The sequence below is a fragment of the Marinobacterium sp. NO-S09 genome, from assembly GCF_059179545.1.
Window position 1 is genome coordinate 4,029,720 of sequence record NZ_CP168954.1, and the last position, 57,671, is coordinate 4,087,390.

Annotated in this window: 40 protein-coding genes, 1 CRISPR repeat array and 1 riboswitch (2 of these 42 cut by a window edge); of the genes, 10 read left to right on the top strand and 30 right to left on the bottom strand. The window is 55.8% G+C overall.

Features of this window, described 5'->3' with window-relative positions:
- The 9 genes from O3C79_RS18590 to O3C79_RS18630 all read right to left on the bottom strand — a co-directional run.
- On the bottom strand, positions 1 to 115 hold the beginning of the coding sequence (locus O3C79_RS18590; RefSeq protein ID WP_494384293.1) for an ABC transporter substrate-binding protein. The gene continues 1,928 nt to the left of window position 1, outside the view; only the first 115 of its 2,043 coding nucleotides appear in the window; its start codon is at positions 113 to 115; the stop codon falls past the left edge of the window.
- Positions 116 to 132: 17 nt separating this feature from the next.
- A complete protein-coding gene (locus O3C79_RS18595) occupies positions 133 to 819 on the bottom strand; it encodes an HAD family hydrolase (RefSeq protein WP_494384294.1) in 687 nt (228 codons plus the stop codon).
- Positions 816 to 1,640, bottom strand: a complete 825-nt coding sequence (locus tag O3C79_RS18600) for an alkaline phosphatase family protein (protein ID WP_494384295.1) — start codon at positions 1,638 to 1,640, stop codon at positions 816 to 818. The genes O3C79_RS18595 and O3C79_RS18600 overlap by 4 nt, the downstream gene beginning before the upstream one ends.
- 354 nt (positions 1,641 to 1,994) lie before the next feature.
- Positions 1,995 to 3,335: a tyrosine-type recombinase/integrase gene (locus tag O3C79_RS18605; protein WP_494384296.1), complete on the bottom strand. Its 1,341-nt coding sequence runs from the start codon at positions 3,333 to 3,335 to the stop codon at positions 1,995 to 1,997.
- A 394-nt stretch (positions 3,336 to 3,729) separates the two neighbouring features.
- Positions 3,730 to 4,944 carry an ABC transporter substrate-binding protein gene (locus O3C79_RS18610; protein WP_494385811.1) on the bottom strand — a complete coding sequence of 405 codons (1,215 nt, stop codon included), beginning with the start codon at positions 4,942 to 4,944 and terminating at the stop codon, positions 3,730 to 3,732.
- A gap of 194 nt (positions 4,945 to 5,138) precedes the next feature.
- Positions 5,139 to 6,785, bottom strand: coding sequence for a fatty acid--CoA ligase (locus O3C79_RS18615; protein WP_494384297.1), 1,647 nt, complete (start codon positions 6,783 to 6,785; stop codon positions 5,139 to 5,141).
- A 257-nt stretch (positions 6,786 to 7,042) separates the two neighbouring features.
- Positions 7,043 to 8,317 (bottom strand): ABC transporter substrate-binding protein, encoded by a 1,275-nt coding sequence (locus O3C79_RS18620; protein ID WP_494384298.1) that lies wholly within the window; start codon positions 8,315 to 8,317, stop codon positions 7,043 to 7,045.
- A complete protein-coding gene (locus tag O3C79_RS18625; protein ID WP_494384299.1) occupies positions 8,314 to 9,663 on the bottom strand; it encodes a sigma-54-dependent transcriptional regulator in 1,350 nt (449 codons plus the stop codon). The genes O3C79_RS18620 and O3C79_RS18625 overlap by 4 nt, the downstream gene beginning before the upstream one ends.
- Positions 9,656 to 11,404 (bottom strand): ATP-binding protein, encoded by a 1,749-nt coding sequence (locus O3C79_RS18630; RefSeq protein ID WP_494384300.1) that lies wholly within the window; start codon positions 11,402 to 11,404, stop codon positions 9,656 to 9,658. The genes O3C79_RS18625 and O3C79_RS18630 overlap by 8 nt, the downstream gene beginning before the upstream one ends.
- Positions 11,405 to 11,740: 336 nt before the next feature.
- Positions 11,741 to 11,817: riboswitch (cyclic di-GMP riboswitch) on the top strand.
- A gap of 509 nt (positions 11,818 to 12,326) precedes the next feature.
- Between O3C79_RS18630 and O3C79_RS18635 the strand changes: the two genes are divergently transcribed.
- From O3C79_RS18635 to O3C79_RS18645, 3 genes are read left to right on the top strand one after another with little or no spacing between them, the layout of a single operon-like run.
- Positions 12,327 to 13,127, top strand: coding sequence for an ATP-dependent zinc protease family protein (locus tag O3C79_RS18635; protein ID WP_494384301.1), 801 nt, complete (start codon positions 12,327 to 12,329; stop codon positions 13,125 to 13,127).
- Entirely contained in the window at positions 13,124 to 14,647 is a 1,524-nt protein-coding gene (locus O3C79_RS18640; RefSeq protein WP_494384302.1) for a UUP1 family membrane protein, read from the top strand. Before O3C79_RS18635 ends, O3C79_RS18640 begins: the two co-directional genes overlap by 4 nt.
- Positions 14,647 to 15,651, top strand: coding sequence for an alpha-L-glutamate ligase-like protein (locus O3C79_RS18645; RefSeq protein WP_494384303.1), 1,005 nt, complete (start codon positions 14,647 to 14,649; stop codon positions 15,649 to 15,651). The genes O3C79_RS18640 and O3C79_RS18645 overlap by 1 nt, the downstream gene beginning before the upstream one ends.
- An 18-nt stretch (positions 15,652 to 15,669) precedes the next feature.
- On the opposite strand, the gene O3C79_RS18650 is transcribed toward O3C79_RS18645, so the two are convergent.
- A complete protein-coding gene (locus O3C79_RS18650) occupies positions 15,670 to 16,881 on the bottom strand; it encodes an MFS transporter (protein WP_494384304.1) in 1,212 nt (403 codons plus the stop codon).
- Between the two features lie 103 nt (positions 16,882 to 16,984).
- Between O3C79_RS18650 and O3C79_RS18655 the strand changes: the two genes are divergently transcribed.
- Positions 16,985 to 17,527 carry a glutathione peroxidase gene (locus tag O3C79_RS18655; RefSeq protein WP_494384305.1) on the top strand — a complete coding sequence of 181 codons (543 nt, stop codon included), beginning with the start codon at positions 16,985 to 16,987 and terminating at the stop codon, positions 17,525 to 17,527.
- On the opposite strand, the gene O3C79_RS18660 is transcribed toward O3C79_RS18655, so the two are convergent.
- From O3C79_RS18660 to O3C79_RS18700, 9 genes are all read right to left on the bottom strand, one after another.
- Positions 17,528 to 18,499, bottom strand: a complete 972-nt coding sequence (locus O3C79_RS18660) for a ribonuclease Z (protein ID WP_494384306.1) — start codon at positions 18,497 to 18,499, stop codon at positions 17,528 to 17,530.
- Positions 18,500 to 18,636: 137 nt separating this feature from the next.
- A CRISPR array of direct repeats spans positions 18,637 to 21,127; the repeat unit is 28 nt; unit sequence TTTCTCAGCTGCCTGTGCGGCAGCGAAC.
- A 130-nt stretch (positions 21,128 to 21,257) separates the two neighbouring features.
- Entirely contained in the window at positions 21,258 to 21,821 is a 564-nt protein-coding gene (gene cas6f / locus O3C79_RS18665; protein WP_494384307.1) for a type I-F CRISPR-associated endoribonuclease Cas6/Csy4, read from the bottom strand.
- 1 nt (position 21,822) lies between these two features.
- Positions 21,823 to 22,860 (bottom strand): type I-F CRISPR-associated protein Csy3, encoded by a 1,038-nt coding sequence (gene csy3 / locus O3C79_RS18670; RefSeq protein ID WP_494384308.1) that lies wholly within the window; start codon positions 22,858 to 22,860, stop codon positions 21,823 to 21,825.
- A gap of 1 nt (position 22,861) precedes the next feature.
- On the bottom strand, positions 22,862 to 23,839 hold the full coding sequence (gene csy2, locus O3C79_RS18675) for a type I-F CRISPR-associated protein Csy2 (protein WP_494384309.1): 978 nt from the start codon (positions 23,837 to 23,839) through the stop codon (positions 22,862 to 22,864).
- Complete coding sequence (csy1, locus tag O3C79_RS18680) at positions 23,832 to 25,127, bottom strand: type I-F CRISPR-associated protein Csy1 (protein ID WP_494384310.1); 1,296 nt, start codon at positions 25,125 to 25,127, stop codon at positions 23,832 to 23,834. The genes csy2 and csy1 overlap by 8 nt, the downstream gene beginning before the upstream one ends.
- A gap of 47 nt (positions 25,128 to 25,174) precedes the next feature.
- A complete protein-coding gene (gene cas3f, locus O3C79_RS18685; RefSeq protein ID WP_494384311.1) occupies positions 25,175 to 28,477 on the bottom strand; it encodes a type I-F CRISPR-associated helicase Cas3f in 3,303 nt (1,100 codons plus the stop codon).
- Positions 28,474 to 29,451 (bottom strand): type I-F CRISPR-associated endonuclease Cas1f, encoded by a 978-nt coding sequence (cas1f, locus tag O3C79_RS18690; protein WP_494384312.1) that lies wholly within the window; start codon positions 29,449 to 29,451, stop codon positions 28,474 to 28,476. The genes cas3f and cas1f overlap by 4 nt, the downstream gene beginning before the upstream one ends.
- 57 nt (positions 29,452 to 29,508) lie before the next feature.
- A complete protein-coding gene (locus O3C79_RS18695) occupies positions 29,509 to 30,546 on the bottom strand; it encodes a nuclease-related domain-containing protein (protein ID WP_494384313.1) in 1,038 nt (345 codons plus the stop codon).
- A gap of 79 nt (positions 30,547 to 30,625) precedes the next feature.
- Positions 30,626 to 30,916 (bottom strand): hypothetical protein, encoded by a 291-nt coding sequence (locus O3C79_RS18700; RefSeq protein WP_494384314.1) that lies wholly within the window; start codon positions 30,914 to 30,916, stop codon positions 30,626 to 30,628.
- Positions 30,917 to 31,061: 145 nt separating this feature from the next.
- Here O3C79_RS18700 and O3C79_RS18705 point away from each other — a divergent pair, with 145 nt between their 5' ends.
- Positions 31,062 to 32,237 carry a DUF5610 domain-containing protein gene (locus O3C79_RS18705; protein ID WP_494384315.1) on the top strand — a complete coding sequence of 392 codons (1,176 nt, stop codon included), beginning with the start codon at positions 31,062 to 31,064 and terminating at the stop codon, positions 32,235 to 32,237.
- Between the two features lie 84 nt (positions 32,238 to 32,321).
- Here O3C79_RS18705 and O3C79_RS18710 read toward each other — a convergent pair whose 3' ends face one another.
- From O3C79_RS18710 to O3C79_RS18720, 3 genes are read right to left on the bottom strand one after another with little or no spacing between them, the layout of a single operon-like run.
- Positions 32,322 to 33,083 carry a 5-oxoprolinase subunit PxpA gene (locus O3C79_RS18710; protein ID WP_010325207.1) on the bottom strand — a complete coding sequence of 254 codons (762 nt, stop codon included), beginning with the start codon at positions 33,081 to 33,083 and terminating at the stop codon, positions 32,322 to 32,324.
- Positions 33,084 to 33,104: 21 nt separating this feature from the next.
- Positions 33,105 to 33,893, bottom strand: coding sequence for an amidohydrolase (locus O3C79_RS18715; RefSeq protein WP_494385812.1), 789 nt, complete (start codon positions 33,891 to 33,893; stop codon positions 33,105 to 33,107).
- On the bottom strand, positions 33,890 to 35,038 hold the full coding sequence (locus tag O3C79_RS18720) for a pyridoxal phosphate-dependent aminotransferase (RefSeq protein ID WP_494384316.1): 1,149 nt from the start codon (positions 35,036 to 35,038) through the stop codon (positions 33,890 to 33,892). The genes O3C79_RS18715 and O3C79_RS18720 overlap by 4 nt, the downstream gene beginning before the upstream one ends.
- 221 nt (positions 35,039 to 35,259) lie before the next feature.
- Here O3C79_RS18720 and O3C79_RS18725 point away from each other — a divergent pair, with 221 nt between their 5' ends.
- The 4 genes from O3C79_RS18725 (at position 35,260) to O3C79_RS18740 (ending at position 42,784) form a co-directional block, all read left to right on the top strand.
- Positions 35,260 to 37,326, top strand: coding sequence for a TonB-dependent receptor plug domain-containing protein (locus tag O3C79_RS18725; RefSeq protein ID WP_494384317.1), 2,067 nt, complete (start codon positions 35,260 to 35,262; stop codon positions 37,324 to 37,326).
- A gap of 137 nt (positions 37,327 to 37,463) precedes the next feature.
- Positions 37,464 to 39,539 (top strand): TonB-dependent receptor plug domain-containing protein, encoded by a 2,076-nt coding sequence (locus tag O3C79_RS18730; RefSeq protein ID WP_494384318.1) that lies wholly within the window; start codon positions 37,464 to 37,466, stop codon positions 39,537 to 39,539.
- Between the two features lie 75 nt (positions 39,540 to 39,614).
- Positions 39,615 to 40,511, top strand: coding sequence for an ABC transporter substrate-binding protein (locus tag O3C79_RS18735; RefSeq protein WP_494384319.1), 897 nt, complete (start codon positions 39,615 to 39,617; stop codon positions 40,509 to 40,511).
- Positions 40,511 to 42,784, top strand: a complete 2,274-nt coding sequence (locus O3C79_RS18740; protein ID WP_494384320.1) for a hybrid sensor histidine kinase/response regulator — start codon at positions 40,511 to 40,513, stop codon at positions 42,782 to 42,784. The genes O3C79_RS18735 and O3C79_RS18740 overlap by 1 nt, the downstream gene beginning before the upstream one ends.
- Before the next feature lie 9 nt (positions 42,785 to 42,793).
- Here the strand turns inward: O3C79_RS18740 and O3C79_RS18745 are convergent, their stop codons facing one another.
- From O3C79_RS18745 to recC, 7 genes are all read right to left on the bottom strand, one after another.
- Positions 42,794 to 43,171, bottom strand: a complete 378-nt coding sequence (locus tag O3C79_RS18745) for a hypothetical protein (protein ID WP_076465938.1) — start codon at positions 43,169 to 43,171, stop codon at positions 42,794 to 42,796.
- Positions 43,172 to 43,198: 27 nt separating this feature from the next.
- Positions 43,199 to 43,675, bottom strand: a complete 477-nt coding sequence (locus tag O3C79_RS18750; protein WP_494384321.1) for a DUF2489 domain-containing protein — start codon at positions 43,673 to 43,675, stop codon at positions 43,199 to 43,201.
- Positions 43,676 to 43,826: 151 nt separating this feature from the next.
- Positions 43,827 to 44,807, bottom strand: a complete 981-nt coding sequence (locus tag O3C79_RS18755; protein WP_494384322.1) for a c-type cytochrome — start codon at positions 44,805 to 44,807, stop codon at positions 43,827 to 43,829.
- Position 44,808: 1 nt separating this feature from the next.
- Entirely contained in the window at positions 44,809 to 45,471 is a 663-nt protein-coding gene (locus O3C79_RS18760) for a c-type cytochrome (protein WP_494384323.1), read from the bottom strand.
- A gap of 109 nt (positions 45,472 to 45,580) precedes the next feature.
- On the bottom strand, positions 45,581 to 47,623 hold the full coding sequence (gene recD / locus O3C79_RS18765; protein WP_494384324.1) for an exodeoxyribonuclease V subunit alpha: 2,043 nt from the start codon (positions 47,621 to 47,623) through the stop codon (positions 45,581 to 45,583).
- Positions 47,616 to 51,374 carry an exodeoxyribonuclease V subunit beta gene (recB, locus tag O3C79_RS18770; protein WP_494384325.1) on the bottom strand — a complete coding sequence of 1,253 codons (3,759 nt, stop codon included), beginning with the start codon at positions 51,372 to 51,374 and terminating at the stop codon, positions 47,616 to 47,618. The genes recD and recB overlap by 8 nt, the downstream gene beginning before the upstream one ends.
- Positions 51,371 to 54,796: an exodeoxyribonuclease V subunit gamma gene (recC, locus tag O3C79_RS18775; protein WP_494384326.1), complete on the bottom strand. Its 3,426-nt coding sequence runs from the start codon at positions 54,794 to 54,796 to the stop codon at positions 51,371 to 51,373. Before recC ends, recB begins: the two co-directional genes overlap by 4 nt.
- A gap of 156 nt (positions 54,797 to 54,952) precedes the next feature.
- Between recC and O3C79_RS18780 the strand changes: the two genes are divergently transcribed.
- The gene (locus O3C79_RS18780; RefSeq protein WP_494384327.1) at positions 54,953 to 57,505 is read left to right on the top strand and encodes a putative bifunctional diguanylate cyclase/phosphodiesterase; all 2,553 of its coding nucleotides are present in this window, start codon (positions 54,953 to 54,955) and stop codon (positions 57,503 to 57,505) included.
- A gap of 20 nt (positions 57,506 to 57,525) precedes the next feature.
- On the opposite strand, the gene O3C79_RS18785 is transcribed toward O3C79_RS18780, so the two are convergent.
- A protein-coding gene (locus tag O3C79_RS18785; RefSeq protein ID WP_494384328.1) for a methyl-accepting chemotaxis protein crosses the window boundary here: on the bottom strand, positions 57,526 to 57,671 show its final stretch. The gene runs 2,032 nt beyond the window's last position; the window shows 146 of its 2,178 coding nt (coding positions 2,033-2,178); the start codon falls outside the window, past its right edge; its stop codon occupies positions 57,526 to 57,528.

Consider the following 57,671-nt stretch of genomic DNA (forward strand, 5'->3'; position numbering starts at 1 on the left):
CATACAGATGCGGAAACTCGCCGCCGGCATCGGGTCCGGTTATAGCCGGACAGTTGGCCCAGGCCGGAACGGAGGTCAGTGCAGCGAGGCTCAGGGTCAGTAAACGCTTGCTCATCACAGGTGCTCTCTTGGTTATGGAGTCATTTGAAGTGGCGTGTGCGGGCCACGCATCCAGTGCAAAATCGGCCAGCCACGGATACGGGCCAACCGGCTCAATTCAGGGTCAGGGTTGACCACATGCGGCTTGTCACAGTGCTCCAGCAGCGGCAAATCGTTGCGTGAATCGCTATAAAAAAGGGTTTCGCTGATCGCAAGGGACTGCCCCTGCAACCAGTTCTTAAGGCGATGAACCTTGCCTTCACGGAAGCTGGGCGTACCGAGAATCCCGCCATCGAGCCGCCCGTCGGGTGTGCGTGAAAGGTCGATTGCGAGTGCATGGGGCACGCCCAGCGCGGTAGCAACGCGATGCACGATAAAATCGGCCGTCGCGGAAATGATGATGCAGCAGTCACCGGCACGGCGGTGGGCATCCAGCCGTTCCCGGGCCTGTGGAAAATGCCGGGGCAACACTCGATTGCAAACAAAGTCATCGACCTGCTGCTGCAGTGACTCGGCAGACAGGTGGCGCACCGGAGCGGTCATCACGCGGATGTAGGCAGCCATATCCAGCGTACCGCGGGCATATGCCTGCATCAGCTCGGCCTCCTGCGCCAGCAGCTCGGGACAGGCTAACCCCTGCTCCACTAGATAGGCACAGAACAGGGAAGCGGTATCACCATCGACCAGGGTTTCATCCAGATCAAAGATGGCCAGCTTCATGCCCTTACCCTCAACATCCCGGCGGGCACAGCCTTGGCATGCCCTTCCACCCCCAGCAATTCACACACCAGGCCGCAGATTTCGGTTTGTTGTGGTTGCGCAGCGGCAGCCTGTGCAAATGCATCACCTGCCACCCACAGGGGCACCTGACGCTCCACCGCCAGTGTCCCGCCATGGCTGCGGTCGTTGTTCATGCCGTGATCTGCCGTCACCAGCACCTGATAGCCTGCTGCCAGCCACTCAGGCAGGTGGTGCGACAGCAAGCCATCCATGCGACGCGCGGTATTGCGGTAGTGGCTGCTGTCGTACCCGGCACGATGCCCGGCATCGTCCACATTCATCGGATGCACCAACATGAAATCCGGCTGGTGACGGCGCAACAACCAGTCGGCATCCAGCATCAAGTGTTCATCGGGGTAATGATCCAAGTGATAGAAACACCCATGCTGAATCGGCAGCTCCGGGTCTTCGGTAAAGCGATCACGCTCTGCCACATAGGGCGCACGGTTATAAAGTTCACTGAACCAGTGATAGGCAGCAGCAGCCGTTCTCAAGCCGGCTTTGCTCGCCAGACTGAACACACTGCTCTGATTGGAAAGCCGAACGACCCGGTTATGGGTAACACCACTTTCAATCGGCGTAGCGCCAGTCAGCAGCGTTTCATACAGGGGGCGCGAGAGAGACGGCAAGGCACAGTCAAGTGCATAGCGGGTTGCCTGCCCACTATCACACAAGGCCTGCATGTAGCCCATACAGTCACGGGCTGTTTCGGCTGCCAGGCCATCAATAATGATCAGGATTACGGGGTGTTTCGCACGCATACTGCATCCATCCGATACCAGCCTTTGCCGGCGTGTGCTTGAGTTCGGATCTAAATGCTAGGGATACAGGATGATCAAACCATTACAGTAAAAAGATACCTTTATGAACGTATTGAAGCGAAGCTTATAAATATAAATCCCGACTATATCTCGTCACAAAAAAATAATTTTGCATGCAAGTCCGGAAAATAAATGACGGTTTCTGATAGACAGAGTACGGAGGTGATACGGTCACAACCAGTCGCTTGAGAGAAAAATTACCGTTCCCAGTTGTCTTAATAGATGTGCAGCTCAGACGGTAGTAGGCAAAAAGATAGTACTCCCCACACCAGCACTTTGCTGGTGTGGGGAGTATCAGGATTTCCCAAATTGAACGTAGACCACGTTATCTGAGCCAGGCGATTCCAAATCGCTTTCCGTGGTCGCGGTAAGTGAAGTCAATAATTCCCCCCAGCGCTCCCAAATGCGCACTTGTAGCGGCCAGCGATCCGCCCTGTTATAAGTCGCAATTAGTTTTGGTTCTGCATGCCCAATCATCACATCAGCCAGAAGTTTGTCGGCTCCCAAGTGCTCAGACCATGCTGTCGTCGCCGTACGCCGAAGATCATGAATGGAAAAAAGCTCCATCAGCCCCAGCGGTGCCGATGCATCTCGCTCTTTTTGCTTACGGCCCTGGAGCCTGTTCAAGGACTGAGTGGGGGTGTCTGTACCTATAGGTTGCCCTGGTAGGTCTGGAGATTCAAAAACGAACTCGGAGTGGCTCAATTGCTGCTGTTGCTTAAGGATGCCCAGACTATAGGTAGACAGAGAGATGCGGCGCTCCTGACGGGTTTTGGTTCGTTGCGCGGGTAACGTCCACAGGCCCGCATGCATATCAACTTCATCCCACTGCATTTTGGAAACTTCGCTTCGGCGAGCACCTGTTGCAATCAACATCCGCATTACGTTCCGAACAGTCATGCTGGTGCGGCCATTAGGATCATTAAGCGCCAGCAGCACTTCTGTTAATTCATCTAGCGATAAATAGCGCTCTCTTGGCGGTGAAGGACGGGCTTTAATTTTTGCAGGGGTGATACTGGCTGCCGGGCTCTCTTCAATCTGCTCTAGGTCTTCTGCATACGCCAGTATACCTTTGAGCATGATCAGGCACTGACGTGCCTCTTCCCTGGCCTTAGTCGCAGCGTCACTCAAGACCTCGATCAGCTTTGCTCTGGTGACATCCTGCACGCGCATTGAAGCAAGCTGTTTTTCAAGGTGCAGTTTCCAACGCCTCTGGCGCTGTTTGATGGTTTTATCAGTGGGTAACCGACCTGTGCGTGTAGGGTTCGCCTGGTAGTGACTCATCCAGCGTTCGAAAGCTTCTTTCATGGTCCAGGCCTGAGTGTTTTTTGCCACTTCTGCTGCACGGTATGTCCGGGGATCGATCCCTTTTCTAACCAACTGTACCGCTTCTGCATGAAGCTCACGTGCCTGCTTGAGGCTAATGGCAGGAAACTCTCCCATGCGGTAATCCGCGGCCTTACTGGCAATCGAAAATCGATACAACCAGACTTTTTGAGTGCGCCCCTTACGCAACTCAACGAAGAGTCCACTGCCCATAGAGGTATGGACGCGGAACCGTTGGACACTCCGCCCCTCTTGAAGCTTTAACGCAGCAATCTGCTTCGAAGTTGTGATTGCTTTTGCATCAACCATACCAGTTCCCTACCCCCTCGATTTCACCCAAAAGTGCACCAAGCTGCGCACCAAGGTTTTACCCAGTATAGAGCGGAATCTGATGGGACTCCATGAAACAGATAAAATCTATAACTAACTGATTTATAAAACATTAAAAGAACAATACGGGACCTTATGGAACCCCCTGAAATAGGCCAAAATTACACTCCTAAGGGGCAGGTCGCAGGTTAGAGTCCTGCCTGGGGCGCCATTATTTTCCAAAATAAGCCCTCACTCACAGCTGGCAACGCTCCTCCCCCTTCACTTGGCTTACCAACTATCAGATCTGTACTAGGCTTGTTTTAACAGCTGCTTTCTCATTCCGCATTAATGTGATACGGATAGGGGGCAAGCTAGCCTACCCCCTCAAAAGTTACTTCTGACTCATTGCGAATTCACAGCCACCATCTTCCAACTTCATAAAGGCGTCTTCACCCTTAATGACTTTTTCGATCTCAAAAATATCATTCTCTCCGCTTCTCTCGTCAGCATCTTTAATACGAACCTGCAGCATGTCATGCACCATGCGGCCATCCATCCGCAGATAGCCGTTGCGAGAAAAGAAATCTTCGACCGGTGTTTCCTTCATTTTGGCCATAACAGCATCAGACTCATCTGTACCAGCTGCTTGAACAGCTTTTAGATAATGCATCGTCGAGGAATAAGCACCGGCCTGCGCCATAGAGGGAATCTTGCCATTCATCCGCGCCATGTATCGTTTAGACCATTCGCGAGTTTGATCATCCATATCCCAATAGAAACCTGTTGTCAGCCTCATACCTCCTGCAATCGCAGGATCCAAGGCCTGGGCATTTGGCGTAAATACAAGCAAACCAGCTACATCAACCATTTCAGTAATACCAAACTCAGATGCCGTCTTGAGCGCATTCACCATGTCATTACCTGTATTGGCCAATGCAATAACATCTGCGCCAGAGGATTGGGCCTGCAGTATGTAGGAAGAAAAATCAGTGGTTGCCAGAGGCGCTCTTACGCCACCAACCACTTCTCCTCCATTTTCCTTGATCACACCGGTAGCAACTGATTCCAACGCATGGCCAAAAGCATAGTCAGCCGTGATGAAAAACCATTTCACTTTCCCTCCGGCTACCATCGGCTTAACGGTACCGTTCGCAAGCGAGACAACATCGTAGGTCCAGTGAGCGTTGTATGGAGAACACTCCTTCGTTGTGAAGGCATGGCTGGCCGGAGCAGCAATCAAAGTTATTTTGCCTGCTTCACTCATTACTTTAGTCACAGCCCCTGTTACGGCACTGGATACAGCTCCATTAATAACATCTACCTGTTCGTTTTCGATCCACTCCCGGGCAATAGTGGACCCCACATCCGGCTTGAGCTGGGTGTCGGCACTAACGACTTCGATGGGATTACCCAGTACTGTGCCACCAAAGTCTTCAACTGCCATTTGTACCGCTTCGACACTACCTTGGCCGGTGATGTCTGAATAGACACCTCCCATATCACCCAACACGCCAATTTTCACCTTGTCGTCAGATATGCTGGCCTGAGCCAGGCCTGCTGAAGTGACTAAAGCCGTGGCTGCGACTGTTTTAAACATCAGCTTCATTTTGTTCTCCAAAATTATTTTTTTTATTTCAGGGTGTACTTCGTTGATGCAAAGGTTATCCGAGTCAAAACCTAAATTTTTTAAGTATTCCCCTCCGCCCAAACCTTTAAAAAGTAAAGAAAGGATAGGCAGAGGGAAACTTAAAAAAATAATTTTCAACTTCAAAAAATTATTAGAACGAGCTAGCGCAAGCTTTATAAAACAAGTTCACTGCGAATACGCTTCTTGTTAATTTTCCCGACACTTGTTTTGGGGATTGAAACAGTGAACTCTATCCGCTCAGGGATGGCCCACTTCGCGATCTCACCATTTTCCACAAATTGTTTAAGATGGGATTTGATATCATCCGAGTCCGCTTCGCTACCATCCCTGAGTACGATAGTAGCAACAGGTCGCTCATCCCATCTTTCATCAGGAACCCCAACAACGGCAACCTCTAACACGGCCGGGTGTTTGCTTATAAGATTTTCCAGCTCAATCGTAGAAATCCACTCTCCACCAGTCTTGATCACGTCCTTGATCCGATCCTTTATCTGAAGAGTGTTTTTACTGTTGATCGATCCGACATCTCCGGTGTGCAACCAGCCGCCTTCCCACAGTTCTGCGCTTTTCTCCGGTTCTTTCAGATACCCCTGGGTCAACCAGGGTGCGCGGGCAACTACTTCACCAACGGCGTCCCCATCGTGAGGAACATCATTGCCTTCGGCATCCACAATACGAATATCGACCAATGGAGTAGGCACACCGGCAAGGATTCGGGCAGCGCTTTGATCGGCCATCGGCCGTGCGCGTTCTTCATCGGTCAGGTTGACCATGGTGATAACCGGACAAGTTTCGGACATTCCATAGGCGGTCACGAAATTGATGCCACGTTCAGCCATCTGAGCTGACAAAGCCTGGGTAGGTGCTGAGCCACCGGTGAGCATATTCCAGCCCGAAAGATCTGTGGTCTTGGCTTCATCGCAATTAAGCACCATTTGCAGAACGGTCGGGACACCATGGGAGAATGTCACGCCTTCCTCACGAAACAACTGAACCAGGCGGTTGGGTTCATAACGTCCCGGATAGACCTGTTTGACCCCAAGCATGGTGGCAATATAAGGCACACCCCAGGCATGGACATGGAACATCGGCGTCATAGGCATGTAGACATCGTCACTTCGCAACAGCCCATTTGCATCAGAGCTACCCAATGTGATCGCGATACCCAACGTGTGCAGTACTAATTGGCGATGACTGAAATACACCCCTTTCGGATTACCGGTAGTACCTGTGGTGTAAAAAGTGGTTGCGACCGAGTTTTCATCAAAATCCGGAAAGTCATACTCGGTATCCGCTTCGGCCAGCATGGACTCGTATTCGCCAATCGCATTCAGACTGGTAGCAGCCGCATTTGGAGAGTCTGTCAGCTGTACATAGCCACGAACGGTTTTCAGTTGAGATGAAACCTGTTCAACCAGCGGCAAAAAATCATCGTGAACCAGCAGAATGTCATCTTCGGCGTGATTCATGGTGTAGATGATCTGATCAGGGCTCAGACGAATATTCACATGATGTAAAACCGCGCCAATCATGGGTACAGCAAAATAGGCTTCCAGGTAGCGATGGCTGTCCCAATCCATGACTGCCACGGTGTCGCCGGCCCCCACTCCTGCTTTTGTCAGAGCATTTGCCAAACGAGCGATGCGTTCATTAAGTGTAAGGTAGTTGTAGCGGCAAATATCGCTATAGACGATTTCATTTTCGGGTGAATAACGCTTACCCGACAGCAGTAAATTTTTGATCAACAGAGGATATTGGTAGGCGTTCTCTGCGGAGGGCAGCAGCTTTGTTTTTTTCATGATTTACCTCATGTTTTTATTGGAGTTATGAGGTGCATAAAGCAAGGCCGATGCCAAACACGAAAAAAACCGTAATATATTGATTTTATTGAAAATAACTCAAGAACAGGCTTTAAAAAACGAGCCGATGCGCGGGTAGCGCTCATTTCCTTTCAAAATCATGAGCGGATACCGCTCACCTCGAACTAGACGATGGGCGGGGGTCAACTACAGGAATAGCAATACATGGTAACAAGGGTAGACGAGGCTTTAGGGCATCAGGGACGCTGCTCGGGCAAATAGATTTTCCAATTCCCAAGCATACGCTTGGCCGGAGGAAACTCCTCATTTGGAACCGATTCGCCAATAGCAATAACCTGCATGATCTGATGGCTGTCAGGGTCGATCCATGATTGAAACCCCGGAGGGTCTTCAGGAAGTGAGAGTTTGAGACCTTCCAATGATTTTCTAATGCCCTCAGCATCGGTTGTCTCTGCCTGGCGCCAAGCCTCAGCTATTGCCAGAATGGCCGCATATCCGCTCTGGGCAATGAAGTTGGGATAACGACCACTACGACGATAAAACTCAGTCACAAACGCCCGGTTTCTTGGCGTGTCCGGCCAGTTATTATGGTGCTGACCTGACAAAATGACCCCGGGAGGCAAGTCATTGCCCAGCGCTGCAAGCACGTCATACCCTCCACCCGTGTCGAAATTGGCCAAAAGGCTAACTTCCAATAACCCCTGCAAGTGCGCCTGGCGAAGGAAGTTCGCAAAATCATCACCGAAAAAATTGCAGATAATAATGTCGGGAGGCGAGGCCAGTAAGGCTTCAATATAGGAAGAGTAATCAGGCTCCCAGAGTTTGGGAAAATATTCCCCAGTGATCTTGAAAGGCACTCCTAGCTCCTCCAGACCCTCCACTAAATCGTCAAATGCCTGATGGCCATAGTCATAATCGGGTCCAACATACGCCAATGTGGACCAGGCTCTCTCTGATCGCATTTCCTTCAGGTAACGCGCACCGACACGCATGGACTGTCGGCTATCATTATTAACCCTGAAATACCAAGGGTTCACTGGCTCCCGCGTAAGCCGGGACGAGCTGTGGCCCGCTCCTATGAAAAGCATCTTCTGCTGCTCGGCATAGGCGCTGATCTCATGTGCGATACTTGAGTAGACAACACCACACAAAATATCGACGCCCTGTTCCTCAACCAACTGTTGCGCGAGCGTTAAACTACGGTGACGCTTACCCTTACTGTCTTCAAGAAAAACCTTCAGACGCGGGTATAGTTTAGGGTTATCCGTCTTTAGATATTCTTGATTCAATTGCTCCAGTCGATCCAGAGCCATCTGAATGGCCACACCTGCATCACGACCAAAAAAGCCCATCGGCCCTGTCAATGGATAAAGACAACCGACCTCTAGTTGAGGCTCTTTTGGCTGTAGTTTTTGCCCATACACCAAAGGGGATAAAGACCAAAGCAGGATAAACATAGCCATAGGTTTGCCCATTAACTGCAGCAAACTCCATAGATTCTCATTCTTCACTGGTTTATCCCCAGTTTCTGTAAACGCCGCTTCAAGGCATGGCGAGATATCCCAAGCTTCTCTGCTGTAGCACCCTTGTGCCCACCCGTTTCCTGTAGAGCGCTGTGAATAATGTTCCGCTCCGTTTCTGCCAAACGGTCGTCAATCGAACCATCAAGCATCGAGAGGGAGTAGTCGGTTGTCTGCATTTCTGGCGGCAGCATGGATAGAGTGACCACTTCACCTGGGTAGAGTACCGTCAAACGTTCCAGTAGATTTCTCAGCTCGCGGATGTTCCCAGGCCATTTATAATCGACCAAATAAGACAAAATTTCTGGCTCAAACTGCACGGGGGAGCAGCCTTCACTCGCAGCCATTTTCAGACTGAAATGCTCGATCAGCAACGGAATGTCCTCCCGCCGTTGAGCTAACTCCGGAACCCTAACAGGCATTACGTTCAGCCGGTAATAAAGGTCTGCTCTGAAGCCTCCGGCTTCTACCGCTTTTTCCAAATCCCGATTAGTCGCGGCAACCACCCTTGCCTCCGCTTGGTATAAACGGCTCGAGCCGATTGGTCTGTAGGTATGATTTTCCAGAAAGCTTAATAATTTGGCCTGTAAAGCCAGTGGCACTTCTCCAATCTCATCCAAAAACAGCGTTCCGCCATTCGCCAATTCAACCAACCCTGAGCGACGCTGATCAGCGCCTGTATAAGCGCCCTTTTCGGCCCCAAAGAGCTCTGCTTCCAACAGTTGTTCAGGTAATGCCGCACAATTCACCTCCACAAAAGGGCCGGAAGCCACTTTCGACTGTTGATGAATTTCCCGTGCAACTGCCGTTTTTCCTGTACCCGAGGCGCCCTGCAAGAGCAGGTTTTTGGCGTTGCTACGCGCAATTCGCGTCACATCTTCATGTAAACGCCGCATTGCAACACTCCTTCCGACAAGCCGCGTATCCCTGACCTCCCTTTCACGGAAAAATCGCACTTCCCGCTCCAACCTGTAACGCTCCAAGGTATGTGCAATCAGCAGCTTAAGCTCATGAACATCAAAGGGTTTAGTAATAAAATCCAAAGCACCACTTTTAACCGCGTTGATGGCGACTTTAATATCCCCATGAGCAGAAAACATCACAACCGGACAGCTCGGTAATTGCAGCTGTAACTGCTTCAGGACCTCAAGGCCGCTCACATCGGGTAGGCGCAAGTCGAGCAGCACAAGATCAGGCAGAAGATCCAACGCTTTTTCGATTCCAGTACTCCCCGTAAAAGCAGTCGCTATTCGGTAGCTGTCAGCTTCCAATGCCAACTGTAATGAGCGAACCAGACGCTGCTCATCATCAATGATCAAAATCAGTGAGTTATCCATGAATGTCCTTGAAAGCATTAAAAGCCAGTGATACCCGAGTACCGGCTTGCAGCTCACTACTAATTCGCAAGTCTCCACCATTTAACTGGACCAGCCGCTTGGAGATAGATAGTCCCAGGCCGGTGCCTTGGCTTCGGGTGGTGTAAAAAGGCTCCGTAGCCCTTTCCAGTGTTTCGGAGGACATGCCGATACCTGTATCAATGACGTTAATTACCATCTGATCTTCGACAGTTTGAACATCAAGGCTCAATATGCCCCCATTGGGCATCGCTTGAATAGCGTTGAGCGCCAAGTTCATTAGCACCTGCTGGATCTGATTTTCATCGACACATAAAGAGGTAGATTGCTCCCCCAATAACCTTAGCTCTATGTTTTCTCTAACGGCGAGGGGTTCTATCAACGCAGACAGTCTTCGGAGCAAGTGACCAGCGGTCACCCAAGTCCGCTCAGGGTCTACAGGGCGAGCAAAACTTAGCAGGTTTTCAACAACCTCATTAACGCGATCGATCTCTTCCAAAACCAGTGTGACTAATTCAGCACTGCGCGGGTTGCCATCTTGAGGCAAGCTCTGCACACAGACTTTAATCGTGGCCAAGGGGTTACGCACTTCATGAGCAATACTTGCCGAGAACTCCCCAAGAACCGCTTTTTTTTCAACATCAAGACGGGAGTCGATTAATGCTTGCAACCTCCCCCCCATACGATTGAAGGCACTGGCTAACAGGGTGAATTCATCATGCCCCTCAGGCGGGATGTGTATGTTCCAGTCGCCTCTGGACACAGCTTCCGCCCCATCAATCAAAGGCCCTAGCCTTCTTTTTGTCCGCAAAATGACCATCAGGAAGAAGCCGCTGACGAGTATTACCGATACGCCAGCCCCCACCAGAAAGGCTGGACGCCTGAGCTCCTGACTAAAATCCACTCCAGGATGATGCTTAATCACCTCAAGCGACCAGCCGGGTGCAAATGCTTCATTGAGCCAACCAGGTGTTTGATCTTGCGCAAGCTGGCCATTGACTGTAAATCGCTGACCTTCGTCAGTACTCAAAAAGGGGGTAAACCCATCAATCCGTGACTGTTTTTTCAAAATTTCAGTCAGGCTGGAAAAACGGATATGCAACGCCACATATCCAGCAACTTCCGTTTCACCAGATGAGGCCGGCAACGGCGCCGCCAGCAAAAACCAGCCCGAACGACCGGGTATGGGCTCTTGAGGACCTATCAACCAGAAATCAGAAAATCTCTTTCTGGGCAAGCCAGTCAGCGGAAGCTTCTTCTCCCCCCAATAAGGTGCCCCCGATGATGCAACACCTGGTAACGCAGTGCGTAATTGCCATTGAGCATCAAAGAAAAGCACACCATAGATATCAAAGCTGTCGGTTTCGAAACTGATAAGCTCACGTGTCGATTCCAGTTCCGATGACGCTCGAGCTTCAGACAGAAACCGTTCGATATTGGGCAGGTCCACAATTGTTTCCAGCTCGAACTGCCGGGCTTTCAGAAAGCCTGATAGTGCAGCGCGGGTAGCATTCATGGAATGTTGAACTTCCTGTTCTCCCAGACTTTCAAGTAATTCGCCGGTGAAGCGATCATAAAGCCAAGTAACTACAACCAGTGGTAGCACCGTGATTAGCAATGCGATGATCAGATAACGCCGCACAAAACCATGGCGCCACAAACTGATTTTCTTTTGGCTTTCAGCAGGTTCTCGCAACGTCGAGTCACTCTCCAGTATCGGCATAAACCTGAGTCTACCCTGTTTCCACAGGGTTGATTAGAACTGCGTTTTTCAATACCCCCGAAAAGCCAGATAAACATCGCGTACACATGTTGGGAATTTTGTAACCACGCGGGTTACCTTGTCTCTTGTCTCTTGTCTCTTGTCTCTTGTCTCTTGAGACAATAAGTCAGCTGTACTTCACCATTTACTGCATACATGTGCCTTCCCTAATACACAGTGTCTTAATTTTGAGCCACATCAAGGCTCAAAAATTGGCAGACGAGGTTTTTTGCTGCTACTATCACCCTAGGTTTGGCTGTGTCAGCGGTCCGACTTATTACTCCAGCGAAAGAATCTCTCCCGAAAAGGCAACTGCCCCAAGAGCGGCAGACGCAAAGCCAAGGGCCAATTGGATTGGCTGCCTGGCTACCGAAAGAGAGATTCACCCTAATCGCTACTATTGGTCGCAACTGGCCATCTTCCTATACGTGTACAATCTACCTGTCATCTGTAAACAATCTGCTTAAGCAGCAGCTACAACGCAGGACCTGCCTGTCTGCTTGGCCCGTTATACCTGCTTCAAGCACACCCTCTTCTATTATCCTTTTCTTGATTGCTCGACTTGCTTTCGCCCACAAGCGCTTCCCTTGTAAATTCCCGCTCCGCATCAAGCTTGGTTCGGCTTCGTCATAAGAATACCTGCGGCTATGTCATTTCAATCTTGATCAATGTCTCTAATTAGATACACTAAAACAATCCTTACAGCGAACATCCGGACTGATGAAGAGCTGTCTGGAACTCTCCAGCCGTGGGTGACCTGTGCCGGCACCCACACCCTCACTTTCATCCCTCATTCAGCCATCGCTGGATAGACTCGCGCCAGAACCAACGCCTAAACAGCCTTGCAGACCAGCATCCGCGCTGTGTCCTGGAGAGAATTTCCATGCATACATCCAAAGGTACGCTTCGCCGCGCCTTCTCTTTAGTATTGTTTGCCGCTCTGCTCAGTGCCTGCAGCCACGACCGTTATCTGTTTATCGAGCGGGCCGACCTGAACCAGCTGAATCAGCAACTGCATCAACAGCAGAGCCGCCTGGAGACTCTGGCCGCCGTAAACCAGCAACAGCTGGATACGCTGAACCAGACCCAGCGCTATCAACACCAGGAAATGAGTGCTGCGCTGAAAGAGCAAAGCCGTTCTCTGGCTCAACTCCAGTACACGCGCCCGCCGGCTCGCCCGGCGAATCCTTCACCCACTACCAATCAGACCAGTGGCCGTTACCAGGGCAAGCTGGTGGTCGGGGAAGTAGAGAAATTTTTCCTGGCAACACCTGGGTTAATCTTTGATGCACGTATCGATAGCGGTGCAACAACCTCATCCCTGCACGCCACCAACATTCAGCCCTTTGAGCGTGACGGCGAAGACTGGGTCAGATTTGAGATCGCCCACCCCGAAGCAGAGGATCCCATCGTGCTGGAGCGCCCCCTGTCCCGACGCGCCCGCATTATTCAGGCCAACAGTGAAGAAGCTGAACGCCGTCCGGTTGTCGAATTGCCGTTTGTCATTGGCGACCATCGCCAGAGTGCCGAATTTACCCTCAATGATCGTGGCCACCTGACCTATCCGGTATTGATTGGCCGCAACGTCCTGCGCGATGTCATGTTGATCGATGTCGGGCGGGAACACGTCACTCAGTTGCCCGAAGGGCTCAAGACACCTGATAGCCAGGAAGACTCACAATGATTCGTCGTTCACGTGCCCCCTTTTACCTGGCCGTCATGTTGCTGATTCTGGCGGGCCTGGCACTGGCCGTCATTCGTCATGTCCAGATGGGTGTGCCCTGGCTGCCCGGCAAGCAGCAACCCGTCTGGCTGGTCGAAGCGCGAATCGACTTTGAAGCCTGGGGTGAACCCGTCAAAGTTAATTTGAACATCCCCGAGCAGCCGCCCGGCTTTTATACATTAACCGAGCAAGCCGCTTCGCCCGGCTATGGCTTTGCCATCACCGAACAGCAGAAAGACCGCCGCGCCGAATGGACTATTCGTAATGCTAGCGGCCCACAGACACTCTATTTCAAGACGCGTCTGATTCCTGATGCCTATGCTCAGGAAGCACCATTGGAGCCCGGCCCGGTAGATGCCACCGAAGTGTTTCTGGAAGAGCCCGCTGCCACAGCCGCCAGCGCACTGCTGCAACAGGCTGAAGCGCGTTCAAGTGGCCCTGCCAGCCTGACACGTGAGCTGATTACCCTGCTGACCAGCCAAACACCAGACCAGAACACCCGCCTGCTGCTCAGCCAGGAATCGTTATCCAGCACGCTGGTGCAACTGCTCAACTCGGCCGGAATTCCGGCACGCATTGCCGATGGCCTGAAACTGGAAGACGCACGCCGCCAGCAGACGCTTGAACCCTGGCTGCAGGTGCATGATGGCGACCGCTGGCTCACCTTTGACCCCCGTACCGGTGCCCAGGGTGTTCCCGAAGACGTCCTGCTGTGGCGCCAGACCCAGGGCCCTCTGCTGGATGTGATGGGCGGTTCAGGCTCGCGGGTACACTTTTCCATGCTGCGACAGACCCTGCCGGCACTGCAGATTCTGCGCTCGGAAGCCAGCAGCGACCGCAGCTTTGGCGCCCTGAGCCTGTACCAGCTTCCGGTTGAGCAGCAGAGCATGTTCCGAATGCTGTTATTGCTGCCGCTGGGAGCTCTCGTAGTCTGCCTGATGCGCATTCTGGTGGGCATCAAAACCTCCGGCACCTTTATGCCGGTCCTGATTGCGGTGGCCTTTGTGCAAACATCGCTGGTACCGGGGCTTGCTGCATTTATCAGCGTGGTAACACTGGGGCTTGTGATGCGGGGCTACCTGTCCAGCCTCAACCTGCTGCTGGTCTCGCGTATCTCGGCGCTGATTATTCTGGTGCTGTTTATTACGGCCGGCATCAGCATTATCGGCTACCAGATGGGCTTCAGCACCGGCATGACGGTCACCTTCTTCCCCATGGTTATTCTGGCCTGGACCATAGAGCGCATGTCGATCCTGTGGGAAGAGGAAGGCGCTCATGAGGTTCTGATCCAGGGTGCAGGCAGCCTGCTGGTGGCCATACTGGCCTACCTTGTCATGCGTTCGCCACTGGCCGAGCACCTCAGTTTCAACTTCCCGGAACTGCATTTGGTCGTACTGGGCATCATCCTGCTGCTGGGGCAGTACACCGGCTACAAACTGACGGAGCTGCGCCGTTTCGCGCCCATGAAGGGGTATCACTGATGTTTGACTGGATTAGACCAAGGGAACTGAAGCAGCTGGGCATGCTCAGCATGAACAAGCGCAACATCGACTATATCGCTCGCTACAACGACCGCAGTGCCTTCCCGCTGGTGGATAACAAACTGCTTACCAAACAGATTGTCGATGAGTACGAGGTGGCCAGCCCCAGCCTGCTGCAGGTCGTGCGTGAGCAACATGAGATCGCCCACTTTCGCGAACAGGTCGCCAACCTGGACGGTTTCGCCATCAAGCCCGCCAAAGGCTCGGGCGGCAAGGGGATACTGGTGATCACGGGGCGCGAAGGCGAAGATTTCCTTAAGCCTTCCGGCAGTTGCATCAGCCTGGCCGATATTGAGCGCCACCTGTCGAACATTCTGGCTGGGCTCTACTCGCTGGGCGGATCTCCGGATGTCGCCGTCATTGAATCTCTGGTACGCAGCGAGCCAAGGCTTTCCGCCTACTCCCATCAGGGCGTGCCCGATATCCGCATCGTCGTCTTCAAAGGCTACCCGGTGATGGCCATGTTGCGACTGGCAACTCAGGCATCCGATGGCAAGGCGAACCTGCACCAGGGAGCGGTCGGCGTTGGCCTCAATCTGGCCAATGGCCATGCGCTCAATGCCGTACAGTTTGACCGCCCCATCAGCGAGCACCCGGATAATGGCCTGCGCCTGAGCGATATTCGTATCGATAATTGGCGCTACCTGCTGGGAATGGCCAGCCGCTGTTACGAAGCCACTGGGCTGGGCTACATGGGCGTCGATCTGGTGGTGGATGAAACTCTCGGGCCGCTGCTGCTGGAACTGAACGCGCGCCCCGGGCTCGCGATTCAAATCGCCAACGGCCAGGGACTGTTGCCCCGCCTGCATGCGGTGGAAGCGTTGAAGCGCCCACATCTAACGCCGGAGGAGCGCGTGCATTGGGCGATGGGAGAGGCCGGTGCTGAGGAAATTATGCAGCCGCGGCCAGTGGAACCTTCACTGGCATCAGCGCTGCATGCCTAAGACCGGTTTAGCAGGGTGTTAGAGCAAGCGTCCAACCCGCGTCACCAAGACAACACCCAGCGCAGAAAGACAACCGGTGGCGACCCAGGTCAGCTGCCAGCCACCGGCCCAGCCTGCCAAAGCGCCAATCAATGGCGGCGTGACAAACTGGCCCAATGCAGACAGCTGTAACATCCAGCCTACCGCCGTGGACACCACACTGGTATCCGGTGCCAGCCGCACAGCCAGGGAGAACAGCACCCCTGGAATCACGCCACTTACGGAAGAAAACACCAAAACGGCCGCATAACGTAGCCAGGGCAAGTCAGCCGTGACATCCGAAAACGCTGTCCAGGTCGTGAGCGTCATCACGGCAAAACCGAAATACAGCAATTGCCGCGGCCCCACACCGGCCTGCAACAACCGCCCGGAGGCAGCGTTGCCAACCACATTGGCAACCGCGGCAAAGGCGGTCAGCACGCCCACCAAACTGCCTTCCAATCCTGCTTGTGTGTAAATGGATGGCAGAAAGCCGATCACCGACAACCACTGCCCTGAATAGGCCGCGAAGATCATTGCCACCAGCCAGGGGCCGGGGCTGCCGAGGATAATTTTCAGCCGTGCCAGAATGGCGCGCAGCCCCGCCATCGGCGACCCCGAACGCGGATTATTATCGCGCTGGTCGGCCGGTACCCTCAGCAACACCAGGCTCAGCATCACCAGCGTCACTGCAGCAATCAGCCACCACCAGCCCTGCCAGCCCAGCTGCTGCATAAGCCAGGGGCCGATCAGCAAGCCCGTGCCCGTGCCAAAGCCCATATAACAGCCCCACCAGCCCAGGCTCACACTCAGTTTTTCCGCTGTCACCAATTGGCGCAGCAGACCGGGGCCTGACAGGGTCACCAGCAGGAAGCCAAAACCTTCAAAGCCGCGCAAGACCAGCAACTCGGTGGCTGAACTGGCAAAGCCACCCAACACACTGGTCAGGGTCAAAATTCCCAGGCCCGTGAGAATACTGCGCCTCAAGCCGGCGCTATCAGCCAATACACCGATCAACGCCCCAGCCAGCATGCCTGCCAGTTGAACCAGCGACAGCATGAACCCGGCCTGCACCAGGCTGACTCCCAGCTCATCCTGCAACACCGGAATCGCCGGAGGCAATTTACCGATATGCAAGGCAGCGGTAATTCCGGCCAACATCACCAGAATTTCGGGGGGGAGCCTGCGGGGGCGGGCGGCTATCGTATTCAATGTAAAAGACCTGTCACTAAAAACAGCGCATTGTACGCCCCGTCGCACTGAACCAAAATGGCTTGCGGGCGTACAAAGCCTATATAAATAAACGGAGACAGCCATGAAACGCCTGATGTCATCCATCCTCGGGCTATGCCTCAGCCACACGGCAACTGCTGCCGAGCCGAACACTGACGCCCTTTTCGATCATCAACTGAAACGACTACATGCCGATGAAAGGGTTGATATGCGGGCAGCCTTTTCCGGGCATCCGATGCTGGTGATTAATACCGCCAGCCACTGCGGCTTTACACCTCAGTTTGAAGGCCTTGAAAGCCTGCACCAGCGCTACAAGGACAAAGGATTGAAAGTGGTCGGCTTCCCGTCCAACGACTTCATGCAAGAAGCCAAGGATGAAGCCAAAATAGCCAAGGTATGCCGGTATAACTTCGGCGTTACCTTCGACATGTTCAGCCCCATTGCCGTTCGCGGCAGCAATGCACACCCCATATTCCAGGAAATCGCACGACAAACTGACAAGCCGCCGCGCTGGAATTTCTACAAGTATGTTATCGACGCTGAAGGGAATGTGACTGCAGCCTTCTCCAGCATGACAGCACCGGATGATGAAGACCTGCGCAAGGCGATAGAAGCGGTCCTCTGATCACGACACCTGACGCTGAACCCGGCCATCGCGACCAATGCAGAAGATATCGAAGTCTTCAGCCAAAAACAGGTCGCCCTGATACTGGCTCAGCGCTTCACTGCGTAGGTCTTCCAGTGAAGCATCGCCTGAGCGCCGCGGCACCTTGCGATAGCGCGGGCTGAAATGGGTCAGAATCAGTGCCGGTATACTCTGCGACTGAGCAAACTGGGCCACACGAAGCGCACTGCTATGCTGCGGCTCAGGGCCCACTTTCTGCAATACCGGTTCAGTGTAGGTCGCCTCATGCACCAACGCATGCACGCCCTCACAGGCACCAGCCAAAAGGTCAGGACGGTCATTATCACCGCCGACCACAAGCGAGCGTGCGGCATAGGCCGGCACAGCGTAATCTTCACCGTTCAGCTCACACCCATTATCCAGCGTTACCCGTTCGCCCTTCTGCAGACGCCCATACACAGGTGATGGCGGCACGCCTTCACGCTGAAGACGTTCGGTATCCAGCCCGGTGGGAATCTGACGCTCATCCAGCCGATAGGCCCAGCATTCCACACGATGTCTCAGCCGTGTTGCCGTAATACCAAACTCATCCAGCTCCAGCGCCAGCTGCGATGACACCTCCACAAACTCCAGCGGATACTCAATGCGCAACTCCGTGTGCTTGATAACCGCCTGCAAATAGGCCCACACGGACGCCGGACCAACCAGTATCAAGGGGTCGGTACGTCCACTCAACTGACAGGAAGCCAGCAGCCCCGGCAAACCGTAGCAATGATCGCCATGGATATGCGTGATCAGGATTGCTTTCAGCTTGAGCGGCGATAACCGGGTGCGCTGCAACTGATGCTGAGTGGCTTCACCGCAATCGACCAGCACCCAACCCCGCCCCCGTTCTGGCTGAATGGCTATTGCACTGACGTTCCTCTGGCGTGTAGGTGCACCGGATGAGGTGCCCAAGAAGGTGATATTCATGAGGGGAGTTTAACGGGTCAAGGATAGCTATTGATATGTGAAGTATATGTACGCCTTACTATTTTGAACACTTTTTAAATAATTACTGCCTGTGCGGCAGCGAACCACAACGCAACAAGCAAGAGGATTACCCAATGTTTCTCAGCTGCCTGTGCGGCAGCGAACCTGCAGATGGCGAATGTGCTTGTTGCGGAGCTTTTCTCAGCTGCCTGTGCGGCAGCGAACGCCCCACTCGACGCAGTTGTTAATTGCCTCCTTTTCTCAGCTGCCTGTGCGGCAGCGAACCAAGGTCTAGCGCCTGCTGGCCAGCGTCTCCGTTTCTCAGCTGCCTGTGCGGCAGCGAACGCCGCTATTGCAAAGGCAGACTTGATGCCTTTTTTCTCAGCTGCCTGTGCGGCAGCGAACGACATTACCCCAGTGGCCGTAAGTTCAAATAATTTCTCAGCTGCCTGTGCGGCAGCGAACATGGCACGTCTTTATCGCGCACGCGCGCGTTGTTTCTCAGCTGCCTGTGCGGCAGCGAACACCCGCTAAACCTGGGCACTCAACTGATCTCTTTTCTCAGCTGCCTGTGCGGCAGCGAACAAGCCTACGCTGTGCGTCATGGTGCGCATGATTTTCTCAGCTGCCTGTGCGGCAGCGAACGGCGGCGCTGTCTCAAGCGGCGCGGGGGCTGTTTTCTCAGCTGCCTGTGCGGCAGCGAACCCTGCCGGCACCCTCATCACCCTGCAGCAATCTTTCTCAGCTGCCTGTGCGGCAGCGAACCTGAGTACGAAGCCCTAGACGCATTCTGTGTCTTTCTCAGCTGCCTGTGCGGCAGCGAACTAACCATGGCGATGATAAGCATTCGGCGACAATTTCTCAGCTGCCTGTGCGGCAGCGAACGACGACACCTCAGGAGTTTTACGCGGGCGACTTTTCTCAGCTGCCTGTGCGGCAGCGAACAACTACAACCCTAATTCTTACTTGTCGTCTTTTTTCTCAGCTGCCTGTGCGGCAGCGAACATATAGCCTGCCCCCCTGCTTCCGTACCGACTCTTTCTCAGCTGCCTGTGCGGCAGCGAACGCCTTTGCCTATGGCGCCACCCGTGGCTACCATTTCTCAGCTGCCTGTGCGGCAGCGAACAACACCCCATCAGGAGCGCGGCTTATGTCGCCTTTCTCAGCTGCCTGTGCGGCAGCGAACTACCCCCTAACACCACGCTGAGGGGTATTGAGTTTCTCAGCTGCCTGTGCGGCAGCGAACTGTTGATGGCCTGGGCCCGTTTATCCGCACGCTTTTCTCAGCTGCCTGTGCGGCAGCGAACTTGGAAGCCTCGGATACTATCTCGAAATTTCATTTCTCAGCTGCCTGTGCGGCAGCGAACGTTGTTTATGAAAGACGCGTCTACGAAGTGGTTTTCTCAGCTGCCTGTGCGGCAGCGAACGCAGGCCTGAAGATTACCGGCTGCCTGCTGCATTTCTCAGCTGCCTGTGCGGCAGCGAACTCGTAAACCACACCATCCACGGAGTCGGTGACTTTCTCAGCTGCCTGTGCGGCAGCGAACTTGCCGCCATGCAGTTCAAGGATATTCGTGAATTTCTCAGCTGCCTGTGCGGCAGCGAACGGCTGTGGGGGCGTCATTGAGCCGTCCGCGGATTTCTCAGCTGCCTGTGCGGCAGCGAACGGCGTTGCTGATAGCATATCCGGCCTTGAGCATTTCTCAGCTGCCTGTGCGGCAGCGAACTAATATCTCCGTCTGATTCAGCCGGAATGTTTTTTCTCAGCTGCCTGTGCGGCAGCGAACGACCCAACACTGGGCGGTATAGCTGACGGCATTTTCTCAGCTGCCTGTGCGGCAGCGAACACGCATCATTCAGATCAGCGGTGTTGATGCCGTTTTCTCAGCTGCCTGTGCGGCAGCGAACACCGTGACAGAGTTGATGATGTGGGTATCCGTTTTCTCAGCTGCCTGTGCGGCAGCGAACGAGTACATTGACGGATTGGAAACGGTCACTCATTTCTCAGCTGCCTGTGCGGCAGCGAACGCACGTGAAGAAGCTGAGCGTCTGCTGAAGCTTTTCTCAGCTGCCTGTGCGGCAGCGAACCTCCTCGGTGCGGAACATGCTCGGGCCGCCTTTTTCTCAGCTGCCTGTGCGGCAGCGAACTGGGCGCTTCCGATACGTTCACGTATGCTGCTTTTCTCAGCTGCCTGTGCGGCAGCGAACCGACCAAGCCCGAAGGATTGGCCTTCTTCATCTTTCTCAGCTGCCTGTGCGGCAGCGAACCACGCCCTGGTGGTGTTGCGTATGATGCTGCTTTTCTCAGCTGCCTGTGCGGCAGCGAACCGCTCTTTCGTGCTGTAATCGATCAGGTCAATTTTCTCAGCTGCCTGTGCGGCAGCGAACTGTTCGGCAATGATGAGCCATCTAACATGGAATTTCTCAGCTGCCTGTGCGGCAGCGAACTAGTTGCATCGACTACAGATCAACCTGATGCTTTTCTCAGCTGCCTGTGCGGCAGCGAACTCGACGAAACCGACTACCTATCGAGCGTGCCTTTTCTCAGCTGCCTGTGCGGCAGCGAACTTTGCGACGTGATCACCGGGGCGAACCGTTACTTTCTCAGCTGCCTGTGCGGCAGCGAACTAGAACAATAAAACTATAACTCGCTGATTTTTAAAGAACAAACTCATAAACACCTGTCTACCCCCTTTTCTCAAGGGGGCAGGTAAGTGTTTGATTTAACAGTGTGGTTTTCTTTACACCCGAGAAAGGGTCAAAACCAGGGGATCGTTGCCTGCCGGCTGAGCCCATAGGTATTGAACTCGGCACTGGTCGGCTGTTCCCTCAGCTCGCCCTGCTCTATAAACAGGGTAAAACTCTGCTCCGTGCTTTGGCTTCTCAGGTGCACATAAGGCAGATCCGGTCTACGCTCCACACTATCAGGGATTGCGGCGGCTGCCTGTTCCCAGGTTTCGCCCTTGCGCTTCATGCGGCGCCGACGCAGGCGTTCGCTGCTGGTTTTGAACTGACGTCGGGAAACGATCCGGTATTGCACCGACTCAGGGACCAGCAAGATGTCCGAACACTGGATATGATCAGACATGCCCTTCAGCCAGTTCTGCGTCATCAGCTGCGATAGTGCAGCCCGAGTCCCGTGCAATCGCAAGCGGTCGCCCATTCCCCGGGGGGATTGACTATAGCCCGGGAAGCTGACACCGATTTTACTGCTCTCGATCGTCACCAGCGCACGATGCAACTTCCCATAGAGCGCCCCCATCAAGAAACTGACCGGAAACTCCGGGTCCGGCAGGAGCCTGATTTCCAGATAGGCATCCATATCAACCCGCCTCCCCGAATACCCCGCCACGAATCAGCGTTGCCATCACAAAGTGCTGGTCGCCTTCGGCAGGCTCTTTGTCCTTAAGTACCCAGTTATCCAGCAGGTTATAAAAATCCGCTTTTGCCTTCGGCTGGCGGAAAGCCTTGCCCTGGGTTGTCACCGATCCATAGGGCTCAACGGCAATTGGGCCAAGGTGCACGCCCTCCTCCATCGGGTACCAGGTATCAATGGTGCGCAGGGCATTACCGATCTTCTGCGAGTGCATCCCGGCGATGCCCTGTACCTGATACAAGGTACGGCTCTTGTCCCCCTTGCCTTTGTCCAGGATCAGTTCCTGTGACGGGAAAACTTCCTGACCTGCTCCAATACGTGCAAACGCGGTCACTTCCAGCAGAACATGCTGCTCACCCGCCAAACCGAATTCGATCAGTTCCGACAAGGCTTTCAAGCCCGCTTCGTTGTTGCCTGCTTCCTCAAAACCACGCAGTGAGTAGCTCAGGGCATCGAAGCCCCAGGTTTGTTCGCGCACACCCTGTTTGAGATGCGAAACCTGCACGTCCACTTCTTCCACGCCGACCCGGTTGCGCCACAGGAAGCGGCCGTTCGCCAGGTTGGTTGCATAGCGATGCGCCAGTGCCGCAAAACCATGCTGCTGCACATAGCCGGTAATCACTTCATTCAGTTTTTGCTGATAGTCGGCGTTATTGCAGGCAGAAGGCGTACCGGCACCGGACAAAACGCGCAGGGTAAAACGCAGCATCAGGGTGTCTGCTTCGCTGGGCAGGGTTGCCACATCCACCGTTTGCAGGTTGGGGTTCTCAATCGCCGCATCCAGCTTGGCAGGATCCTGATCTTTGGTTTTCAACCGGTTGGAGATGGTGCCACGTACCGACTTTTCACGTACTTCAATGGGCTGCCAGTTGTCCGCATCCTGTCGGTTCGACCAGTTGCCTGCAAACATCAGCGCATCGGATACATCCAGCTTACGCTCGAATGCCAATACAGATGCGGTCTTCAGGATTTCTTGCTTAGCCATGTCAAAACTCCTTTTCTGCTTCACGCTGTGCAGTCTGTTGATAGTCGTTGTTCAAGCGATAGGTACCTGTATCCAGGTCGTTATCCACGTACCAGATGAAGTCATTGAACGATTTGAAGCGGTGTGGACTGACCCACTGACCGATGGAGTAAATGCCTTCCACAAACCGGAAGGGGGTTGTTTGGTCGCGGGCCGCTTCGACCTGCCCAACCTCATACAGCTCCGACAGTGCTGCAAAACCAATGGGGATGGGCACCAGCCAACCGGCATGATCACGGCGGATAAACCATTCCCCCCCCTCTTCCGTTTCACGACAGTCGTGATTCAGGCGCGACAGATCCAGCCAGGCGTCCAAAAGATCCGTGTTAGGGTCGGTTTGCTGCATCAGGTCTCGATGTTGCTGTAACAGGTCATCCCTGAGCACTAGCGAGAATCCCGGCAACAGCTGTTGCTTAAGACGGCGCAGCTGACGTTCCCTCACGTCCGGTGTCTCATCGACTCGTAGCAACCAGGGGCGGCGCTGTTTTTGTCCCGGCAGCGGCGGCTGAATGGTACCCCCCGCTATACGTAACGTGGCAAGCAGGTCAGCCACCTGCTGAGCAAAGGCTTGTGTTTCGTCCTCCCCACTCAGGCGCAGGTCTTTCAGGTCAACTTCAAGCACCAGGCTGATGTCCAGATGGATACGCCCTTCTTCAACAATGGCGGCGGTCTTGCCGTCTTTACCCACAGGGTTGCGGGTCAGATGAAAGGCGCGGGTATAGCCGCCTTGCGTCACCTGTGCCTCATGCTGATGACAGACCACACCAATTCCGTTGAACGCCACATCCAGATTGGCCGCTGCACATTTCCGTTCCAGTGCGTGCATCATGCCGACAAAGGCGGTCATGGCCGGGAAGCCCCAGGTAAATACCCCTGAAATGGCGTTGGCGTTCTGAATACGCAGCCGCGGCAGCACCAGTAAAGTATCGGGATCAGACATCCAGCACCTCCCGCAAGGCATTCAGTTTCTTGTCGATACGGCGGCTCCATTCACGGTGCTCGGCATCCCCTGCCGGGAGGCCAGACAGTACCTTGTTCACCTGATTGGCAAACCGGCTCTGCACTTCTTCCACCCAGTCGCCAAAAGTACGACGTGCCGCAAAATTCTCATCCAGCTCAACGCGCCAGGGATCAAGCCACAGCTGTTCAGCCTCGACCAGCCGACAATCGGGATCGGCCGACCAGCCAGGCTCCAGTTGCTGCAGGTGGGCGCTGAACAGGATCAGCTCCTCGATCAGCGCATCGACATAGGCATCAACTCGCGTGCGGGTATGCACATTGACCGGTGGGTTACTCAGCAGAAATTCATGCATCCGTTTCATTAGCCAACGAGGCTGTTTCTGACGCATAAAACGCGGGAAAACTGACTCCATTTTCAACGGTGGGCGGTTGTCTCGAGCGCGCCATACCGGCGGCAGAGAGGCCAATAGGTAGTTATTGCCGCCCCGTTCACTGTTGAGTTGAGAGATATTCTGCGGCTTAGTGCCTCCCAGCTTTTGGGTAGCGAAATTCAGGTAGTCGGCATGACCCGTTGCGGACAACTTGTTTTCCCGGCGAGCCTGACGCGCGGCTTTGGCTTCCTCACTGAAACGGTCGTGCTGAATACGTTGAAAAATACGATGAGACAGTGAAGAAGCATAGAGCGGCGACAGCAGGTGAAAGTCTTCATTCCGGGTCGGCTCATCACCGACAAGCCAGTAGATCTGCTTGGCGCGGGTACTGGAACGGTCGCCCCCCTTGCCTTGAGTGATCAACGCAAAGGACTCCAAAAACTCCCCGGCCTTGGCCGGATCGTCACTCAGAGCATCCAACAACTCGGCGTTTTGTTCCAACGCCAGAGACAGGAGAGTCTGCCCCTGAAATTCCAGCTTGAGGAACTTGTACACATCCAGCGCAGCGGCATTACCCACCACATCGGTGGCATAGTTATCGTCCAGCAGGTGACTTCCAACCCAGGGTTTATCCGGTAGGGCGTTGGGGGGAATGAAAAGATTCGTACCCTTGGCATCAGGATGAACCGCCTTCAGGGTATGCGTCACCACCTGCAATTGCCCGACACGCCGGGCAGCATCTTCGATCCAGTTGTCGAATCGGTACTGCTCCTGAAGCTCCACATATTTGGGATCATCAGGTTTGAGCTTTTCCAGCTTGGCAGCCAAACGCTCTTCGATGAACGCTTGCATCAACTGCCTCAGCTCTGCGCTTCGTGCGCCGGGCTCCTGCTTCATATCGCCTCCGTGAGCCTATTCCATTTTGTCCAACCCTTTGCACCTTACTACCGGTGCTTGGTAAAACCCAGTGCCGGGTGGAACACCCAACCATTGTCATTCTGATCCAGTGACAGCGTGCCGAAACGCCGTGCACATACCTCGGGACTCAGGCCCATCTCGTCAGCCAGCAGTTCCAGCGCTTCGAGATAACTCACCACACCCCAGGTCACGATGCCGTCAGCCGATTCAAGCTCGGTTTGATGAAACAAGTGATCCACTGGGATATAGATATCCCGGCGCTGGTGGCGATTAAATTCAACCCGGTGCAGGCATGCATTTACCCCCTCTTCATCCGGCAACAACACCAGATCATCCTGTTGCGTAGGACTGTTACGGAAGCGCTGCTTGCGTTGCAACATGGCCGTGAGCATGGCACCGGATTGGCGGTAACAACTGGCGGAGGAAAGCGGTTGTGTCACCCGGCTGCTACGTCGACGCCGATTGCCGCCGGAGGCCTCCTGAGCCTGAGGCTCACCCAGCATCTGTGACTGCAGACGGGCGTGTTCCAGATCGACCAGGTTATCGCGGGCCCGGAGTTCGTCACGCGGCCGTATACGAGGCCTGGCATCGATCACATCCCGCTCCTCGGGCTGCAGAATTTTTTCCAGATCATGACTGTTCAACAGGCAGTCATAATCCTCGAACCCGGGGCGGCAGAACGCAGGTTGCCCCCTATGTTCCAACGCCCGCAAATTGGTGTGCATCAAGACGATATTGGGCGCTGTGCAGGTTTCCGGTCGATGCCGGCGCACACGTCCGGCCAGCTGAATCAGAGATCGCATGGAGGACGGCTCGACAATAGCCCAGTCATAATCGTGGTCCCTGCCGACCTCGGAGACAGGGCTGGCCAACACAATAAAGAGCTGATCCTGTTGTGGATAAGCCTCAATTCGCTGGCGGATATCTGGCCGATCAAAGACAGCGTGACTGTCCTGTCGATTCAGCGCCCCATCCAGTTGCTGCTCAATCACGGAACGGATCAGCAGGGGATACTGGGAGTGATAAACACAGAGGTGAATCAGCGTACCGGTCTCGGCACCAGCTCGGTAGATGGCCTTGGCGACCTCCACCAGCGGTTCGATATTGGCCATGCGGATCAGGCCAAAGCTGACCTTCTTGTCGGTGTGCGGGTCAAGAGTATGGTGACTTTGATGCAGACGCTGAGCCTGTTGCAACAGATCACGCGCAAAGCTCCGGCGCAGCTCATCCTGCTGTCCCGACAGCAACGATATCTGCGCCAGTTCTGCACGGCGACGTATCTCATCCTGTGCCAGCGCCTGGTGACGCTTCTCGACAAAGCCGCGATGGGCCTGTGCATAACTCTGCTCGTCCGGGCAGTCCTGGTGCAGGCGATCATGCTCATCAAACCAGGCACAGCAGATATTCACAGGCGTTCCCGGCTCGCCACGGTTGCACTGATATTCCTCCCGCCCCGCCTTGTAGGCACGGAACAGCCCTTCGGAGAGTGACGGCGGTAACGTTGCCGAAGACAGCAGTACCCGACTGCCCAGCAAGCCGCACCAGTACACCAATCGAGTCAGGGCCGGCAGGTCGTTCAAGTCAAAATCATCGATCTCATCCAGTACCAGGTCACTGCTCATCAACCGCAGCATGGGGGCGACCTGGTGCCCGCCGCGCTCACTTTCGGTCGCCGGTACCAGATGATCGACCGTACACACCAGTACCGGGGCCGATATCAGCGCCTTGATCCGATCATCGTGTCCGGCCGTTTTCAGCACTGGATGTTCGGTAAAATTGCCTTCATAGACCACATGGCTGTCTTCAGGCACCAGTGACTGAACTGATGCCGAGCCGCTGTTCTCGGCCTGTGCTTCATAAAACTCATACAGTTGGCGGCTGGCACTGCCGCCCACCCTGACGGCCAGTTCATCATCGCCAAGGTTCAACCGGTCACGATAGGCCTGGCCAGTCTGCAACGTCAGGGTTCTCAGCCCCAGCGCAACGGAGAAACGGGCACCCTGCTGCGGGTTGGCCAGGGCATAGAGGATACGCCCGTTCGCCAGAGTCTTGCCGCATCCGGTCGATGCCATATTGATACCGAAAAATCCCTGGTTGGAGGCTTTTTCCCTGAGTCCTTCGGCCAAATCGAAAGCCCGGTCCTGCCATCTGAAACGTTGAGCCTTGCTCCGCTGGCGGAATCCCTTGTGTCGCGCCAGCCTTGGCAGGCTATCGCTTAGCGTGGGCAAGTGATGACTGACACTGCGGCTGACCTTGGCCACGCCCAACAGGTGCTCGTCCAAACGCTGGCACAGCTCCCCCGTTTTACGCTCGGTATTGGCATAGAGCGGATAATCGGTTTCGCCCCGTACACGGTCACCGGATTCGGACAGGCTGGAGTAGTGATGATCAGACAGCATCAACGATAACCGGGCCAGGTGCAGGACATAGGCGTTGCTCAGCCAACCATCAGCGGCGCGATCCAATCGCTGTAGCAGACGCTGAGCATACTTGGCGGCTTGGGTACGCCAGCGCCGAGTCGTTACCGGAAGCGGGGCATTAAACGTCCAATAGGGCTGAATCGCCTTGAGATCGGCGTTGTCGTTGCGCTGATTCCACTGCGCATCGATATCCAGCAATGGCGCTTCAAGATCCTCGGATCTCAGCCCCTCAAGCTCGGGACGACAGGGCAAGCGGTGATGGGTCAGCACCAACCAGCCGATCGTCTGCGCCAGCGGCGGCAACGTCCGAAAGGGATAGGCTTCGCCATCTCCAAGGCCGTCTCTGATCAGCCCTGACAGCCAGGCATCGCTGGTGGCTTCCGTATCCGCCAGGCGGGACAGCCAGCCCGCATCGTCGTCCGAGCCCACGAAAGACTGAAACAGGCGTAAGGATATCCACTCATGACGATAGAGGTTGGCACCTTCAGGCCACTTGCCCTGCAGCCGCAGCTGGAAGGCGGCGCACGCCTTGCCGAGATCATGCAGCAGCGCAGCCATGGCGGCCAGCAGCTTTATATCCTCGGCGGTATGCCAGTCATTTTCATCCTGCTGCCGCAGAATGTTGCGCCGGGTGGTGTTGGTCGGCGCGGCGCCTTCGGCATTGAAACGACCGGTATCACCGACGATCCACATCAGCTCGCTGTGGTCCTTGCCCCTGATCCAGTGACAGGCCACCGCCGTGTTCTTACGTGCCGTTTTACGCAGCAGTTTGCGCAGTGTCGTCAGGCCATCCCAGGTGATGGGCGTCTGCCAGGTGCGATCCCCTCTGCGTTCGGCAAACTGGTCCAGAATACGGCGCGTTTCGGTCAAAGCATTCTTACTGCAACGGGAGATCAGCAGTACGTTCATGCTGCAGGCTTCCCTAGCGTGGTGGCGATATCCTTGAGCGTATCAATCATGAAATCCAGCGCTTCAGCACGGGTCAAAGACTCTATACATTGCCGCCGGAATTCTTGCTCTTCTTCCCCTTTCACCGCCGATAGAAATGCCTGTGGCAAGACCAGTGCATCCTTGACCAGATCCGCCACATCAAACACCAGCCCACCTCGGCGCGTTTTGCCATGCAACACAGCCAGACCATGCGGCAAACCCAACACCCAGGTTGCTGTAGCACCCAGCCCGTACGCGAGGTAGTTACCGTGATCGAGGAAACGGTTGGCCGGATCGGTGCCGCTGCCACGTTTGGCGCGAACAAAATCGCCGTAGTCCACAGCTCGTGCCGCCAACTTGAACAGGTGCTTGGTCAGCCGGGCTTCTTCGGTCAGCAGAGTGGTTACGTCAGATGCACGTTGAATACTGGCCCGGTGCTGGTCGAGTATCGGCACTAACATTTCAGATGCAATGCCAAATCCCTGCTCTTTAAGAAGCCTGTTTTGCAGCCAGTGCTTTTGTAGCTGGTCAAGCCTTGCTTGCTGAATCATGCGAGCCGCTTCCAGCCGCTTCTCATCGTCAAACCAGAAGCAGACCCAACCCTGCAGATATTCAGTCGGCCGATACTCGCTTTGCGGTGAAAACCAGGCAACCTCAATGTCCACCTCGTTGGCGCTGAACAAAGGCGTTCCACCTCCGCCACAGAACCCTACCAGAACACCGGCCTTGGCCAGTTCACGCATGGCGGCCTGAGTGATGGAGGTGCCGTTACCCAGTAGTACAGTGGTGGTATTGGCGATGGGGATATTCCAGTAGTTGGAGCGCCGCCCTTCATCGGTGACATATTCCACGCGGCCACCGTTCACCAGCACACGGCAGTATTCCAAGTAATAGATATTGGCACGTTTGGAGTGAAGGATCGTTTTCAGATCGGAGGGTGAGAGATCATCCATGCTGCATCCTGCCTTTCAATTGAACCTAATGCCCTGTTCCGTTTTCAATCCTGGGAATTACGTTTGCTCATACAGCTTTCTCAACGCCGAACACTCACACTGCAACCAATATTCGTTGCCACGCTTTCGAACACGAGTCTTACTACTACCGCATTCGGGACAGGCGGTTTTCATGGAGGTATTGCTGCCACACTGGCCACATTTAACGTAGTAGCCGTACTTACCATTCATGGCATTAAGGTTATGGGCACTACCACACTTTTTGCAGGCAAGGCCAATGACGTCAGTCTCTGCACTGTAAGCAGAAGCAACTTCTTCTACTTGTGCAGAAGCCTGTTCTGGATATGTTTGGAAAGGAATAGTAGGCACGGAAACCTCATCAGTCACTGCAGGCTCAGGTGCCAGTGTGGGGGCTGATGTCAGGTTATCGATCTGAGGGTTGGGCTCCGTTCTAGACTGGTAATGATTCAGCAAAAACGTACCGATACTATCCATTTCTTCCAGCGAAAAGGCAGGTTTTCCTGAAAAACTCGAAGTCAGTCGAGAATAGCCACCAACCTTCCGCACTTCATCGGCAATAAATTCGCTTTTGACAACTTTCTTGCTGAGGTCTGAAGGCATACCTTTGCGGTGTAGAATACAGCTACTGGAAACGGTGCAGAGTACATTCCATTCTCTGAATCTGACTTTTTGTTGTACCCGTCCCATCAGCATTTTGCCCAGAAAATGTTCTACATTAGCCCCAAGAAAATCACGCAGCAGCTCCATCTGCAGTTCAGCCTGCCGAATGGGTGATGGCAGACCACTCCACAAGCCCTTATAGCTGCGAGACCACTCACCTTGTGTATTGACCTTAACCTCGCCATAAATGCTCTTGGATTCAATAACGAGAAAACCCGTACGATGCACAATCAGATGATCAATCTGGGCGGTTTCGCCATTGTGGGTAAAGCGGTAATCATTGAGCACCAGAATGTTTTCATCATCCTTGAAAGCCCGTCGTAGATAAAAGGCTACGTCTTCTTCTTGGCGGTCACCGGCTGCCTGACGTGCGCCGGTTGAGGTGGAAGGCTCCTTGTATTTCAGGATGGTCATTTGTCCTCCTTGGACTCAGCAACGGTCCACCTATGCTAACCCGTCCTGAAAAGAGTTGGCAGATGCCTACACCCAAAGACTACCCCCGCCTCTGCTTCCCCACCCAGGCAATATGCTTCTGCACAGCCGGGTCAGCCAGTAGTTTATCCAGCGTATAAAAGTCCCGCGCCAGCGTCATTTCATCAAACAGCTTGTGGATACCCCGGTGACAGGCCTGGCACACCCAGATGCCCTGGTTCAGCTCTTCACGGGTATACGTTTTCTTAAAACGGGGGCGGCGGTGCATCTTGCGCGGGATCAGGTGATGGAAGGTCAGCGGAATGGCCCGATGGCAGAGTTCACAGTGTTCAAAAGGAGCGCGCTGACGCATGTGATGGGTTTCCTTGCGGGTATCAACTAATATTACGCCCGCCTGCGGCTATCTGATCAAGAGGTGTCGATGGGTTTTAACTATTCAAGTTTTTCCAGGGCGAGTCGATAACCTTGCCAGTGCAACCCCAAGTGTCGAGGCCATCATGAAAGTGCTCGTTTCCACCCCACAGTTATACAATTCACGCCCCCAGTCTGGAGTCGAGGGTTCTCAACAGCAGCAAGGTGCATCCAAGGATGCCAACCAGGTACTGCTGGGCAAGCTCGCCGACAAGATTCCGGGCATGAGTGCCGAAAAATTGTCCGGTCTGGAAGCCGAAGACTTCACCCCTGATAAGGTGGCGGGTCGTATCAGCGACTTTGTGGCCCAGGGGCTGGAAGCGGCACGTTCGCGCGGCGCCTCCGAAGAGCGCCTGACCGAGATGTATAACGCGGCAGTCAAGGGTGTTGAGAAGGGGTTTGCCGAAGCACGCGAAATTCTGGATGAGCTGAGTATGCTGAGCGACCCGATCGCCGCTCAGATTGATGAAACCGAGCAACTCACCTTTGATGCTCTGGCCGGTATCGCGCCGAGCAGCGCTGCACAAACCTCACCGGTCTCTCAGGTTGCACTGGGCGGGGCTGAGCGTTTCCGTAATGCCGAAGACATGTCACTGAGCGTGCGCACGCGTGACGGCGATGAAGTTACCATCAACTTCAGCCGCAACCAGAGCTACGACGCCACCTACGGCGCAGGCGCCGACAGTGAAGGTAACTCGGTGGCCTGGATGAGTGTCAGCCGCAGTGAAAGCAGCCAGTATGAGTTCAGCGTTAAAGGCGAACTGGATGAAGGTGAACTGGACGCACTGCAGCAGATGATCCGCGACGTTTCCAGCGTGGCGGATGAGTTCTTCAACGGCGACGTACAGAAGGCGTTTGAAGACAGCGCTGATATCAGCTTTGATGCCAGCGAACTCCAGTCCATGCAGCTCGATATGAGCTATACCCGCAGCCTGGCACAGGCCTCGACCTATGAACAGGTAGGCGGTCTGGATCAGCCGGTGGATAAACCCGGCAAGCGTCTGGGCCAGCTGATGAAGGATCTGGCAGACAGCGTGGGCGCGCCCTCTCTGGGTTTCCTGCAGTCCCCTGCTCAGGCTGGCCGAGACCTGATGACCGGTCTGGTCGAGCAGGACAGTCGTTTTAACGAAGCGCTGGAGTCCGTACAGGATGTGTTCAGCAAGCACCTGCAGGATCTGCTGGACAAAGTGCTGCCGGTTGAGGATCAGGTCGTGGATCCCGCTGATAAAGAGCAGGATTCCGACCTGCCTGCCGCTGAATAAACAGCCAAGACACAGAACACACCAAGGCCCGGCAATTATCTGTCGGGCCTTTTACGTTATGCCGCCATGCTCAGCTGCCGCCAGTCACACCTGCCCGGCGTAATACTGATCCAGCGCCTCTCGGATGTGGCGCACGGCATTAACCGACTGCTCATTATCACCATGAACACAGAGGGTATCGGCCTGAAGTGCCACTTCACTGCCATCCAGGGTAACCACCACACCTTCCCGCGCCAGCCGCAAAGATTGTTCAATAATGCGTGCTTCATCATGGTAGACGGAGCCTTCCACTCGACGCGGCACCAGAAAGCCCTGAGCATCATAGGCACGATCGGCAAAGGCCTCGAACAGTAGCTGTGCACCGAATTCCTCGGCAATACGCACCACCTCGGAATTGTCCGCCGTGGCCATCAACATCAGCGGCAAATGCGCATCATAGCGGGTCACCCCTTCCAGCACGGCACGCAGAATGCTGTGATCCTTCATCATGTCGTTGTAGAGCGCACCATGGGGCTTAACATAGGTCAGCGCCATCCCCTGCGCTTGTGCAATCCCGGCCAGGGCACCCGTCTGATACTGAACCATGGCCACCACTTCCTGCGGATGGCAGTGCATGCTGCGACGACCAAAGCCTACCAGGTCCGGGTAACTCGGGTGTGCGCCAATGCGGGTGCCAGCGTGTTTGGCCAGCAGCACCGTGCGGGTCATGGTGACGGGGTCTGAGGCGTGGAAACCACAGGCCACGTTGGCCATATCGACCAGCGGCATCACCTGATCATCCAGCCCCATATTCCAGGAGCCGAAGCTTTCACCCATGTCACAGTTCAACAGCAGTCGTTTAGCCATGTGATCCTCGCAAAAATCGGCTCAGAGTCCTTCAAGCGCAAAAGCATCCGCATCCTGCCAGGCCGGAAACTTGTCCCGGAACCGGTGCAGGGCCTCGGCGTTCAAAAGCCCGGTCTTGATATAGGGTTCACCCGCCGGGCCATCCAGCAGGGCTTCGCCCTTGAAATCCACCAGCAGGCTGTCACCGGCATAGCTGAGCCCCTTGGCATCTTCGCCGACCCGGTTCACACCAATCACATAGCTCTGGTTTTCAATGGCACGCGCCTGCAGTAACGTTCGCCAGGCATGGCGCCGGGGCGCCGGCCAGTTGGCTACACAGAGCATCAAGTCATAGTCATTCCTATTGCGGCACCAGACCGGAAAGCGCAGGTCGTAGCAGACCTGAGGCAGAATACGCCACCCCTTGTACTCGAACAGGTCACGCTGCTCACCTGCAGCATAGTGCTGATGCTCATCGCCCATGCGGAACAGGTGACGTTTGTCATAAAACTGCACTTCGCCATCCGGTGATACAAACAGGAAGCGGTTGCGATAGCCTTCATCGTCGATCGCCAGGCTACCGCAAACGGCAGCGCCCAAAGCAGCTGCCTGTGACTGCAGCCATGCCAGGGTCGGCCCCTGCATGGGTTCAGCAACCTCCTCCGGAGCCATGGTGAAACCGGTGGTAAACATTTCCGGCAACACGATCAAGTCTGTTTGCCCTTCCAGCGGCGCCATCAGCCCCGCCAGTCGCTGGCGATTGGAATCGGGTGCATGCCAGTCCAGGTGAGTCTGCACCAGACTGATTCTCAGATTCTGTCGGCTTGTCATATCGTGCATAACCTCTCTGCGGCCTGTTCCAGTGTGGTTTCACTCTTGGCGAAGCAAAAGCGGACCAGCTTCATATCCGGTGGTTGCTGGCAGAAAACGGACAACGGGATCGCTGCCACGCCTGCATGCTCGATCAGCCAGAGCACAAATTCGGTATCCGGCAAGTCGCTGATGGCAGAGTAGTCCATCACCTGAAAATACGTGCCCCCGGCAGGCGTAAAGCGGAAGCGACTGGCGGCCATCAGCGCGTTAAAGTGGTCTCGCTTGGCCTGATAAAACGCCGGTAATGCCTGATCGTGGGAGGGGTCGGCATTGAGATAATCAGCCAGCGCCAGCTGAAAGGGCGTACTGGTACTGAAAGTGAGGTACTGGTGCACCTTACGCAACTCTTCGCTCAGCGGGGCCGGCGCCACACAGTACCCCACTTTCCAGCCGGTGGTGTGATAGGTCTTGCCGAACGAGGACACGACAAAACTGCGTTTGGCCAGGTCCGGGTAGCGATTCATGCTCTGGTGGGCTGCACCATCAAAGACGATATGCTCATATACTTCGTCTGCCAATAACAGAATATCCGTGCCTTCGACCAGGCGGCTCAGCGCCTGCATATCATCCTCACTCAACACCTGCCCGGTCGGATTGTGCGGCGTGTTGAGGATAATCATGCGCGTGTTCGGGTTAATGGCGCGCGCCACCTCATCCCAGTCGATACCAAACGCGGGGGGCTGCAGCTGTAAATGCACCGCCTTGCCGCCATTGAGGCTGACCGCCGGGTCATAGCTGTCGTAGGCAGGATCAAACACGATCACTTCATCACCGGGCCTGACAACAGCCGTAATGGCAGCAAACAGGGCTTCCGTCGCGCCGGAGGTGACCGTCACTTCTGAAGCGGCATCCACCTGGCGACCATAGCAACGCTGAACCTTGGACGCGATCGCTGCGGTCAGGGCAGGCACCCCGTTCATCGGCGCATACTGGTTAGCACCAGCGCGGATATGGTGATCAACTCGAGCCAGCAGTGCCTCAGGACCATCAAAATCGGGGAAGCCCTGCGACAGGTTGATTGCCTGATGGGCTTGCGCCAGGGCAGACATCTGCGCAAAGATCGTTGTACCAACGCCTGGCAATTTGGTTTCGGGATAACGCATGACCCACTCGCAACTGATTAAACCGACGATAGTACCGGAGAGACGAGAGTCTGCTCAACAAGGGTACTTTTTGTAACCGAACCAAGGGTAGAATATGGCATGCTGGACTGGATTCTGACGCATAACGGCTTCATTATTGAAGCAATCATACTGGGACTGATTGTCCTGTACGTAGGCCTGAAAATTAAATAATGAACTGTTGCGCCTCGCTCGGAGCCACCATGATTAATCAGCGCGCTGCCAGCCTGCTGATACCACTAGTGTTAATGGCAAGCTCCTGTGTCTATGCCAATGAGGAACTGTATCTGAGCGAACAGGATTTCCTGACTGACATCCCGGAAATCACCTCAGCAACCCGCATAGGCCAGAAGGTAACGGAATCCCCTGCGTCCATCACGATCATTGACCACACAATGATTGCGGCCTCAGGTGCCCAAAATATTCCTGACCTCATGCGCCTGGTGCCTGGTTTCCAGGCCGTTCATGTCAGCCATAACAAATTTGCCACCACTTACCACGGTGCCAGCGACAATTTTCCCCGCCGTCTTGAAGTCATGGTCGATGGCCGGTCGGTGTATCTACCTCTATTGGCCACTGTCGACTGGACCTCGCTGGGTATCAACCTGCAGGATATCGAACGCATCGAGGTCGTACGCGGGTCTAACGTACCGACACAGGGTTCCAACGCATTTTTCGGTTCAATTAATATCATTACGCGTGAACCTACTCTGGAGCAGGGTGGCTATGTCAGTTTCACCGGCGGCAGCCTGAACACCCGAAACCTGCACGCCTCACATTCTGGAAACCTGGCCAACTGGAGTTACCGTATTTCCGGTGGACATGAGCAGAACAGCGATTTTGACCTGCATGACAACCGGCTGAAGCGCAATTATCTCAGTTTCAGCGGGAGCTATACCCCCAGCCTGAGTGAAACGTTACGCGTTCAGGCCGGTTTCGACCGAGGCTACAATTTCGTGGGCGACGCTGGCAGAAATGATCAACCTTATGTCCGCCGTGACCATGATGCGAACTACCAATCCATTACCTACGAAAACATCTATTCTCCCGGCGGGAGCCTGAAGCTACAGGCTTTTCATAACTACCTGAACCTGGAAACACCTCTCAGCTCACCGGAATATCTGATCAACGAGGAAGGTATTCCTGCATCGCTGGTCGACGAATTCATGCAGCTCAACATGCCCAGGCGCGATAGCGAGCATGGCGCCAGTAACGTATACGATCTTGAAGCTCAGGTTCAGGAGCAGCTTGCCGCCATCAAAACCGTGGCCGGGCTTGGGTATCGATACCAGGTAGCGGAAAGCGACATTCTGCTGCAGGAAGGCCAAGAGTCAGAACAGCGCTGGAGACTCTTCGGGCACCTGGACTGGTCACTGCACTCGAATTGGCGATTTAACACCGGCGCCATGTACGAATACAGCTCTTCCGGCTCCGATGCACTCTCTTACCGCAACACACTGATTTATCAGCCTGACACACATAGTAGTGTGAGACTCGGCTACTCCTTGACCGAACGCATAGGCTCACTGCTGGAGTATTATCAGAACAACACCGTTTACGCTCCGGCCGTCTTTGCGGAACCGTATGACGAGCCTACGGTGTATGATTTCCACCGCCGGGCAAACCCGGACCTTGGTACCGAACACAACGAAACCTGGGAGCTTGGTTACTACCTGAGCCTGCCACAGCACTCTGCCTACCTGGATGCCAGGCTGTTTCACGAAAACCTGAGCTCCATGATTGATATTTTCTACGTTGGCTTACCCGCCGATTCTCCCGACAGCGACACTCCGAAACGTGTAGGGATTGGAGACAACCGTTATAGTTGGGTAAACGAGGGGGTGGAGTTTCAATTCAAGCAGCAGCCCGATTCGGATTTCTGGTATTTGCTCAACTATGCCTATACCAATACCCGTGTCGATCCCTGGTACCGTGGAGCCCGAGGTAATTCCAGTATTCTGACCTTTCAAGAAGCGGTAACCCCAGAACATACCGCTTCTTTGATGATGAACTGGTCTCCAACTGCCTACTGGAACCTGAGTCTGATGCATTACTATATGGACGCAGTCCACTGGTTCGAAGGCGATTACAGAGACAGTTACAATCGTACCGACCTGCGCGCAGCACGCACTTGGCAACTGGATACGAACACTGAACTTGAAGCGGCAGTGACCTTACAGAATGTATTCGGACCTGAGTATGCCGAATTTTATGAATACAACCTGTTTGACCGACGCTACTGGCTGCATCTAACGCTCAGGTACCATTAATCCGATCACTAGAGGTATATACAGGGATGACGAAATTATTGTCACAGGACATGCCAGGTAATCGCTCTGTACCTGATAGTCTTGTATACGGATCTGAAAATTCAATAACGTTCTGTTCTACCTCGCCTGGAGCCGCCGTGAATAATGTGCCTCGTGCCTCTAACCTGTTAATTCCTCTGCTACTGGCTAGCGCACCTGTTTTTGCCAGTGAAGAGCTGTACCTGAGTGAACAGGATTTCTTCACGGATATCCCGGAAATCACATCTGCTACCCGCCTTACGCAAAAACTGACCGACTCCCCTGCGTCCATCAGCATTATTGATCGCGACATGATCTCCGGTTCAGGTGCGCGCAATATTCCCGACTTGCTGCGCCTGGTACCCGGGTTCCAATCAGCACACGTCAGCGTGAACAAGTTTGCCACCACCTACCATGGCGTCAGCGACAACTTTCCTCGCCGGATGGAAGTGATGGTGGATGGCCGCTCCGTATATGTCCCCATGCTGGGAACGGTGGACTGGACCTCCCTGGGCCTCAATATGGATGATATTGCGCGCATCGAAGTGGTTCGAGGCTCCAACGTCCCCACCCAGGGGGCTAACGCTTTCATGGGCTCCATCAACATTATTACGCGAGAGCCGGCGGCACAGAACGGCGGCTACGTTACCGCAGGTGCCGGCAGTCTCGACAGCCAAGCCGTCACCGCCAGTCACAGTGACACTCTGGCCAACTGGAACTACCGTATCTCAGGCGGGCACGAGCAAAACGATCATGACGACATTTACCATGACCGTCTGCGCCGCAACTATCTGAGCGTCAGTGGCAGCTACACCCCTTCGCTGACCGAAACCCTTCGTTTTCAGGCTGGCATTGACCGCGGCATGACCAATGTGGGCCAGGCTGACGATCTGGACTATGAGTATGTACGCCGCAAGCATGAATCCAACTACCAGTATCTGCGCTACCAGAACCTCTACTCCGACACCGGAACCCTGCAGATATCCGCCTTGCATAATTACCTTAACCTGGAAACGCCGCTGACCAGCCTTTCAGACCTGACCGCCCTGCTGGCCGATGAACTGGGTTATACGCCGGAAGACGCCTTCGTGCGCCATTTTCAGGCGTTGAACAGAACCCGTGACGACGTAGAGCACGGCAAAACACATACCTATGATGCCGAAATCCAGCTCACCGAGCAGCTGGACCAGGTCAGTCTGGTCGCCGGACTTGGCTACCGCATGGAAGAAGCCGTCAGTGATGTACTGTTTCAGGCGGGCGAGGAGCAGGAAGAGCGCTGGCGCGGCTTTGCCAACGTCAACTGGGCCTGGCACCCCGAATGGCAGCTCAACTCGGGGGTCATGTATGAGCACAGCTCTGAAAACGCGGACGCCTTTTCCTACCGCCACGCCTTGATCCATCACCCGAGTCAGCAGAGCAGCATTCGCCTGGGCTACTCGCTCAGTGAGCGCCTGCCGTCACTGCAGGAGCGCTTCGGCAACAATGCCATTTATGCACCACCGATTCCCGGCCTCACCGATCAGGTGACCCTGTTTGACCAGGTCACCGGAAGCAACCCTGACCTGCAACCGGAGCGCAACCGTACCTACGAAATCGGCTACTACCGCAACCTGGCCAAGCAGTCTGCCTCCCTCGATGTACGCATCTTCCGGGAAGAGATGGAATCCATGGTCGACAGTTACTTTACCCTGGCGGAAGCAGACTCCTTGCTGGGGCCGGACCGCATCATCATTAAGGAAAATCAGTACAGCTGGACCAACGAGGGCGCTGAACTAAGCTTCAAGCAGCAGCTGACACCCGAATTCTGGTACCTGATCAACTACGCCTATATCAATACGCGTAATGATCCCTGGGTGAACAATAAGAAACTGAATGGCTCCAAGGTATCCTTCGGCGACAGCCTGACTGCCGAGCACACCGCCTCGGTCATGCTGAATTGGCGTCCCAAGCCTGATTTGAATCTGAGCGCCATGTACTACTATATGGATACAATGAACTGGCTGGAAGGCGGCATACGCGATAGCTATGAGCGTACCGACCTGCGTGCGGCCCATAGCTGGCAACTGGATAGCCAGCGCGACCTGGAGGTCGCGTTGACCATACAGAACGCCTTTGGGCCCAGCTATGCCGAGTTCTATGAATACAACCTGTTTGATCGCCGCTACTGGCTGCAGCTTTCGCTCAGGCACCATTAACTCGATGACTGGATAATTGCAGGGATGGCAAATTATTTACACAGGACCAGCAGGACAACGCGCTTAGGGCGTCGCATGCTTTGCGGTGCCCTGATGTTGCTCTGTTCGGCACTGGTTCAGGCTCAGGATGAGGTATTGCTGGTACTCAGTGATATCAGCCCCAGTTACAACCAGGTTCAGCAGGCGGTAGAAGACAGTACCCATTCGCCGCTACGCGTGGTAACTCTGGACCGCTTGCAGGCATTGGACAGCCGTTCCTCGCTTATTGTCGCGGTCGGCAGCCGTGCCTGCGAACAGATGTTGCGCACTTACCATCCAGGCACACGCATGATCTGCAGCTTTCTGCCGTCTTCGACCTTCAAAAAACTGCGCAGCACCCTGCTGCCGGGTGATACTAACGCACACATAAGCGGTTTATTTATCGACCAGCCACTGGAACGGCAGGTGCGCCTGGCCCGCATGATTCGGCCTGCAGCAAAAACGCTGGGTACGGCGTTGGGCCACAACAGCCAGGCACTCAAATCAGGACTGGAGCAGTATGCCCAAAGCGAGGTGTTTCGACTGGAGTTGGCGGAACTCAAGTCATCGGACAACCCGATTCAGGTTCTGGCCCCCATCGTCGAGCGCAGTGATATTTTTCTGGTGATTCCCGACAGCTCCATCTTCAACCGTGCCATTTCAAAATGGCTCCTGTATCTGTCGCTCAAACATCAGGTCCCCGTAATCGGCTTTTCCAAAAGTTATACCGATGCCGGGGCAACCGCGTCCGTCCACTCCTCTCCACATCAGATTGGTCAACAAACCGGTGAGTGGATCAACCGGCTGATGTCCGGCGAATCCATCCCAGGCTCCGCCTTTCCGGCGTATTTCGAAGTCAGTATCAACCCTGTTGCCGCACGCACTCTGGATCTTGAGCTACCCACCCCCGAAGCCCTGCAGAGACGGCTGAGTCAAATCGAGGCGGCCAACTGATGCTTCGCCCGGGTACTCTCAGTATCCGTGCCCGTGTATTGTTGCTGGCGCTGATTCCCATGCTGGTTCTGGCCAGCATTCTGGGTACCTACTTCACCTACACCCGCCTGGATGATAACAACGCCCGGCTGGAAGAACGGGGGCGTCTGATTTCCGGGTTGCTGGCATCGGCGGCGGAGTTTGGCGTTATCAGTGGCAATCGCTACCAGCTACAACTGCTTAGCCAGCAGGCTCTGCGCCACCATGATGAAGTGCGCGACATCCTGTTTTATGACGACAATTTCAATTTGCTGTACCGCTCTGAACGCTTCCCGGTGACGTTTTCACCGGACAGTCCACCCCAGGTTCTGGGCGGTGAAAACTGGCACTTCCTGACCCCTATTTACAGCCGCGCACTCTTGCTGGAGAGCAATCCGGAACTGGTACCGCATTCACTGGAGCCGGTGCAGGTCGGCTGGGTCGGCGTTGTCCTCTCGACCCGTACCCACAGTGCAACCCGGCAGGAGATGCTGCTCAGCAGTCTACTGCTGATTCTGGCTGGCCTGCTGGCAACAGCTGTGGTTGCCAGCCGTTTCGGCCTGGGTATTACCCGCCCCATCAGCGCACTCAGCCAGGTTGTTGAGCGCCTGGAGTCCGGCCAACTGGACACCCGTGCGGCCACTACCGGAGCTTCTGGCGAGCTGGGCCTGCTGGCGCGTGGCATCAACCGCATGGCCGCCCGTATTCAGCGCTCCAGCCAACAACAGGAAGAACAGGTGCGTAAAGCCACGCGCCAGCTCACGACCACTTTGCGACACCTGGAGCGGCAGAACGAAGAGCTCAGTGACGCCCGCCACCAGGCTGAAACAGCCAACCGTACCAAGGACGAATTTCTCGCGCGCATGAGTCATGAGCTGCGTACGCCGCTGACCTCGGTACTGGGATTTGCCCAGCTGCTGCAGAATACCGAACAGACGCCGGAACAGCGCCAGTACTGCCAGATCATCAATCAGACCTCCAGCCTGCTGCTGACCATTATTGATGACATTCTCGACTTTTCCCGTTTGCAGTCTGATGCCATTCAGCTGGAACAGATCGCCTTCCCGGTTCGCGAATGCCTGCAGAACGTGGTCGCCATGCAATCCCCCATGGCCCGTGACAAGGGGCTAAGGCTGGAAGTAAGGCTGGACGATAACCTGCCACCGGCCCTGCAGGGTGACCCGACCCGCCTGGCCCAGATTCTGACCAACCTGATCGGCAATGCCATCAAGTTTACCGACAGCGGTGAAGTACGGTTAAATGCCAGCAGTCACTGTGAAAGCAACCACTGTCACCTGGATATTGAAGTCAGTGATACCGGCATCGGCATTTCGGATGCACAGCAGCAAAACCTGTTCAAGGCCTTTGCTCAAGCTGACAACAGCATCAGCCGCCGTTATGGCGGATCCGGGCTCGGCCTTGTCATTGCGCACCACCTGGCCAATTTAATGGGTGGCAGCCTCAATCTGACCAGCATCCAGGGTGAGGGGACTCAGGTGCATCTGCGCCTGACGTTGCCGATTGCCCAGGTGACACCGCAGATGCCCCCTCCCCCCAAACCCTCGGCAGCCAGTGTTCCAAGCCGGCTGCAACTGAACAGACGCCTCACTATTCTGCTGGCAGAAGACAATGACTTTAACCGGCTCTTGCTGAATCGCGTATTGAGCCAAGCGGGGGCACGAGTTATCCAGGCCCAAACCGGGATAGAGGCCGTGCAACAGTTCCGCCAGCACCGCCCGGACCTGATCTTGATGGATGTCCACATGCCGCAAATGGATGGCATCCAGGCCACCCGTGAGATTCGTACTCTGGACTCGGAGGTGCCACTGTTTGCGGTCACTGCCAATGTGATGGCCCATGAACACGAAGCCCTTCGTGCGGCTGGCGCCAACGAGATTCTGCTTAAGCCACTGAACCTGTCAGACCTGTTCGAACGTCTGACCCGACTCGAACAGCAGCCAGAGCCAACAACATCTGGGCCCGTTTCAGACCTGCTCGATGCAGTGGACCCTGATGCTCTCCATGCCGAGCTGGAGCGCCAGATTGAAGCACTTGAACAGGCTGTCGAGGCGAAGCGGTTTGATGTGATTCGCAACCATGCCCATCAACTCATGGGCGTGGCCGGTTTGTATGAATTGCCGGAATTGGAAACCGTGGTTGCAGAGCTGCATCAGGCCGCCATCGCGGGTGACCAGCGACTCTGTTGGCAGGCCAGCCACCGCTTAAGCCGGCTGGTTGAGCATGAGCAGTATTAACATGCGGGATCAGAAGTCACGAAAATAGGGCTCATTTGCAATCAGCTGCTCAAGCTCCTTTTGTACTTCCGCCACACGCTGCCGCCCGGCTCGGTCATAGACATACTGCCCCAGTCCATCCGATGCCGGCGGGTGCCGGTCGTCCCCTTCATGGATGCCCACACACAGACGCCGAATCGCTTCCAGTTCAGGATCATGCAGGATGGGGAAACCGATAAACATCTCCCACTCATCCTGGCGCACGTCGCCGGTTTGCAGTTTTTGCATCAGATCCAGCACCTTGCGCCGGTCCGGACGCCAGGTGGGCGCGCGCCCGTAGGTCAGCGCCAGCACCAGACCACCAATCAGCAACAATGAAACCAGAAAGGCGATCAGGAACTCAGCCATCACAACCCTCCACAGATATCTAACCGCTTAGTGTAGAGGAGAGCCACTGCTCAGTTCTCGGGCAATACTGTTCACCGCGTCTTGGTGTATCTCTTCCAGCTCGCGCATCTCCTGCTCATAGCTGCGTTTGAGTTTTTTCGGCAGGGCCTGCCACTCATCCTTGATGGGAATATGGCTGGTTTTGTCGTGCACCTCGGAGATCACCGCATAGGCTTCCTGCTCCAGCAACTGCGGTCGGTAATTCTCCAGCAGCACTTTCAAACGAATGCAGCCCTCGGTCAGGGTCATTTTCTCATCATGCAAGATGGCACCGGCCACCAGCTGGATACTGTCTTTCAAATACTGGTGGCGCTCTTCCAGTGCAGCCACGGCGGCAGCTTCACGCTCGCTCTGCTCCGCCTTAAGCGCCTTGGCTCGACTGAGCTGGCGGTAGATAACGGCTGATAGCGTGGCAATCACCAATAAACACAGGGCGATCAGGATGTATGTCAGAGTTGTGCTCATGTTGTCCTCTTGCGCGGTTGGCTGCACCGGCATTATGCCAGAGGTAGCCCCTGTCTCTCACTACGCAATGAGTACAGCATCAGTTTGGCGGGGACTTTCACGGCGAACGGGAAAGCCCGCCACCGTGAAAGCATGCTGAAGACCCGACGTTTTATTCGAAGGTGCGGGGTTTCAGGCTATCCGGCTTAAGGAAGGGCTTGTCGCCGGTATTATCGTGCTGACCCAGCACCTGTCCGTTCACTTCGGTGCCATAGCGCGTGTGCTTGTGAAAGTTGAGGAACTGCTCTCGCGTGGCTTTGGCATTACCGGTGTAACGCGGATCCTGAGGCCGTTCCTGACTGTTGATGTACCAGGCGACGTTCCAGGCTTCATCGTCTGTCAAGGAACCCGGCTTGCTCAACGGCATGTTGTTCTTGATAAACGAGGCCGCCGTGAAGATACGGGTCATGCCCGCACCCCAGTTATACGCGCCATCCCCCCAAAGCGGCGGGAACACCACCTTGCCATCCTTCTTCTGGCCAGCACCGTCGCTGCCGTGGCAAATGGCGCAGTTGGCCTCAAACACCGCCTGACCTTTTTCATAGCTCACGTCTTCGGGGATTTTCTTGCCCAGATGGCTGAAACCCCGTCCTGCGATATTGCGTTCGTACACCGGAGCACTCTTGGCCAACCATTGATGGTAGGCCACCATCGCCAGCATGTCATCGCTGCCATAGGCCGGTGGTGTGCCGTTCATGGAGTACGCGAAACAGCCGGCAATACGCTCTTCCAGTGAGTTCACATGCTGGTTCTTGCCACGGAAATCCGGCAAGGTCGTTGCCGCCGGCCATACCGGACCGGACCAGTTCATCCGCCCCTCGCCCATGTGACAGGTTTTACAGTTCATGTCATTGAACACATACTCGCCACGGAACTGCTGAGTGTTCATGAACATGTCATAGCCCTTGAGAATCACCTTGCGCAATTCGGGGTTGACTGACTCATCCGCCATCAGGTCATCGATCATCGGTGCCTCATGCACATATTGACCGTCCTTGGGCGCAGGCAGGTTAACCGGCACCTTGGCGTCATTGGCCAACGCAGAGGTACTCAGGCTCAGTGCTGATACCAGCATCAGGAAATTACGTTTCATATTACTGCCCTCCCTCGGCGGCCACGGCTTGCTGGGCACCCAGATAGGTGGATACGGCTTCGATCTGCTGGTCGCTGAGACGTTCGGCGACACCGGTCATCAGCTGATTGGGATCGTTCTGGCGACTGCCGTCACGCCAGGCGTTCAGCTGCTGCTTGATATAGTTGGGATGTTGCCCTGCAAGGCCCGGGAAAGCACTGCCCATACCCTGGCTGTCAGGACCATGACAGCTTTCACAGGCGGGAATGTACTGGTTCCAGTCCCCCCGAGTGGCAATTTTTTCGCCCAAGGTCAGCAGCTTCGCATCATCCGGTGCGGCAGCCGCCGCCGGCACCGGTTGCTGTGCATAATAAGCGGCCACATCCAGAATCTGCTGCTCGCTCAGGTTATCCACATTCGGCTGCATGATCGGGCTGACACGCGCGCCACGGTTGTAATCACGCATCTGCTTGGCGATGTAAGCCGCATCAAGCCCGGCCAGGCGCGGAAAGCCGGCTGCGTTATTGCCGGCACCATCCAGGCCATGACAGGCAAGGCAAGGCGCACCACTGCCATCTCCCTGCATGACGATTTTCTGACCGTCAGCCGCCACGCCCTGAGCCTGAACCGCTCCGCTGATCAGCAGGGCACCTGCCAGCGTCAGGCGCCAGTGTGTTTTCAACATGCCACTCTCCAGTACATTTACAGAATCTAATTAAGATTATTCTTATCGGAAATAATCATATTCCATATAAAACAATCTCGACAGACCTGCTGGAGAATATTCTGTCCGCTTATGGCATTGTCAGACGGCTTCTCAATCCACTGGCACGCCATACCCGGGCACGCACGGCATCATCCAGCCGCCCCCGGTGCGCCAATAACAAACTGAACCAGCGACTGGCGCGGGTAATACCGGTATACACCAACTCCCGTGTAAGTACCGGGTTAACGGCAGGTGGCAACAGCAACGCCGTATGGGCAAACTCCGAGCCCTGCGATTTATGCACGGTCATGGCGTACACGGTTTCAATTGCCTGCAGGCGACTGGGCAGTACCCATTTCAGGGTTCCATCCGCCAGTGGGAAGACAACCCGCAACGCCTGCCCGCCCTGCTCGGCAGGCACAGCGAGGGTGATACCGATATCACCGTTCATCAGCCCCAGGCCATAATCGTTCCGTGTCACCAGTACAGGGCGTCCCTCGTACCAGCCCTGATCCCGTTCGATCAAACCCGCTTTGCAGAGAGCGGCCGCGATACGCTCATTCAGCCCTTCCACACCCCAGGGGCCACGGCGCAGTGCGCACAATAACTGGAACTGGCCAAAAGCACTGAGAATAGCCCGCGCCCAGAGATCCAGTGCATCTTGCGTCGGCTCGACCGGTCGCCGGGTCGTTAGAAGGTGCAGATAGTGTCGATACCCCTGAGGCAGAGAGCCATCAGCGCCCATAGCCTGGTCGCCGCCCTCAAGCACCAGCCGTTCCAGCGCGCGGTCTTCCTGCCCCCTGAGCACTGTAAGCCCCAGGTCAGCATAGCCATCACTTAAAACCTTATTCACAGCCTCGGGATGGCCCGAGTTCACCGCCCGTGCCAGTGCGCCTATACCACTGTCCGCACCAAAGCGGTGACTGAACCTGAGCATGGCGATCGCTTGTGCCAACGGCTGGGTCGAGGCTTCGCCCTCTGCCGCCTGCCAGACCGCCACCTTTTGCCCCGTCTGGCGCTCCAGCTGTGCCAGCGTATCGGCGGTATAGCCCCCCAGATCCGCGCCTTCACAGAGATCCCCCAGCACCGAACCGGCTTCTACAGAGGCCAGCTGATCCTTGTCGCCGAGCAGAACCAGACGCGCCCGTGGCGGCAAGGCAGCCAATAGCTGTTGCATCATCTCCAGATCGATCATCGAGGCCTCATCCACCACCACCAGATCCGCATGCAGCGGGTTATCGGCATTGTGGACAAAACGGCGTGTACCGGGGCGCGCCCCCAGCAAGCGGTGCAAGGTGGTCACCTCCTGTGGAATGCCCTGCTGCAGCGGTTCAGGTAGACGCCCGATGGCTCCACTAATCGATTCAGTCAGCCGCGCCGCCGCCTTGCCGGTGGGCGCGGCCAATCGAATCCTCAATGTCCGGCCGTCATCACGGGCTAGGCTTTGCAGCAGTGCCAACAATTTCACCACGGTGGTAGTCTTGCCTGTTCCGGGGCCGCCGGTAATGATGCCGAAACGACGTCCCGCCACCAGTGCGCAGGCCAGTTGCTGCCAGTCGAGCTGTTCCCCCACTCGGTCAAACAGTTCACACAGACGTTGCTGCAAGCGTGCATCGTCTACTGGAAGCCCCTCCAGTCGTTCACCAACCTGCCGGGCAACATCGACTTCGTAACGCCACTGGCGATAGAGGTAAAGTCGGGTAGAGTCAGGCTCCAGCACCAGCGGTGCCGGTGGATCACCGGCATTGACCAGGGCGGAGGTCTGCAGGGCTGCCAGCCATTCGCTGCCCCCCAGCCCCTGTAACAGCTCCACCGGACGATCCGGCAGGGCTTCACCGAACTCGCCATCCGGCGGCAGCGACAGCGCCGTATCCGGAGCCGAGAGCAGATTGTCGATATCAGCGCAGATGTGCCCTCGCCCCAACTGGTGACTGGTCAACACAGCTGCCAGCAGTACCAGCGGCGAACTTGCCGGATCCAGCGTCTGCAGGAAGCGCCCCAGCGCCAGATCCAGCGACCGAATCCAGCCGCGCTCTTGCCAGCGCTGCAACAAGGCTTCCAGCGCCCCCCAATCTTGCAGGGCGGGATGCAGGTTGCTGCCAGCGGCAAAGAGATCATTTTGCTCAGCCATGAGCCACCTCCTCACCCGCCAGCAGACGATCCAGTGTTTCGATCAATTCAGCCTCCGGCCGGTCGATGCAGCAGCCATGGTGACCGGGTTCGTTGATACCACGCAGGAACAGATAGAGAGCACCTCCAACATGCTGTTCATAGCCGTTGATCGGATCATCGGCATAGCCAGGCAGGCGGGCCTTGAGCAGCCGGTGCAGTGCCAGCAGGTAAAGCACATACTGCACGTCATAGCGTTTATCCAATACGGCCTTCTGCATGGCAGCCAGGGTGTAGTGGCTGTCATCAGGCCCCAGCCAGTTGGATTTATAATCGGCCACCCAGTAACGCCCGTCATGTTCAAACACCAGATCGATAAAGCCCTTGAGCATGCCGCCCAGTTGCTGGGGTGCCAGTGCCGGACGCGTTTGTCCCGGCAATACCTGGTGGCTGATCAAGCGATCCAATCGAGCCACCGGCACCTCTGCGACTTCAAACCAGAACTCCATTTCGGCCTGATATTCAGTCAAACCAGCCAGAGGGACGGCATCTTCATGTAACGGCAAGGGTGTGGCCAGTAACTGCTCCAGCCAGGTGTCCAGCACCGGTAACCAGGGCTGCCACTCACGGCGCTGACAGCGTGGCGCCAGATAGTTCTGACGCAGACCCTGGTCCCTGGCTACCAGGTCAAAGCCTTGCTCGGCCGCCCATTCCAGGATGCCATGCAGGAAAGTACCGGCCTGAGGGCCTTTCCAGAAGTGGTGAGGGTCATAGTCAAATTCGACGACTGTTGACCCTGCGCTGGCTTCATCCCGGCTCTCGCGCGCGGTTTCCTCACCCGGTGTTTCGGAAGGCTCAGGCTCTGCCGGTGTATCCAGTTCAGCCTGCCCTTGCAGTTGAGCGATGGCACTGTAGCTGGCAATCCACCAGCGCTCACCCGCCACCGCACGCTCACAGCTGCGTGCCAGCGCCAGCGCTGTCGCGGATGAGGAGGCCGGCAGCAACGCGGTATCGATAGCGGGTGGGGCACTGACTTCAATGACGCCACCGCTGGCCAATGGCTGCAGCAGGTTACTCAACGCCGCGGTATCGGTTTTGTCAGCACAGCCCAATAGCTGGCCAAAGGCGCTTTTATGAATACTGAGCGAACGGTTACGCTTGATCGCGGCCACGCCCAACCAGCAGGCATGCACAGGTCGAGTGAGCGCTACATACAACAGACGCAGATCCTCCTGCAGGCGTTCAGCATCGGCTGCCGCCTTGGCTTTCTTGTCACTGCTGTCCAGTTCCAGCACCGTGCCGGCGTCGGTCTGATAGCGGTAACTGCCATTATCGGCCGTAACCTCACGGTAGTTGCAGATGAAGGGCAGAAAGACCAGTGGGTATTCCAGCCCCTTGGATTTGTGAATCGTCACTACCTGGACCAGATCGGCATCGCTTTCCAGGCGCATGATATGTTCATCACTGCCATTGCTGCTGTCGAGAATCTGTTCCTGCAGGTATCGGATCAGCGCCAGCTCACCTTCCAATTGGGTACTCGCCGTTTGCAGCAGCTCTGCCAGGTGCAAAATATTGGTAAGTACTCGCTCACCGTTTGTTTCCTGTAATAGCTTTGCCGGCAGGCCAAAACTATCAATCAGATGACGCACCATCGGCAGCACGCCCTGACGCTGCCAGATTTCGCGCAGCTGGCGGAAACGTTCCACCTCCTGCTCCCATTTCTGCTCATCACGGGTCAGCTGTTCCAGCCGGGCATAACCCAGATCCAGCGTGGCCGTTGCCAAAGCACTGTGCAAGCGCCCCGCCTGCTCCGGTTCAGCACAGGCACGCAGCCAGCGCCAGAGGTCTTCGGCCTCGGCACTGGCATAGACCGAGGCCTGATCAGACAGATACACACTGCGCACAGCGCGAAGCTCCAGCGCTTCGCGTACCACTTTCGCTTCACTGCCACTGCGCACCAGAATGGCGATATCACTCGGCTTTAACGGCTCCAGCTGGCCATCCGGTTGACGGAAACCCGCGCGCTGTTGCTGTGACAGGGTAAGTAAACGGCAGATTTCACTGGCCGTGTGTTCTGCCATGCGCTGACGGTAATCCCCCACAACCACGCCATCGGCGTCATCGTCGGTCAGCAACCAATGATTCAGGGCACCCGGCCGGGCTCCCTCGACCTCGAACACCTCCTTGCGGCCATTGGCCTCCACGGGGATGAACGGCAAGGGGTTATCGCCGTCGCGGGCAAAACGAAAGGCGCCGGTGGGCTGATGCGCTTCGGCCTGCTCAAACAGGCGGTTGACCCCTGCAACAAGAGCGGCAGAGGAACGGAAATTGCGCCCCAGCGTATAGTGCCGCCCGGCGGTATCCTCCCGTGCCTGAAGGTAGGTGTGGATATCAGCGCCACGGAAGGCATAGATAGCCTGCTTGGGATCACCGATCATCAACAGCGCTGAGGTTTCACATTCAGAGAGTCCAGCATCAGGCTGCCGGCCCTGATAAACCCGGCTGAAGATACGGTACTGCAGTGGGTCGGTATCCTGAAATTCGTCAATCAACGCGACCGGATACTGTCGCCGGATGGTGCTGGCCAGGTGATCACCGCCCTCGTCCTGCAAGGCATCATCCAGGCGCACCAGCATATCGTTGAAGCCAAGCGTTGCTGCACGCTCGCGAGAGCGATCAAAACGCTGCTGAATCCAGCGCGCAGCATGCAGTTGCACCGGCTGGACCGGCGGCTGCCCGGCCAGATAATCCACCAGCTGCTGAAGTTGTTCGAACACCGGATGGCTCGGGGTCTGTCCCTGTTTCGCCTTGGCGGTTTTGGCGGTCAACTTGGCCAGAGCAAAGTGCTCAAGTTTATCCACAGCCAGCGCAGCGCCCTCGGCCCAGGCAGCCATTTCGGCCAGCTTTCCGGGCAGGGATGCCGGTTTGTAGCTCTGGTTGTTGAGAATCTTCGCTTGCGCGGCTTCAATCAATAGTGCTTCGATGCCTTCGCGTTCGGCTGACCAGAGGGCACGCGCCTGCTGCTCCAGTTGCTCTTTCTGCGGCAACCAGCTTTCCAGTTGAGCGGCGTAATCGGCCGGCGACAACATTTGCCCGACCACTTCGCCCTGATAACGCACTTCCTGCTCGCCGGGCTGCAGCAAAGGCTTGAGGGTTTTCAACAGGCTATCCGGGTCTGACGCCAGATCACTGAGGGCATCGGCGGCTGCCGCTGGCAGGGCATAGCACCAGCTACGCCAGTAATCCCGCGCCATCTCGGCCAGCAACTCACTGTCATCCTGCTCCAGTTGCTGCTGAAACAGACTGCCGGTATCAAATGCATGCTGGGTCAGCATCCGCTGGCTCCAGCTGTGAATGGTGAAAACTGCGGCTTCATCCATCCACTCTGCGGCCTGTTCCAGCTTACGCGCCGCCAACGCCCGCGCGTCTGCATCGGCATAGCAGGGTTCGGCCAGCAGCTGTTGCAGGAAGGGGTCAGGTTCTGTTTTGCCACGAAAGACCAGAGAGGCTTCGGCCAGTCGGCTGCGGATACGGTCACGCAGTTCTCGGGTAGCAGCGTTGGTGAAGGTTACGACCAGAATATCCGGCGGCAGCAAGGGGCGGCCAAAGCCGGACTCGGTATCGCCGTGCCCCAACACCAGGCGCACATAGAGGGCGGCAATGGTGAACGTCTTGCCGGTACCGGCACTGGCTTCAATCAGGCGCTGACCCTGCAGGGGAAAGGTCAGCGGGTTCAGTGCTTCAGGCTTCCCGCTTGAATTTGGCTGACTCATGTGTCCTCCCGTGACAGCAGCTCACCCTGTTCGATCAGAGGGCTATACAGGGCGCGAGCCCAGTCCTCCAAACCTGCACGTAACAATGGCTCAAACTCGGGCCAGGCCCGCTGCAGATAACGATCAGTCGCACCTTCACCGGGAAAACGGCTGTTCCCCTCATAAGCATTGGCCGCTGCTTCGACAGGATCCTTGTCTTCCTGAACACCAAGCAAAGCCAGCGCGGTGCGGCAGGCCAACGGCGCCGGCTCCGCCAGTGCCTGAAGGTAGTACGCCAATACCTCGTCGAGCAGTTGCCGAGCCCGATCTGCCGCCAAAGGGCGAATCCGGGCACTGGTATCCGGCCCCACCAGGAAGGTGGTCAGTGAGTACCCGCTCGCGCTGACTGCCAGGTGATCCAGCCATGCCCGCACCAGCCGGTGCCAGCGGGGTTGGCCCTTGTCGCTGATCGCCTGGGGCGATGACAGGATCAGTGCCCGCTCCTCTCCTCCGTTGTGACGGTAAAGCCCACCAATCCAGTCTTCCAGTAACACCTGCGCGTTTCCGGCATTCAGCGTCAATTGTATTTCCAGTGGCTCTGCCAATGGCTGCCAGTCGGCCTGAAGCTGCTGAAGGTGCCTCAGCGTCGAGGCAGCCGGGCTGACAATTTCCCGCAAGGCCCGCTCACCATAGGGGCCCAGCGGCAACTCACCGGCCCTCTGCCAACGTGCCAGTTGCGATTGGATTCCCGCCTCATGAGTCTCGGCCTTGAGACCCGCGTCGATCAATTCAGAGCCGAGGCGGAACTGGTCCAGCCGGTCAAAGCGAAAAGGTTCGTGCTCCACCTGCACTTCGTCCAACGTCTCGAACCAGACACCCAGGCGCTGGGTGAAGAAGGTCTGTACCGGGTATCGCAGGAAACGCTGCAGCGTTTTCAGGTTGAGTGTTTCCGGAAGCTCCAGCGGCGGTAAATCCGTGTGCACCTGTTGCTCAACGCCATTGTGTACTTCACGCCATTCACCGGCATAGGTGAACAGGCGCGGATTCTGCTCAAAGTAGCGCGGACTGAACGGCTGTAGTGGATGCTCGGTGGTGAGCTGTGCCAGCAGTTCCGCACCCTTTTCTGTTTGCCAGCCCTGCTCAACATGATCACGCAGTTGGGCCACCAGCACCGAAGGTGGCTGTTCCGCGTTATCCCTTACACTGCGCCCCACCCAGCTGATATAAAGCGCATCCCGCGCTGACAGCATGGCTTCCAGGAACAGGTAACGATCATCCTCACGACGTGAACGATCACCGGGCCGGTAGCGCCCGACCATCAAGTCAAAATCCATCGGCGGCTGGATGCGCGGATAATCGCCATCGTTCATCCCCAGCAGGCAGACGCGGCGGAAGGGTATCGCACGCATCGGCATCAAGGTGGCGATATTAACGGCCCCCGCCAGGAAACGCTGCGACAGGCTCATTTCATCGATGCCATCGAGCCAGCTGTCACGCACCACTTCCAGCGGCAGGGGACGTTCCAGCATCGCTTCGGCACAAGCTTCCTGCCATTCCTGCAGTTTCTGGGTCAGACGTTCCATCAGCATCAGGTCCTGGTCACTAACCGGCAACAAGAAACGCTCCAGCAATTCGGTCAGCACAAGACTCCAATCGCTAAAGGGCTTCGGGGTCAGCAAGTGCTCACGCAACTGCAGTAGTGCCGCCACCAGCTCTGCCAGCGGCCCCACCTGTGCGGCTTCCAGACCACCGACCTCACCGTAGGCCTCAATCTCGGCAAAGGTCTGCTCGTCACCCATGATGTAGCCCAGCAGCATGCGTTTGAGACCGAACAGCCAGGTATTCTGCTCCAGCCCTTCCGGCAATTCCAAGCCAGCGCGCTGGGCACTGTCGAGGCCCCAGCGAATGCCCGAATCACGGATCCAGTGCTGCAGTTGCGGCAGGTCACTCTCAGCCATGCCGAAACGCTCACGCAGGGCAGGCACTTCCAGCAGATCGAACAGCTGACTGATACCGAAACGCTCCTGCGGCAGTTGCAGCAGCAGCTCCAGCGCAATCAATAGCGGTGCCTGGCCGCGGTTCTGCTGGTCATTCAACGTAAAGGGGATGAAACGTGGATCCCGTCGCGACAGACGGCCAAAAACGGAACGGATATGCGGCGCATACTGGTTCACGTCCGGCACCATGACGATGATATCGCGGGGCTTGAGGCTAGGATCCTCCTGGAACCACTGCAACATCTGATCGTGCAGGATTTCCACCTCGCGCTGTCGGCTGTGTGCGATCTGGAAGGTGAGTGAGTCATCACCTTCAGACCAGTGCCGAGCCTCGTCGGGTAAGGGTTCCAGCTCCAGAATATCCTGCTGAATCTGGTTCAGCAGCGACAGCTGTGCAACCTCCGGCTCGGGGTCATCAAACAGGTCGATACGCTGGAACCAGTCACGGTACTGGCTGGTATCGTCAAACTCATCCAGCAGACGAATATAGTCGCGCCCCTGCTTACCCCAGGCCGCCAACAGTGGCTGGGCGTGCAGATGAAGATCGGCATCACTTACGTCTTCAGGCATACCCGCCTTGAGGGCCTGGCGCCGGCGGGTACTGCGAAGCAGCTCCTTGCCATCGATGATATCGGCCCAGTAATGGCGGCAGGGGTTATGAACACAGAGGAGTACCTGAGTATGCTCTGCCAGCACCGAAAGAGCCTCGATAAACTGCTGTGGCAGTGCCGAGATGCCAAAGATGATCACTCGGCGCGGCATGGTGTGAGGTCGCTTTTGCAGCTGACTGCAAGCGCTCAGAAACTGTTGGTGCAGGTCGGCACGGCTAAGGTTGCGTTGGGTTTCGTCCATATCAGCACGGATGGCACGCCAGAGCAGAGGTTGCCAGCGCTGCTCCTCAGGCAGCTGCTGCTCCTGGCCCTTAGCATCAATCAGCAGATCCCGCCCTTCAGCCCAGGCACTGAGCCAGTCGGCACGGTATACCTGGTATTGATCATAGAGGTCCGCCAACCGCTCGGCCAGCTGATATTCCTTGCGCGCGGTCAGGTCATCCGCCAGAAAGCGGCGTAACTGCTCACACTCAGGCTGCTCGACCAAACCAGGCAGCAGCCGCAGCAGACGCCAGGCCAGTCGGGATTTGTCATAGGGCGAGGCTTTGGGCACTTGATCAGTGCCCAGCACGGCACGGTAGGCTTGCCAGAGAAACGCCGAGGGCAGCTGAATATCCAGTGACGCGGCAATCCCGCATCCCGGCTGGTCGACATGCTCTGGCGAACGAGCCAGTGCCAACTGCAGCCACTGGGCAATACCGTTGCTCTGCACCAGAATGGTTTCGTTTTCCAATACCCGCAGCGGATTGCTGCGCATCCAGTACACCAGCAACTCACGCAAAGCTTCCAGCCGGTTGCCGTGAATAATGGCCAGGCCTGCCTGGGGTTGATTCAAAGCCAACACTCCTGTGTCCAAGATACCTGCCGCCAATACCCCTTACCACCTTGGTAGGCATTGATGGAGGTCAATATCAAACAAACTGTTTACAGATTCCAACAGTTTATCACCGTACAATCCCTATCTTATGTCCAATACTCGGTAAGGATACGTATGTCTGCCAGCACTCCCACAATCAGGCGTTACCTGCTTAATCGCACCTTCCTGTTTTCCGCGATTGGCTTTCTGGTCCTGTTGCTGGTGTGCCGCCAGGCATACCAGGCCAGTGTTCGTGACAGCGCTGAAGAGATTGCCCGCTCGGTTGCCGAAAACACCTTTAATTCCATGTATCTGGTGATGAGCCAGGGCTGGACACGGCAACAGCTGGAGCAGTTCCTGCAACAGCTGTCACATACGGATGAAAGCGGATCTGATATGGATGTGCGCGTGTTCCGCGGGCAGACTGTAACCGACCTGTACGGCACCATCGACCAGGCCCCGCTGACACCTGAAATGCGACAGGCAATGCACGCCGGCACACCCAAGGCACTGCATGATGGCAATATCCACACCTACCTCTATCCACTGCAGGCACAGGAAAGGTGCCTGAAATGCCACACCAATGCCAGCACCGGTGACAACCTGGGCCTGATCGAGGTCGCCCAGGACCTGACGCCACAAATCGCCATCGCCAACCGTAACCTGCTCTACTACCTGCTGTTGCTGTCCCCCCTGCCCGCCCTGTTCGGGTTTTGGGCAGTCCGCTCGGTCACTCAGAAGGTCAACCATTCTGTCGATGAATTGAGCCGGCGTATTGCCCGCGTAGAATCGCTGGAAGACTTGGATGAACTATCACGCGATCGTGGCGACCTGGGTTTTACCGAACTCAACCATATCTTCAATCAGGTCGAAACACTGGCCACGCGCCTCAATGCCATTGCCGTCGACAAAGACCTTCTCGAGTTTGAAATTCGCCTGTTGGAGAAGTTCGTCATCACCTCCGAAGTGGTGCGCGACTGGCGTGAGTACATCAACATGCTGATGCTGGACATCAATCAGGTGATCCCGATCTACACCATGTTTTCCATCTTCAAAGTGGATGACGAACTGTTTGATCTGGAAATCTTCTGGCTGCGTCCCCCCTGTGACGACACCCGCGCCATGATGGAAGCCGCCGTGCTCAAACGGCTGCGCAGCAACTCGACGTTCCAGTTGCCCGGAGAGGTGGTGATTCATCACAACCACGTGCGTTCGGATGGCAAGATGACACTGAATGCGACTGAAATAGAGCTGCAAACCAAATCACTGCTGGTGGAAACACCCAAAATCGGCGGTATTGTCGGCATCGGCGTGCACTCGGATATCGTCAAGAACAACACCAAGGTTCTGGTACTGGAAAGCGTTCTGTCGACCCTGCTGAATGTCGTGGGCTCGGTCAAAGCCATCTACAAGTACACCCGCGATCTGGAGTATTACGCCACCCGTGACCCACTGACCAACCTCTACAACCAGCGCATGTTCTGGGAGTTGCTGGACTATGAGCTGGACCGTTGCCAGCGCCACGACTATCCCGTCGCCCTGCTTCTGATCGATCTGGATAACTTCAAGGCCGTCAATGACGGCTACGGTCATGCCGTCGGCGATAAGCTGCTGCAGCAGCTTTCGCTGACCATGCAGGAGCAGCTGCGCACCGGTGATGTACTGGCCCGCTATGGTGGCGATGAGTTTGTCGTCGTTTTGCCGGAAACATCAATTCAGGAAACCGAACAGATCGCAGAACGCCTGCTCGACTGTCTGCAGAGTTTTGCGCTGGATGTTAATCAGGGCAGCAGTGTGCGCGTCACCGGCTCTATCGGCGTGGGCATGTTCCCGGAGCATGCCGATAACCGCAAGGATCTATTCATGTTTGTGGATAACCTGATGTATCGGGCCAAAAGTCAGGGTAAGAACCGCATCAGCTTGCCGCATAAGGAGGATGTGGCAGATATCTTCCACGACATGAACCAGAAAATGTTGCTGGTGAATGAGGCTATCGAGAACCGCAGTGTGATTCCGGTTTTCCAGCCCATTCAGCCGCTGGAAGACAACATCCCGGCTGTCGAAGTGCTCAGCCGTATCGAGCTGCCAGACCGCTTGATGTCCGCTGGCGAGTTCATCGAAATTGCCGAATCCATGGGCAAGGTACACCTCCTTGATTACATCGTGATGGAAAAAGCCTTCATCGCTGTTAACGAGAGCGACTATGAAGGGCTGGTGTTTATTAACCTGTCACCTCGAGCCATTCTTGTTCGTGACTTCCTGCAGACTCTGCATGAACTCACCCAGCGCCATGACATCCGTCCAGACCGCATCGTCTTTGAAATTACTGAACGCGACACCGTCAAGAATATGGGGCTATTGGAGCGCTTTGTACGCAGCCTGAAGGACTCCGGCTATCGTTTGGCCATTGACGACTTCGGCTCAGGCTTCTCGTCCTTCCATTACCTGAAATACCTGCCAATCGATTACGTCAAAATCGAGGGCGAGTTCATTGCCAACATGGGCAGTGACCCCAAGGATATGGCCTTTGTTACCAGCATCACCAGCTTGGCCAAACAGCTGAATCTGAAAACGGTGGCAGAGTTTGTGGAGACCGAAGAGGTTCTGGACCTGGTCAGAAAGGTAGGCATCGACTATGCCCAGGGCTTCCATATTGGACGTCCAGATCGACAGTTGCCGGGGCAATAAGCCCCGGCATGTTCATTGAATCATCTGGCCTGCTCAATCAGAACATCGATCTCGGCCACGATCACATTGGATAACTCACAGACTTCACGGTACTTCGCTTCGGCTGCTTCAAGCTGCTGCTGACTGCGGGCGTCAATGATTTCGGCAATCAGCTGGTGCATACGGT

Excerpts from the sequence above, each read along its gene's own strand:
- O3C79_RS18595 (WP_494384294.1), bottom strand. The coding sequence starts at position 819 with ATGAAGCTGGCCATCTTTGATCTGGATGAAACCCTGGTCGATGGTGAT.
- O3C79_RS18600 (WP_494384295.1), bottom strand. The coding sequence starts at position 1,640 with ATGCGTGCGAAACACCCCGTAATCCTGATCATTATTGATGGCCTGGCA.
- O3C79_RS18605 (WP_494384296.1), bottom strand. The coding sequence starts at position 3,335 with ATGGTTGATGCAAAAGCAATCACAACTTCGAAGCAGATTGCTGCGTTA.
- O3C79_RS18610 (WP_494385811.1), bottom strand. The coding sequence starts at position 4,944 with ATGAAGCTGATGTTTAAAACAGTCGCAGCCACGGCTTTAGTCACTTCA.
- O3C79_RS18615 (WP_494384297.1), bottom strand. The coding sequence starts at position 6,785 with ATGAAAAAAACAAAGCTGCTGCCCTCCGCAGAGAACGCCTACCAATAT.
- O3C79_RS18625 (WP_494384299.1), bottom strand. The coding sequence starts at position 9,663 with ATGGATAACTCACTGATTTTGATCATTGATGATGAGCAGCGTCTGGTT.
- O3C79_RS18630 (WP_494384300.1), bottom strand. The coding sequence starts at position 11,404 with ATGCCGATACTGGAGAGTGACTCGACGTTGCGAGAACCTGCTGAAAGC.
- O3C79_RS18635 (WP_494384301.1), top strand. The coding sequence starts at position 12,327 with ATGCATACATCCAAAGGTACGCTTCGCCGCGCCTTCTCTTTAGTATTG.
- O3C79_RS18640 (WP_494384302.1), top strand. The coding sequence starts at position 13,124 with ATGATTCGTCGTTCACGTGCCCCCTTTTACCTGGCCGTCATGTTGCTG.
- O3C79_RS18645 (WP_494384303.1), top strand. The coding sequence starts at position 14,647 with ATGTTTGACTGGATTAGACCAAGGGAACTGAAGCAGCTGGGCATGCTC.
- O3C79_RS18655 (WP_494384305.1), top strand. The coding sequence starts at position 16,985 with ATGAAACGCCTGATGTCATCCATCCTCGGGCTATGCCTCAGCCACACG.
- O3C79_RS18660 (WP_494384306.1), bottom strand. The coding sequence starts at position 18,499 with ATGAATATCACCTTCTTGGGCACCTCATCCGGTGCACCTACACGCCAG.
- cas6f (WP_494384307.1), bottom strand. The coding sequence starts at position 21,821 with ATGGATGCCTATCTGGAAATCAGGCTCCTGCCGGACCCGGAGTTTCCG.
- csy3 (WP_494384308.1), bottom strand. The coding sequence starts at position 22,860 with ATGGCTAAGCAAGAAATCCTGAAGACCGCATCTGTATTGGCATTCGAG.
- csy2 (WP_494384309.1), bottom strand. The coding sequence starts at position 23,839 with ATGTCTGATCCCGATACTTTACTGGTGCTGCCGCGGCTGCGTATTCAG.
- csy1 (WP_494384310.1), bottom strand. The coding sequence starts at position 25,127 with ATGAAGCAGGAGCCCGGCGCACGAAGCGCAGAGCTGAGGCAGTTGATG.
- cas3f (WP_494384311.1), bottom strand. The coding sequence starts at position 28,477 with ATGAACGTACTGCTGATCTCCCGTTGCAGTAAGAATGCTTTGACCGAA.
- cas1f (WP_494384312.1), bottom strand. The coding sequence starts at position 29,451 with ATGGATGATCTCTCACCCTCCGATCTGAAAACGATCCTTCACTCCAAA.
- O3C79_RS18695 (WP_494384313.1), bottom strand. The coding sequence starts at position 30,546 with ATGACCATCCTGAAATACAAGGAGCCTTCCACCTCAACCGGCGCACGT.
- O3C79_RS18700 (WP_494384314.1), bottom strand. The coding sequence starts at position 30,916 with ATGCGTCAGCGCGCTCCTTTTGAACACTGTGAACTCTGCCATCGGGCC.
- O3C79_RS18705 (WP_494384315.1), top strand. The coding sequence starts at position 31,062 with ATGAAAGTGCTCGTTTCCACCCCACAGTTATACAATTCACGCCCCCAG.
- O3C79_RS18710 (WP_010325207.1), bottom strand. The coding sequence starts at position 33,083 with ATGGCTAAACGACTGCTGTTGAACTGTGACATGGGTGAAAGCTTCGGC.
- O3C79_RS18715 (WP_494385812.1), bottom strand. The coding sequence starts at position 33,893 with ATGACAAGCCGACAGAATCTGAGAATCAGTCTGGTGCAGACTCACCTG.
- O3C79_RS18720 (WP_494384316.1), bottom strand. The coding sequence starts at position 35,038 with ATGCGTTATCCCGAAACCAAATTGCCAGGCGTTGGTACAACGATCTTT.
- O3C79_RS18725 (WP_494384317.1), top strand. The coding sequence starts at position 35,260 with ATGATTAATCAGCGCGCTGCCAGCCTGCTGATACCACTAGTGTTAATG.
- O3C79_RS18735 (WP_494384319.1), top strand. The coding sequence starts at position 39,615 with ATGCTTTGCGGTGCCCTGATGTTGCTCTGTTCGGCACTGGTTCAGGCT.
- O3C79_RS18740 (WP_494384320.1), top strand. The coding sequence starts at position 40,511 with ATGCTTCGCCCGGGTACTCTCAGTATCCGTGCCCGTGTATTGTTGCTG.
- O3C79_RS18745 (WP_076465938.1), bottom strand. The coding sequence starts at position 43,171 with ATGGCTGAGTTCCTGATCGCCTTTCTGGTTTCATTGTTGCTGATTGGT.
- O3C79_RS18750 (WP_494384321.1), bottom strand. The coding sequence starts at position 43,675 with ATGAGCACAACTCTGACATACATCCTGATCGCCCTGTGTTTATTGGTG.
- O3C79_RS18755 (WP_494384322.1), bottom strand. The coding sequence starts at position 44,807 with ATGAAACGTAATTTCCTGATGCTGGTATCAGCACTGAGCCTGAGTACC.
- O3C79_RS18760 (WP_494384323.1), bottom strand. The coding sequence starts at position 45,471 with ATGTTGAAAACACACTGGCGCCTGACGCTGGCAGGTGCCCTGCTGATC.
- recD (WP_494384324.1), bottom strand. The coding sequence starts at position 47,623 with ATGGCTGAGCAAAATGATCTCTTTGCCGCTGGCAGCAACCTGCATCCC.
- recB (WP_494384325.1), bottom strand. The coding sequence starts at position 51,374 with ATGAGTCAGCCAAATTCAAGCGGGAAGCCTGAAGCACTGAACCCGCTG.
- O3C79_RS18780 (WP_494384327.1), top strand. The coding sequence starts at position 54,953 with ATGTCTGCCAGCACTCCCACAATCAGGCGTTACCTGCTTAATCGCACC.